At 53.5% G+C, this 57,671-nt stretch carries 47 protein-coding genes (2 of these 47 running past the window's edge); 9 read left to right on the forward strand and 38 right to left on the reverse strand.

Annotated elements, in window-relative coordinates; all coding sequences use genetic code 11:
• Positions 1–1,290, reverse strand: the 5' portion of a protein-coding gene (locus SBI19_RS14425) for an alpha-L-fucosidase (protein ID WP_317969324.1). Its footprint begins 192 nt before the window's first position; 1,290 of the gene's 1,482 nt are visible here — the first part of the coding sequence; it begins with the start codon at positions 1,288–1,290; the stop codon falls past the left edge of the window.
• Positions 1,291–1,504: 214 nt separating this feature from the next.
• Here SBI19_RS14425 and SBI19_RS14430 point away from each other — a divergent pair, with 214 nt between their 5' ends.
• Positions 1,505–3,217 (forward strand): methyl-accepting chemotaxis protein, encoded by a 1,713-nt coding sequence (locus tag SBI19_RS14430; protein ID WP_317969325.1) that lies wholly within the window; start codon positions 1,505–1,507, stop codon positions 3,215–3,217.
• Between the two features lie 71 nt (positions 3,218–3,288).
• Here the strand turns inward: SBI19_RS14430 and SBI19_RS14435 are convergent, their stop codons facing one another.
• The 5 genes from SBI19_RS14435 to SBI19_RS14455 all read right to left on the reverse strand — a co-directional run bounded on the left by SBI19_RS14435 (position 3,289) and on the right by SBI19_RS14455 (position 7,122).
• A complete protein-coding gene (locus SBI19_RS14435) occupies positions 3,289–3,921 on the reverse strand; it encodes a hypothetical protein (RefSeq protein WP_317969326.1) in 633 nt (210 codons plus the stop codon).
• Between the two features lie 306 nt (positions 3,922–4,227).
• Positions 4,228–4,659, reverse strand: coding sequence for a hypothetical protein (locus tag SBI19_RS14440; protein ID WP_317969328.1), 432 nt, complete (start codon positions 4,657–4,659; stop codon positions 4,228–4,230).
• 56 nt (positions 4,660–4,715) lie between these two features.
• Positions 4,716–5,444, reverse strand: a complete 729-nt coding sequence (locus SBI19_RS14445; RefSeq protein ID WP_317969329.1) for an ATP-grasp domain-containing protein — start codon at positions 5,442–5,444, stop codon at positions 4,716–4,718.
• A 25-nt stretch (positions 5,445–5,469) separates the two neighbouring features.
• Positions 5,470–5,655: a hypothetical protein gene (locus SBI19_RS14450; protein ID WP_317969331.1), complete on the reverse strand. Its 186-nt coding sequence runs from the start codon at positions 5,653–5,655 to the stop codon at positions 5,470–5,472.
• Positions 5,656–5,838: 183 nt separating this feature from the next.
• Positions 5,839–7,122, reverse strand: a complete 1,284-nt coding sequence (locus SBI19_RS14455; RefSeq protein ID WP_317969333.1) for a Gfo/Idh/MocA family oxidoreductase — start codon at positions 7,120–7,122, stop codon at positions 5,839–5,841.
• A 235-nt stretch (positions 7,123–7,357) separates the two neighbouring features.
• Between SBI19_RS14455 and SBI19_RS14460 the strand changes: the two genes are divergently transcribed.
• On the forward strand, positions 7,358–8,188 hold the full coding sequence (locus SBI19_RS14460) for an AraC family transcriptional regulator (RefSeq protein ID WP_317969335.1): 831 nt from the start codon (positions 7,358–7,360) through the stop codon (positions 8,186–8,188).
• Positions 8,189–8,225: 37 nt separating this feature from the next.
• Positions 8,226–8,810, forward strand: a complete 585-nt coding sequence (locus SBI19_RS14465) for a thioredoxin family protein (RefSeq protein ID WP_317969337.1) — start codon at positions 8,226–8,228, stop codon at positions 8,808–8,810.
• A gap of 132 nt (positions 8,811–8,942) precedes the next feature.
• Here SBI19_RS14465 and SBI19_RS14470 read toward each other — a convergent pair whose 3' ends face one another.
• From SBI19_RS14470 to SBI19_RS14555, 17 genes are all read right to left on the reverse strand, one after another.
• Entirely contained in the window at positions 8,943–9,767 is an 825-nt protein-coding gene (locus SBI19_RS14470) for a hypothetical protein (RefSeq protein ID WP_317969338.1), read from the reverse strand.
• Between the two features lie 215 nt (positions 9,768–9,982).
• Complete coding sequence (gene tuaD, locus SBI19_RS14475) at positions 9,983–11,326, reverse strand: UDP-glucose 6-dehydrogenase TuaD (protein ID WP_317969340.1); 1,344 nt, start codon at positions 11,324–11,326, stop codon at positions 9,983–9,985.
• Positions 11,327–11,328: 2 nt separating this feature from the next.
• Positions 11,329–12,231, reverse strand: a complete 903-nt coding sequence (galU, locus tag SBI19_RS14480) for a UTP--glucose-1-phosphate uridylyltransferase GalU (RefSeq protein ID WP_317969341.1) — start codon at positions 12,229–12,231, stop codon at positions 11,329–11,331.
• Between the two features lie 227 nt (positions 12,232–12,458).
• On the reverse strand, positions 12,459–13,646 hold the full coding sequence (locus tag SBI19_RS14485; RefSeq protein ID WP_317969342.1) for a DegT/DnrJ/EryC1/StrS family aminotransferase: 1,188 nt from the start codon (positions 13,644–13,646) through the stop codon (positions 12,459–12,461).
• A gap of 71 nt (positions 13,647–13,717) precedes the next feature.
• Positions 13,718–14,383 (reverse strand): acetyltransferase, encoded by a 666-nt coding sequence (locus SBI19_RS14490; RefSeq protein ID WP_317969343.1) that lies wholly within the window; start codon positions 14,381–14,383, stop codon positions 13,718–13,720.
• Entirely contained in the window at positions 14,377–16,170 is a 1,794-nt protein-coding gene (locus SBI19_RS29660; protein ID WP_483312292.1) for a sugar transferase, read from the reverse strand. The genes SBI19_RS14490 and SBI19_RS29660 overlap by 7 nt, the downstream gene beginning before the upstream one ends.
• The gene (locus SBI19_RS14505) at positions 16,167–17,198 is read right to left on the reverse strand and encodes an NAD-dependent epimerase (protein ID WP_317969344.1); all 1,032 of its coding nucleotides are present in this window, start codon (positions 17,196–17,198) and stop codon (positions 16,167–16,169) included. The genes SBI19_RS29660 and SBI19_RS14505 overlap by 4 nt, the downstream gene beginning before the upstream one ends.
• Positions 17,198–18,424 (reverse strand): glycosyltransferase, encoded by a 1,227-nt coding sequence (locus SBI19_RS14510; RefSeq protein WP_317969345.1) that lies wholly within the window; start codon positions 18,422–18,424, stop codon positions 17,198–17,200. The genes SBI19_RS14505 and SBI19_RS14510 overlap by 1 nt, the downstream gene beginning before the upstream one ends.
• Positions 18,425–18,460: 36 nt before the next feature.
• Positions 18,461–19,114 (reverse strand): acyltransferase, encoded by a 654-nt coding sequence (locus tag SBI19_RS14515; protein ID WP_317969346.1) that lies wholly within the window; start codon positions 19,112–19,114, stop codon positions 18,461–18,463.
• Positions 19,104–20,414 carry a hypothetical protein gene (locus SBI19_RS14520; RefSeq protein WP_317969348.1) on the reverse strand — a complete coding sequence of 437 codons (1,311 nt, stop codon included), beginning with the start codon at positions 20,412–20,414 and terminating at the stop codon, positions 19,104–19,106. The genes SBI19_RS14515 and SBI19_RS14520 overlap by 11 nt, the downstream gene beginning before the upstream one ends.
• On the reverse strand, positions 20,404–21,546 hold the full coding sequence (locus SBI19_RS14525; protein WP_317969349.1) for a glycosyltransferase family 1 protein: 1,143 nt from the start codon (positions 21,544–21,546) through the stop codon (positions 20,404–20,406). The genes SBI19_RS14520 and SBI19_RS14525 overlap by 11 nt, the downstream gene beginning before the upstream one ends.
• The gene (locus SBI19_RS14530) at positions 21,543–22,943 is read right to left on the reverse strand and encodes a polysaccharide pyruvyl transferase family protein (RefSeq protein ID WP_317969350.1); all 1,401 of its coding nucleotides are present in this window, start codon (positions 22,941–22,943) and stop codon (positions 21,543–21,545) included. The genes SBI19_RS14525 and SBI19_RS14530 overlap by 4 nt, the downstream gene beginning before the upstream one ends.
• 114 nt (positions 22,944–23,057) lie before the next feature.
• Positions 23,058–24,416, reverse strand: coding sequence for a flippase (locus SBI19_RS14535; protein WP_317969351.1), 1,359 nt, complete (start codon positions 24,414–24,416; stop codon positions 23,058–23,060).
• Positions 24,413–26,239 (reverse strand): polysaccharide biosynthesis protein, encoded by a 1,827-nt coding sequence (locus SBI19_RS14540; protein WP_317969352.1) that lies wholly within the window; start codon positions 26,237–26,239, stop codon positions 24,413–24,415. The genes SBI19_RS14535 and SBI19_RS14540 overlap by 4 nt, the downstream gene beginning before the upstream one ends.
• Positions 26,240–26,418: 179 nt before the next feature.
• Complete coding sequence (locus SBI19_RS14545; protein ID WP_317969354.1) at positions 26,419–27,054, reverse strand: CpsD/CapB family tyrosine-protein kinase; 636 nt, start codon at positions 27,052–27,054, stop codon at positions 26,419–26,421.
• A 37-nt stretch (positions 27,055–27,091) separates the two neighbouring features.
• On the reverse strand, positions 27,092–27,856 hold the full coding sequence (locus SBI19_RS14550; protein ID WP_317969356.1) for a YveK family protein: 765 nt from the start codon (positions 27,854–27,856) through the stop codon (positions 27,092–27,094).
• Between the two features lie 736 nt (positions 27,857–28,592).
• The gene (locus SBI19_RS14555) at positions 28,593–29,906 is read right to left on the reverse strand and encodes a homocysteine synthase (RefSeq protein WP_317969358.1); all 1,314 of its coding nucleotides are present in this window, start codon (positions 29,904–29,906) and stop codon (positions 28,593–28,595) included.
• A 291-nt stretch (positions 29,907–30,197) separates the two neighbouring features.
• On the opposite strand from SBI19_RS14555, the gene SBI19_RS14560 reads away from it, so the two are divergent.
• Positions 30,198–31,088, forward strand: a complete 891-nt coding sequence (locus SBI19_RS14560) for an AraC family transcriptional regulator (RefSeq protein WP_317969360.1) — start codon at positions 30,198–30,200, stop codon at positions 31,086–31,088.
• Positions 31,089–31,124: 36 nt separating this feature from the next.
• Here SBI19_RS14560 and SBI19_RS14565 read toward each other — a convergent pair whose 3' ends face one another.
• A complete protein-coding gene (locus tag SBI19_RS14565) occupies positions 31,125–32,354 on the reverse strand; it encodes a MerR family transcriptional regulator (protein WP_317969362.1) in 1,230 nt (409 codons plus the stop codon).
• 286 nt (positions 32,355–32,640) lie between these two features.
• Between SBI19_RS14565 and SBI19_RS14570 the strand changes: the two genes are divergently transcribed.
• Complete coding sequence (locus SBI19_RS14570; protein WP_483312293.1) at positions 32,641–33,945, forward strand: glycoside hydrolase family 27 protein; 1,305 nt, start codon at positions 32,641–32,643, stop codon at positions 33,943–33,945.
• A 131-nt stretch (positions 33,946–34,076) separates the two neighbouring features.
• Here the strand turns inward: SBI19_RS14570 and SBI19_RS14575 are convergent, their stop codons facing one another.
• From SBI19_RS14575 to SBI19_RS14585, 3 genes are all read right to left on the reverse strand, one after another.
• On the reverse strand, positions 34,077–34,964 hold the full coding sequence (locus tag SBI19_RS14575) for a M15 family metallopeptidase (protein WP_317969364.1): 888 nt from the start codon (positions 34,962–34,964) through the stop codon (positions 34,077–34,079).
• 108 nt (positions 34,965–35,072) lie between these two features.
• Positions 35,073–36,920 carry a UbiD family decarboxylase gene (locus SBI19_RS14580; protein WP_317969366.1) on the reverse strand — a complete coding sequence of 616 codons (1,848 nt, stop codon included), beginning with the start codon at positions 36,918–36,920 and terminating at the stop codon, positions 35,073–35,075.
• A 184-nt stretch (positions 36,921–37,104) separates the two neighbouring features.
• Entirely contained in the window at positions 37,105–37,674 is a 570-nt protein-coding gene (locus SBI19_RS14585; RefSeq protein WP_317969368.1) for a DUF4362 domain-containing protein, read from the reverse strand.
• A gap of 106 nt (positions 37,675–37,780) precedes the next feature.
• Between SBI19_RS14585 and SBI19_RS14590 the strand changes: the two genes are divergently transcribed.
• Entirely contained in the window at positions 37,781–38,281 is a 501-nt protein-coding gene (locus tag SBI19_RS14590; protein ID WP_317969370.1) for a DUF4362 domain-containing protein, read from the forward strand.
• Positions 38,282–38,352: 71 nt separating this feature from the next.
• Here the strand turns inward: SBI19_RS14590 and SBI19_RS14595 are convergent, their stop codons facing one another.
• The 9 genes from SBI19_RS14595 to SBI19_RS14635 all read right to left on the reverse strand — a co-directional run bounded on the left by SBI19_RS14595 (position 38,353) and on the right by SBI19_RS14635 (position 52,096).
• Positions 38,353–40,065 carry an ABC transporter ATP-binding protein gene (locus tag SBI19_RS14595; RefSeq protein WP_317969372.1) on the reverse strand — a complete coding sequence of 571 codons (1,713 nt, stop codon included), beginning with the start codon at positions 40,063–40,065 and terminating at the stop codon, positions 38,353–38,355.
• Positions 40,062–41,840 carry an ABC transporter ATP-binding protein gene (locus SBI19_RS14600; protein ID WP_317969374.1) on the reverse strand — a complete coding sequence of 593 codons (1,779 nt, stop codon included), beginning with the start codon at positions 41,838–41,840 and terminating at the stop codon, positions 40,062–40,064. The genes SBI19_RS14595 and SBI19_RS14600 overlap by 4 nt, the downstream gene beginning before the upstream one ends.
• A gap of 185 nt (positions 41,841–42,025) precedes the next feature.
• On the reverse strand, positions 42,026–43,546 hold the full coding sequence (locus SBI19_RS14605) for a copper amine oxidase N-terminal domain-containing protein (RefSeq protein WP_317969376.1): 1,521 nt from the start codon (positions 43,544–43,546) through the stop codon (positions 42,026–42,028).
• 189 nt (positions 43,547–43,735) lie between these two features.
• Positions 43,736–45,448: an ABC transporter substrate-binding protein gene (locus SBI19_RS14610; protein ID WP_317969378.1), complete on the reverse strand. Its 1,713-nt coding sequence runs from the start codon at positions 45,446–45,448 to the stop codon at positions 43,736–43,738.
• A 108-nt stretch (positions 45,449–45,556) separates the two neighbouring features.
• On the reverse strand, positions 45,557–46,465 hold the full coding sequence (locus SBI19_RS14615; RefSeq protein WP_317969380.1) for a carbohydrate ABC transporter permease: 909 nt from the start codon (positions 46,463–46,465) through the stop codon (positions 45,557–45,559).
• An 18-nt stretch (positions 46,466–46,483) separates the two neighbouring features.
• On the reverse strand, positions 46,484–47,455 hold the full coding sequence (locus tag SBI19_RS14620) for an ABC transporter permease (protein WP_317969382.1): 972 nt from the start codon (positions 47,453–47,455) through the stop codon (positions 46,484–46,486).
• 317 nt (positions 47,456–47,772) lie between these two features.
• Positions 47,773–49,308, reverse strand: a complete 1,536-nt coding sequence (locus SBI19_RS14625; RefSeq protein WP_317969384.1) for a response regulator transcription factor — start codon at positions 49,306–49,308, stop codon at positions 47,773–47,775.
• Positions 49,309–49,310: 2 nt separating this feature from the next.
• Positions 49,311–51,071, reverse strand: coding sequence for a sensor histidine kinase (locus SBI19_RS14630; RefSeq protein ID WP_317969386.1), 1,761 nt, complete (start codon positions 51,069–51,071; stop codon positions 49,311–49,313).
• A gap of 143 nt (positions 51,072–51,214) precedes the next feature.
• The gene (locus tag SBI19_RS14635) at positions 51,215–52,096 is read right to left on the reverse strand and encodes a helix-turn-helix transcriptional regulator (protein WP_317969388.1); all 882 of its coding nucleotides are present in this window, start codon (positions 52,094–52,096) and stop codon (positions 51,215–51,217) included.
• A gap of 177 nt (positions 52,097–52,273) precedes the next feature.
• On the opposite strand from SBI19_RS14635, the gene SBI19_RS14640 reads away from it, so the two are divergent.
• Complete coding sequence (locus SBI19_RS14640) at positions 52,274–52,744, forward strand: DUF2269 family protein (protein WP_317969390.1); 471 nt, start codon at positions 52,274–52,276, stop codon at positions 52,742–52,744.
• A gap of 113 nt (positions 52,745–52,857) precedes the next feature.
• Here SBI19_RS14640 and arfA read toward each other — a convergent pair whose 3' ends face one another.
• A complete protein-coding gene (arfA, locus tag SBI19_RS14645; RefSeq protein WP_317969392.1) occupies positions 52,858–54,363 on the reverse strand; it encodes an arabinosylfuranosidase ArfA in 1,506 nt (501 codons plus the stop codon).
• Positions 54,364–54,596: 233 nt separating this feature from the next.
• Between arfA and SBI19_RS14650 the strand changes: the two genes are divergently transcribed.
• Both SBI19_RS14650 and lplA read left to right on the forward strand, forming a co-directional pair.
• Complete coding sequence (locus SBI19_RS14650; protein ID WP_317969394.1) at positions 54,597–55,508, forward strand: ArsR/SmtB family transcription factor; 912 nt, start codon at positions 54,597–54,599, stop codon at positions 55,506–55,508.
• Positions 55,509–55,652: 144 nt separating this feature from the next.
• Complete coding sequence (gene lplA, locus SBI19_RS14655) at positions 55,653–56,660, forward strand: lipoate--protein ligase (RefSeq protein ID WP_317969396.1); 1,008 nt, start codon at positions 55,653–55,655, stop codon at positions 56,658–56,660.
• Between the two features lie 318 nt (positions 56,661–56,978).
• Here lplA and SBI19_RS14660 read toward each other — a convergent pair whose 3' ends face one another.
• Positions 56,979–57,671: the 3' portion of an MFS transporter gene (locus SBI19_RS14660; RefSeq protein WP_317969398.1), read on the reverse strand. 582 nt of this gene lie beyond the right edge of the window; only the last 693 of its 1,275 coding nucleotides appear in the window; its start codon lies beyond the right edge, outside the window; it ends in the stop codon at positions 56,979–56,981.

The raw sequence follows: 57,671 nt of genomic DNA on the forward strand, positions 1-57,671 counted from the left end.
ATTACGCAGCGCGATCGCATACAGCACGTTGTCTTTGACCGTGAAACGAATGTCCTTATGCGTGAACTTGTCCCGCTTGCTATCGGAGAAAGCCCCGTCCGGCACGGCCGTCGGACCTTCGCCGTAGATCTTCCAATGCTTCGTATCATAGATCGCTTCGCCGTTAACGGACAACCACTCGCCGATCGTCTCCAGCATCGCAATCTCTTCATCCGGGAGCGTTCCGTCCGCTTTCGGCCCGATGTTAAGCAGCAGCGAGCCGTTCTTGCTCACGATATCGACCAGGTCGCTCACAATGTCTTCGACCGGCTTGTAATGCTGCTCTTTCACATAACACCAGCTGTTGTACGATACCGCCGTATCCGTCTGCCAGAACGGCTCTCGAATGCCCTTCAGCTGGCCGCGCTCAACATCATAAACAGCCGTGCCTTCCGGGAAGCTATTGTATTTGTAGTTGATCGCAACCGGCTGGTTCCGTTCCGCACTTAGGTTGTAATAATACGAAGCGAACTGCTGCAAGTACGGTTCGAAAGCATGCTGCTGAATCCACCAGTCGAAATAAACGATGTCCGGGGCATACTTGTCCGCAAGCTCGCACGTCCGCGCCAGCCAGTCATCGAGATAAGCCGCATTCGGCGGACACAGCGACGGATCATGATGGTCCTCAGGCCCTTTCGCTGCCGGTCCGTAGAACGATTCGAATGCCGGATCCTGCACATCCGAAGGGAACTTCCGGCCGCCGTCGAAGAACCACCAATGCTCCGCGCGGTGGCTCGATACGCCGAACTTCAAGCCCCGTGCGCGCGCCGCGGCGCCGAGCTCGGCAATAATGTCCTTGCGCGGCCCCATCTGCACAGCGTTCCATTCCGACAGCTCGCTGCCGTACATTTGGAACCCGTCATGATGTTCTGCCACTGGAATGACATAACGCGCACCCGACTTCACGAACAGGTCAGCCCATTGATCGGCGTCGAATTTCTCTGCCTTGAACATCGGGATGAAATCCTTGTAGCCGAATTCCGTATGCGGCCCGAACGTCTCCGCGTGATGCTTCCACTCTGGCGATCCCTCTTGGTACATGTTGCGCGAGTACCACTCGTTATTGAAGGCAGGCACGGCGAACAAGCCCCAGTGGATGAAAATGCCGAACTTCGCCCCCTCGTACCACTCCGGTACTTGGAACTGCTTGAGCGATTCCCAGTCTGGCTGGAACGGCCCATGCTTCGACACTTGACGCGCCTGCGATAGGATAGACTGTTGTTGCGATTGCTGCTGCTCCGATAGTTTCATAGTTTATATAAACCTCCTGCGTGTATGACGATAATGGATAGCTTCATTATATCCACTCTATCATCGCTTCCGACAGAAGCGTTCTTTGCACAAGCGTGTCCGATCTTGATATTGTGATGATTTTGTTAGCAGAATTGAAAATTTCGCATTGTATTTCCAATGAAAGCGATTAATATAGGAAATAAGTAGGAACATCATCTGAGGAGGAATACCCATGCAGCGCCAGCAGCGTTCCCGATTCTCCTTGCAACTGAAATCGATTCGTCTCAAATTAACCATCGCCTTCGCAGCGGTCATCGTACTCGTGGTCACGCTTGGCGGCATCCAGTCCTACCGATTCTATGGTTATCTGCAAGAGTACAACAGCCTTCTTACGGCAACCTCACAGGCGAATACGATGAACGGACTGCTCAAGCCCGCGCTTGACGAAGAGGTTCTTCAAGTGGTGAATGGGATGAAGTCGTTCGAGGATGGCGGGCAGTACAAGCTGCTGGACGATATGAATGGGCGGTTGCAGCAATTCATAGACGGCGAGCATGATGGCACCGTACTGAAGCGCACGGAAGAGCTGCATAACACGATGGAATCTCTTGCGGGGATTGTAGAGAAGTTGAAAAGTCAGCTTGCAGATGGCGCTTCGGTAGACGACACGACGGCTACATACGACTACTTAACCGAGACGACAGCTCTCATCGATCAGCAGGTTCAGACGATTATTCGGGAGAAGCTTATTTCATCCGAAGCGAGAGCGGATCAGATTACGGACTCTTTCATTCAAAGCGTCTATATCTTCTTAGGGCTTAGCGCTTGCATTATCGCACTGTCGCTATTCATTGCCTTGCGAGTGTCGCGCGGGATTGCCAAGCCGCTCACAACCCTTCAACATAGCCTCTCCCGATTGGAAAATGGCGATCTGACCGTCCCGACGATCGACGTTCTGACCAAGGACGAAATCGGCAAGCTGAACGGCTCCTACAACGCCATGCTGCTCAGTCTTCGCTCCATTATTACGAGCGTTCGCGATACAAGCGTACAAGTATCCGCCTCATCCGACCATATGTACGAAGGCATTCGCGATAACAATCAAGCAAGCGAAGAGATCGCGATGAAGACGCAGTCCATCTCGCTCTCGATGCATGAACAAGATCGACTTACGCACTCCGCGGCAGCGCAATTCGACAGCCTATATGCTTCGTTCGAGGAGCTCGTTCATCGAGCGAACGGCATTCAGCTGCATGCGCAGCAATCCGTTCATCTTGCCGACAGCGGCATTCGCGACATGAATACATTCCTGCAATCGTTCAATCAGTTGAAGCATACGGTCACAGCAGTCGAGACGAGCACGGAGCAGCTTGAGCAGCGGATTGCCGAGACGTCCGAGCAGTTGCAGCAAATCCGCAGCATTGCGAGCGAGACGAACCTGCTCTCGCTTAACGCATCCATCGAAGCCGCTCGCTCCGCTGAAGCCGGCAAAGGCTTCGCCGTTATCGCGCATCGCGTGAAGCAGCTTGCTGGTCTGACAGGCGAGCTTGCCGCAACAATAGAGACGAATATTGCGGACTTGAACACGCAGCTTGGCCTCATCCGCCAGCAGATGACGGACAGCAGCACGCTGCTTACCGATGGCCAGCACAATTCAGCGTCTGTCGATCATGCGCTCCGCCACATACATACGGCTAACCATGAAGTCCAACGCGAAGCGGACTCCATGCATGTCGATATGCAGGATGCCATGCAGCGGATGACACAGGCGCACCAGCTGCTTGAAGAGGTGAAGTCGCAGACCAACTCCGTGAAGGATGAGGTCACCAGCATCGCCGCCCGAGGCGAGGAGCAGATTGCGACTCTCCAAGAGGTGTCCAGCACTTCCGATGCGTTCTTCGAACGGATTCGGGCGATGGACAAGACGATTTCGAAGTTTCAATAGTGAAAAAGGCCAATTATGGAGAGTCACATAATTGGCCTTCTTCATTTTGCGAAGAAGCTTGGTCGGCATTCTTAGTTCTCGATCTGCATCCGTTTCAGAAACCCAAGCACCTCTGCGACGTTATTCGTAATCCCTTTCTCATTAAGCTCCCTATCTATGCTATCCACTGTCGTGAATCCATCCTCCGTCTGAAAATAAACCCCCGCAACCGGCAGATCGGCTGCGTCGCTCTTCTCATCGTCAGCCTTATACTGTGCAATGACGATGACATCCTTAAGGCCATCCCCATTCACATCCCGCATATACACATGTGAGACGTAATCGTACTTACCGTATAATTCGCCGATAGAATCAGGCAGTTCATATACGATGTTCTGCTCTGCATCTACTAGAATGAACTTCAATTCATTGCGACTGCTATTCAAAAGTGAGACCGTTACGAGCTTCACCTTGCCGAATCGGTCCATGGTCAGGTCGAATGAGAAGTGCGCTGCTTCGGCGGAATATCCATGCTGTCTCAGACTCTCGCCATCGACTTGAATCTCCTCTGGCAGCACTAGATTAACAGCCTTGTTTTCTGTTACATTCGTTCGCGGCGTTTGAACAACCGTTGTTCCGTCTCCCTTAACCGGAAGCCATTGAGCGGCTGCCAATGCTACAGCAATGGTGATCACGACGGTTCCGATCGCCTTCAATACTTGCACTACTCCATCTCCTGACATGCTCTATCTATTTATAAATATTAAAGGAACATTATTCCATTATAACAGGCTGGTGCAACAAGAAACTATGCTGTTCGTTTAGTTGCAATGACTTTGTAGCAGGTTTTCTTCCTAGTGTCTATATCGATAGTAAAGCGTTGACGTGAGTACAGAAAGTTGAAGGAATCTTTAACTGGGTATTGCATGGCTTAGATGTCTTATTGTTTGAATGAAGGGTTCCTTTCGGCATTGGGCAGCCTCTCAAAAAAAAGAAACCGCAACAGCATAAGCTGATGCGGACTAGGCTAATCACCAGTTTCCATTTTCGAATTCTTGATTCTCACTCTCTCTTACAAATACCGAAATCCAAAGGACAGCATCACTAACAGGGTCTGTCTCAATGTATATGCCTTTACTGCTACAGTAAACTTCCTCAATATCATCATACTCAAAACTTGGTTCAATACTTAAGACTTCGTTGATGTGCATCCCTATTTTAATTCTTTCAAAAAGTGATCCCGTATACTTACTCAATGCAGTTATTTTAAATAGTTTGCCATTGATTAAATTGAACCATAGGTCTACCGAATCGTTTATTTGATATCTAATCAAAAATTTTCCTAGAAGCTTTGCTTTTATATCTTCATTAGCCAATAAAGGGTAAAAGTCTCTAATATGACTGTAAAGATTTATACCACCCATTCCCTTCCCAGGAAGTAAAGGAGCATCGATATTAATCATCTAATCACCTCTCGGTCTTATCGTAGTCTCAACCGCATAGCATTCATCCTCTTCTGTTAAAAGTTACATTCATCCGTCGTCCCTGCCAGTTGAGACCATCTTGCCGACAACAGCTTCGCATAATCCAAAGAGAGCAAACCATAGTGCCCAAGAGCGTAACCATCGTTCACCTCGATCAGCAAGGTTTCTCCTTTATCCGTAAGTCCAAAATCAATCGCATAACCATTAGGCGCAGACACGAACTCCTTAACGGCATTTTCAATTACACTGTAATCAAAATGCGCTCTCCAATTGCCCTTATATCTGCGAACGTCTAATATTGTCCCGTAACGAACAAAACATCTCCACTCCGCAACAAAATGAACGACTTCCGAGCATAGAATTTCAGGATCTTCTCCGTATGTACCGCAGCCTACCAAATCTTTGGTACTCTTGACGACGACGCCAGTGAATTTCTTATCTTCCACCGGCTTAATAAATATGTTCCAAGCATCGGGGTTATTGACAACAGCACTAAGCTTAGACTTCCATATTCGTCGGCCCAAGTAATGCTGCAGCTCGTCAGGATAATCCATCTCAGGTGCGACGACACCATATTGGGAAAGTACAGATCTGACCTCATCCACATAGCTGACGACTATATCTTCTTTGTTGTGATCAGATAGCTCGTCTAACGTTTTATAATATTGAATCTCGAAACCCATTTGCTTGAATCCATCATAAGCCGCATAGAAATTATGGCTTGAAATTTCATTGTCCGAACCGCGTCGTATATAAACCTTCATGATCACACCTCGTCGTTATCAGCATTTAGGAACCCTTTACCTCAACTGATGCATCAATCGCCCATTGAATGTCCTGCTCCATATCAATCTCGGAATACTGCTGCTGCAATTCTCTCAATAGGTCGATGAACGCATGGCTCTGCAGACGCTCCGACACATCTTCGAAGTATCCGCCCATTCTAATGACTTCATCATGAAATGTAGATTGCATGTAATGACTTCATTTCCCTTCACTTATGCCATCCCATTAACATCATTAATTCATCTCGATCGATCATTTCCCCTTCTTGACCGGTACCAATTACAAAAAGCCCAAAGAAGCACCTTACGCTTCTTTGGGCTCTATATTTAACCTTCTACCTATCCCCTATTGACGATCCTTTATCTCTATCTTCTACTTCAACAGGTCCGACACTCGTACCGGGAGGCCGGTGCGGATCGATTGATTCGCGGCGATGCCGGTCATGATCGACATAGCGCCGTCGACATGGGAAGCTGCGCGCTTCAGCGGGTCTGGTGCCGGCACGCCGAACAGATCGTTCAGCAGGACAGGGTCGCCGCCGCCGTGGCCGCCTTTCGCTTTCTCAAGCTCAACGGAGTAAGGCTCGCCGAACATCGGGAATACGATGATGCTCGAACCTACCGCCGCGCCTTCGAGCGCTTTGTCGCCGCCGCCGTTGACGTACGAAGTTTCAACGACCTTGAGCTCGATGCGGCCTTTGCTGCCGTTGAACGCAACGTTGAAGCCTTCCCATGGCATGTACGCGTTGAGCGAGTACGTGAGGATCGCCTTGTTGCGGTAACGAACCGTTACGCCCATCGTGTCTTCGATGTTGATGCCGTCGCCGAATACGCTTTGGTCGCGCTGGTAGCCGTCCTCGTGCTCTGCATCGAGGTACATCGCTTTCAGATTCTCGTTCTGGTCGAGATGCAGCGCGAAGTGATCCTCCTTCGCCGCTTCGCTGCCGTAAGCGCGTTGATAGAATTCCGTCACGCCGCGCTTCTCGGCATTCTCGCGTCCATAGAAGCGGAGGTCGCCGAACGCGAACACCGTCTCTGGATAGGAACCGAGCCAGAAGTTAACGAGGTCGAAGTGGTGCGTCGACTTGTGGACGAGCAGGCCGCCGCTGTTTCTTTTGTCGCGATGCCATCTTCTGAAGTAGTCCGCGCCGTGCACCGTGTTGAGCAGCCATTCGAAGTGAATGGAGTTAACATCGCCGATCACGCCCGACATGATCAGCTCTCGGATGCGGGAATGGTAGGAAGCATAACGGTAGTTGAATGTGACGCGCAGCTTGCGGCCCGTACGCTCGACAGCGTCCATGATCTCGCGGCATTTCTCGTCGTCGACCGTCATCGGCTTCTCGCTGATAACGTCGCAGCCCGCTTCCATTGCGCGAATAATATAGTGATGGTGCAGACGGTCCACCGTCGTCACGATGACGACGTCCGGCTTCTGCTCCTCGATCATCGTATCGAATGCATCCGCACCGTAGGTTGCTACCTCTGGGTGGTCGTACTTCTCGCGCAGATAACGGTTCGCGAGCGCCATTCTCGTGCGGTTAATATCGCAAAATGCCAGAAACTCCGACGTCTCGCGGAAATCGCGTGCAAGCGCCCCATAGAACATTTCGCTGCGGCTGCCGCAGCCTACCAGTACGTACTTCTTCTTCGTCATTTCGTAGACCCTCCTAAAGTTTATACGTCTGCTTCATTCGAACACTTCGGATGGACTGCAGCAAAAGCTGCATCGGAAGCATTCGCTTAGGTTTTACGTCTAATGCATTCGCTTTCATTACCTTCATCCTAAAGCATATATGAACCATTTTCTAATCGTATTCCGCTCAAATAATTAAGAAAGTGTGTTATTATGCTCTTAGAGTAGGAGTTTATTCGCGCAGGGGAGTGTCACCATGAACGAGCAGTTACTGTTCGTCGAACGGATCGCGCGCCAGCACCCGTTCACGATGGCGAACCAAATGGAAGATACATTCGAGATGTATTATCTCGTCTCTGGCGGCAGACGGTATTTCGTACGCGATCAGACCTATGGCGTCACGCCTGGCACGCTGGTGCTTATACCGCCTGGCGTCATCCATCGTACCATCGACGACCCGGAGGCATCTGGGCATGAACGGATTCTCGTTCATTTCTCTCTGTCATTCCTTCAGCTTGGCATGCATGTCATGCCGCTTCATCTCGAAGCGTTCCGTATGCCTTCGCCGCTGCTGCCGCTCGTAGAAGATGATCGGGAAGAGGTCGAACGGCTGCTTGTACGGATGTGCGATGAATTCACCAGCCGCAAGCCAGCGTATGAACCGATGCTTCACGCGTTGTTGTCGCAGCTGCTGCTCACTGTCGGCCGCGCAATGAAACGCCATAGCGAAGAGCATGCGATGCGTCCCGACCCCGCAACCGTTACCGAAGGACGTATCCAGCCCGTCATTGACTATATATTAGGCCATTGCGAAGAGCCGCTCGGGCTCGATGAAATTGCCCAGCAGTTTTATTTCAGCCCTTCGCATCTAAGCCGACTGTTCCGGCGATCGACCGGCTTTACCTATTCCGAGTTCGTTCAGCTCGTTCGAATACGACGCGCACAGGAATTGCTTCGCACGACGGACCATAAGGTGCTCGAGATCGCCGAAGCATCGGGGTTCGGGAACTTGTCCCATTTTCAACATACGTTCCGCAAACATACAGGGATGACGCCTCTCAAATATAGGAAGGAATTACAGCGGTAGAGGTCGAATACAACTGGCACAAAGGAGGGATTCACCCATGTCATTCACGCTTCAACTCGGACAGCAAGCGCCGGACTTCACGCTGCCTGCAACTGACGGCAATACGTACTCGCTCGCCGATTTTGCCAAGGCAACGGTGCTTGTCGTCTTCTTCACCTGCAATCATTGTCCTTATGTCGTCGGTTCGGATGAGGTAACACGCGCAACGGCTGAGAAGTATGCAGACAACGGCGTGGTGTTCGTCGGTATCAACAGCAACAGTGTTACTACGAAGCCGCTCGATTCGTTCGAGCATATGGTCCTGCGCATGAATGAGAAGCAGTATCCGTGGAAGTACTTGCGCGATGACACGCAGGAAGTCGCGAAGTCATACGGTGCGCTGCGTACGCCGCACTTCTATGTGTTCGATCAGGAGCGCAAGCTCGTGTACACCGGCCGCGGCGTCGACTATCCGCGCGATACGACCCGAATGACGGTGAACGACCTCGACAATGCACTCGCGGAGCTGATAAGCGGACAACCGGTCTCGGTGGCGCTGACGAATCCAATCGGCTGCAACGTGAAGTGGGACGGACAAGACGAGCATTGGATGCCAGTGGAAGCTTGCGATCTGGTGCTGTAATGCGATGTGAGGATTAGGCGCAGATGGAAGGCAGCTAACAAGTCGAAGAACGTCTCGCTCCATTGAAGCTATTAGAAAAGGGATATCCGTGCAGCAGAAGCTGCTGTCGGATATCCCTTGTTTGTTACTGTGTTACTTGCCGACGATAGCCTTCAGCTGTGCACGGCCCGCGACGATTTCTTCCTGATAACGCGTCTGCATCGGCTCCAGCAGCGCTGGGTCGCCGCCGATCGCAGTAAGCTTCACGAGCGCAGCATCCATTACCGTGCGGTATTGGGATGTGCACTGCGTGAACGCATCGCTAGCCGTACTGTACAATACGGTCTTCTCATGCGTGGACGTCAACTTCGTGAATTGTACTGCATAACCGGTCAATTCAGCCTGGCACGCATTACGAAGCTGAACGAGCGTGTAGCCCGTATCGTTGTAAATCTCTTGCTCTTTCTTAATTTGTTCCAGGTCGTTGTTGCCATTGCCGTTATTACTGTTGCCGTTACCATTACCATTGCCGTTTCCATTGCTATTACCATTATTGCCATTACCGTTACCGTTGTTATTGCCATTGCCATTTCCGTTGCCGTTATTGCCGCTGTTGCCATTACCGTTGTTGCCGTTACCATTACCGTTATTGCCATTGCCGTTCCCGTTCCCCGGCTTGTCTTTATCCTTGTCCTTGCTGTTGTCCTTGTCCTTGTCCTTGCTGTTGTCCTTACCGTTGTCTTTCTCGTTCTGCTTGTCCGCGATGCTCTGCTTCAGCTTCTCGAGCGGCGACTGGATGTTCAGCTTGCCTTGGCTGAGCGATCCGAGTATCGACGAGATCGGGCTGTTGGACGACGCATGGGCTGTACCAACCGAAGCAATGATCGCCTTAAACGGCGAAGCGGCTTGCGCCGTCATCGCTGGTACAAGCGCGGCTGCGACTGTCAGAGCGATAATTCCGCGCATAGGTTTACGCATTGTAACCATCCTTCCTTTGGGTTCAAGGGGCGCCCGCTGCCAACGATAGCTTATACGACGATCCATCCTTCGCCGCTATTTCGGACTGGACGCACCCTCGCGATATCATGATTTGCCTTGAACGCACCTTAGAGGCGTCCTAACCTTCCAGCTCCAGCCGCTGCTCCTCCCGGAGACGGCATGCAGCCAAGTTCGTTCCCCTCACCCCCCTTCGGTCAAAAATTAACGGATTGCCGATCCGCATTCACGGCGCCAACGGGTCTGCGGCCGATCGAATGATAGACGAAGCCTTCCCGCTCCATCTCATCCAGGCCGAAGCAGTTGCGGCCGTCAATGATGATCGGCTTGGCCAGCAGCTTACGCACCTTGGCAAGCGACATGCCCGTTATCTCGCTCCACTCGGTCAGAATGACGCAGGCGTCGCAGCCAGCCACCGCTGCTTCTACCGAATCCGCATACTGCACCTCACCCGACAGCAGACTGCTGGCCGCCTCGGTTGCGATTGGATCGAATGCCTTCACCGACACGCCTGCACGCAGCAGCTCGGGTACGATCGTAAGCGAAGGCGCCTCCCGCATATCGTCTGTATTCGGTTTGAACGCAAGACCAAGCACAGCGACCCGCTTGCCAGAGAGCGATCCGAGCGCCTCCCTCAGCTTGTCCATAACCAGCATCCGCTGCTTCTGATTCGTTCGAATGACAGACTTAAGCAGCTCGAATTCATAGCCCGACTTGTCCGCGATATGAGCGAGCGCATACGTATCCTTCGGGAAGCAGGAGCCGCCATAACCAATTCCCGCTTGAAGGAACTTGCCGCCGATCCGGCTGTCCATGCCCATCCCTTCTGCCACGTCATTCACGTTCGCGCCTACGCGCTCGCAAATGTTCGCGATCGCGTTAATGAACGAGATTTTCGTTGCGAGAAACGTATTCGCTGCATACTTGATCATCTCTGCGCTCTCCAAGTCGGTACGGAACACTTTCGTATTGAACGGGGCGTGCAGCTCTGCAATTACATTCGCCGCTTCGGCGCTGTCCGAGCCGATAACGGCGCGGTCCATGTTCATGCAATCCGATAGTGCAGAGCCTTCGCGCAGAAACTCGGGGTTCGAGACGACGTCGAATGCCGCCCACGGCGCCATCTTATTCGCCTGCACGACCTCGCGCACGAGTTCGCCGGTGCCGACGGGCACGGTGCTTTTGTTCACGATGATCTTGTAGCCGTTCAGATGCTCGCCGATCTTCTTCGCCGCCGACATGACATACCGCATATCCGCTTCGCCCGTCTCCGACATCGGCGTGCCGACCGCAATATAGACGATGTCCGACGCTTCGATCGCCGCGCCTACATCCGTCGTGAAATGCAGACGTCCTAGTTCCTTGTTGCGCACAACCATCTCTTCCAGCCCTGGCTCATAGATCGGCACGACGCCGCTTTGCAGCATGTTGATTTTACGTTCATCGACATCGCAGCAGATGACACGATTGCCTACCTCAGCGAAGCAGGAGCCCGATACGAGTCCGACATATCCCGTTCCGATTACCGTTATGTTCCGCATCGCTATTTCGCCACCTTATTCAGTATTGCAAAATGCTTCTCATACACCGCTTGGACGTAATTAAGCACATCGTTCTGCAGATCTTCCCGCTGCAGGGCGAAGTCGAGCGTCGCGCGGATGAATCCGAACTTGTCGCCGACGTCATAACGGACGCCATCGAAGTTGTAAGCAAGCACTGTCTTGCGGTCGTTCAGCTTCTTGATCGCGTCGGTCAGCTGAATTTCACCGCCTGCGCCCGGCTCCTGATTCTCGAGAATCTCGAAAATATCCGGCGTCAGCACGTACCGCCCCATGATCGCGTAATTGGACGGCGCCGCTTTGCGGGAAGGCTTCTCGACGAGTCCGTCGAGGAAGAAGACCGATGGCTCAATCGATGAGCCGCGCGGCGCGATAATGCCGTATTTGGACACGTCATCGTCGCTGACCCGCTGTACGCCTACGATCGAAGAAGAATAACGTTCATACACGCGCATCAACTGGCCTAGGCACGGCTCGTCCGACTGCACGATATCGTCACCCAGCAGGACGGCGAACGGCTCATCCCCGACGAAGCTGCGCGCACACCAGATCGCGTGTCCGAGACCGCGCGGTTCCTTTTGCCGAATATAGTGAATGTTCGCCATCTCCGAGATGCGCTGGATCTGTTCCAGCTCCTTGGACTTTCCTTTCTTGGACAGCGCGTCCTCCAGCTCGAAGGTTTTGTCAAAATGATCCTCGATCGCCCGCTTGCCGCGCCCGCTCACGATAAGAATATCCTCGATACCAGAAGCGATTGCCTCTTCAATAATGTATTGAATCGTCGGTTTGTCGACGATCGGCAGCATCTCCTTGGGCTGTGCTTTCGTCGCAGGCAGGAACCTCGTGCCGAGGCCGGCTGCTGGAATAATCGCTTTACGCACTTTCATGGGAAGTCCCCCTTAGTTGGATAGATGAGATACGATATGGTGGGTTTGGCGACACGTAGGTGCACTTATGCACCTACGCGGGATGATTCGCCGCAAATGGTCGACGACAGGTGCATATTTGCACCTAAGCGGTAAGATTCAGCGAATTTGCCCGATCATACGTGCACTTCCGCACCTACGCAGGTCGATTCGCCGCACTTGGCCGATGAAACTAGTCCGATCTGGGGTTATCCGCTATGCGCAGCAAGCATGCTGCCAAGTTTGCGGCTGTCAGCCAGATGTTCTTGAACACATTCGATGACCCGAGTCTGCTGCTCGATCGTGAGCGATGAGCCTGACGGCAGACAGATCCCCTGGGCAAAAAGCGCATCGGACACGCTGCCCTGCGCCGTCTCCGTGCGCGGGTAATAGGCAAAGTGGCGAAGCATCGGCTGCAGATGCATCGGCTTCCACACGGGCCGCGCTTCGATATTCGCTTCCGCGAGTGCATGGACCAGCGCTTCCGGCGTCGTGCCCGTCGTCTTCGGATCGAGCGTCATCGCCGTCAGCCAGCGGGTCGAACGTCCGTAGGAAGCTTCCGGCATGAAGCCGATGCCCTCGATGCCATCGAAAGCCGTGGCATAACGGTCGAAGATCGCTCTTCTCGCTTCGATGCGGCTGTCCAACACCTGCAGCTGTCCCCGGCCGATGCCGGCCAGCACATTGCTCAGCCGGTAATTGTAGCCGAGCTGCGAATGCTCATAATGGAGCGCCTTATCTCTCGACTGCGTCGCCCAGAATCGAGCAAGCTCCAGCGCATCGGTATCTTGGCTGACAAGCATGCCGCCGCCGGAGGTCGTCATAATTTTGTTCCCATTGAAGGAATAGATGCCGAAGCGCCCGAATGTGCCGCTTGCCGCCCCCCGGTATGTCGCGCCAAGCGATTCCGCGGCATCCTCCACGATCGGCACGCCGTAATGCTCGCACAGCTCGGTGATAGCCGCCATGTCGGCGCTTTGCCCGTACAAGTTAACGACGATGACCGCCTTCGGAAGCCGCCCTGCGCGGCGCGCATCTTCGAGTGCACGCTCAAGCGCTTGCGGCGACATGTTCCAGGTGGTTTCATCTGCATCGATGAAGACGGGCTCTGCCCCTTCATACAGCGCAGGATTGACGCTCGCGATGAATGTCAGCGACGAGACGAACACAAGGTCGCCGCGTCCGACGCCAAGCAGCCGAAGCGCCAGGTGAATTGCCGCTGTGCCGGAGGAGAGCGCCACGGCGCCCTTCGCTCCGACGTAGGAGGCAAGCTCCCGCTCGAACGCATCCACGTTAGGGCCTAGCGGCGCGACCCAATTGCTCTCGAACGCTTCCGCGACGAAGCCCGCTTCCGCCTCCCCGATATGAGGCGGCGATAAGAAGATGCGTTGGTTCATCAATAATCCCTCCGATATCGAATGATAGTAATTAGCCATGCCATCTTACGATGGTCAGCAGCGGTGATCCGCTATCTCACGAGACGCGGCGGCATAGCTCTTGCCGGAACGCCTACAGCCGTTATCCCGTCCGGCACATCGCGAATGGCAACGCCGCCTGCGCCGAGAATCGACCAGCTGCCCAGCTTGACGCCGGGGATTAGAACCGCCCCGCTGCCGACATGCCCGCCTTCCATGACCGAGGCTGCTCCGGCCAGCGTTCCGTTCGGCGAGACATGCGCGAACGGTCCGACGATGGCGTCATGCTCGACGACAGCGCCGGAGTTAACGATGGCGTGCGCGCCAATGACGGCGCCTGGTCCGATGACCGCGCCGGGCATCACGACTGCGCCAGGTCCAAGCCGAACGTCGCCTGCTACATGTGCGCCGGGATGCACCAGCGCCGCGTAGCTGAGGTCTGCTAGACCCAGCCGCTCCGCAATCGCTCGCCGGATTTTATTGTCGCCGACGCCGATCACGACCTGCGCGGCAGGCTCGTCCTCCAGCATGAGCGGAACTGCGCTTATTGGACCGTAAGGCAGACCGGCGCATAATGTTACCTCTGCATAACGATCGTCAGCGATCGCCGTCAGCCGATACTGCGGCGACACGCGAACGATTTCCATAAGCACACGCCCATGTCCGCCCTGACCGATGACAATGATGGGCCGTTTCTCCGGATAGTGATGCATCACCATGGCACACCACCCGCCTCGCCGCGTTCACCAGAGAATCGGCTCATCGTCGCCTTGCCAGGCTGCGCGATGCCTTCCCGCTTCAATACTTTAGCCGCTGTCATAACCAGAATGCGCAGATCGAAGCCCAGAGACTGTCGGTCGACATACATGACATCAAGCTTGAACTTCTCCTCCCATGACAGCGCGTTGCGGCCATTCACCTGAGCCCAGCCCGTAATGCCAGGCCGTACGTCGTGGCGGCGCGCTTGTTCTTCGGTATAGAGCGATAAATATTCCATCAACAGCGGCCGAGGGCCGACCAGACTCATCTCTCCCCGAATGACGTTGAGCAGCTGCGGCAGCTCATCGAGACTCAGCTTGCGAAGCAGCTTGCCGAATGGCGTAAGCCGCACTTCGTCCGGCAGCAGCTGCCCCGCAGCATCGGTCTCATCGGTCATCGAACGAAACTTATGCATCATGAACGGCTTGCCGTGCATGCCAGGACGCTGCTGCTTGAACAACACCGGAGATCCAAGCTTCAGCCTGACAAGCAGCGCAACGATTCCATATACAGGAAGAAGCACAAGGAAAGCAGGTACGCTGACCGCCAGATCGAAGGTTCGCTTCGCGACGGCACGCAGCCGATTTCGCAGGCCTCTTGCTCGCTGCTTCCTTCTAGCCGTCTCGCGGTACATACGCAGCAAGCGCTGTACGACGATCGTCTCGGTGAATGCAGCCGTAATTCGCGCTCTTCCCGCCGCACCGTACTGGCTGCGTTTATCTTCGCTATGCATGACTTCAACTAGCGCTTCGGCCAGCTTGTCCGCGTCCCGATAAGCTGCCAGCAGCCCCGTTTCGCCGTGCGCCACCAGCTCCCTTGTACCGGGCACGTTCGTGGCGACAACCGGCTTGCCAAGCGCCATCGCTTCCATCAAGGAACGAGGGATGCCTTCCTTCTCCGATGTCAGCGCGACAGCATCCGCCATCGCAAGCCAAGGTACAATGGACGACTGCTGACCGATCATGACGACATCGTCCGCCAATCCTTCCGCCAGCAATCTTTCCCGAACCCGCTTCTCCAGCGGCCCTTGACCGGCAAGCGCCGTCTTCCAATGAAGCTTGCCTTCCTGCTTGGCCAGCTTCAGCGCGTCCAACAGCAGATCATGATCCTTAACCGGCTCGAATCGGGCGGCGACGAAGAGAAGCGGCTTGTCTTCCGTGATAGCAAAAGCTTCCCGCACAAGCGCCAGCGATGCCTTGTCGACCTTGTTCGCCAAGGCGTCAAGCTTATCCAGATCGACGCCGTTGCCTTCCGTATAGACAGGCCGCCAAGGCGCCAGCTTGCGCAGCTCCTCCGCATCCGCTCCGTTCTGTGAGGCAAGCGCGTCGCAGAACAGCGCAGCCAGCTTTTCGAGCACACGATAAAGCCAGTAAGCAGACTTCGGCTGTCCCTCATAGAAAGGAAGGCCATGGCTCGTATGGATGACGACCGGCACGCGCGCCAGCTTGGCTGCGACCCGCCCGATAAGACCTGCTTTGGCCGTATGGGTATGGACGACGTCGAAGCGCTCCTTCCTGAACAAGCGGTACATGGCAATGATAGAGCCGATATCCGCCAGCGGCTTGATCGAACGTTCCATCGCGACGTGCTTCCACCGAAACGGATAAGACGCTTGAATGTTCGGATTCGTGCCTTCCGTCGAAGTGATGAACGTGACGTCCCAGCCTTCGCGCTGCAGCAATCGCAGTTTGTCGCCCATAATGTGGTGGCTGATGCCGGAGGTGCAAATATGGGCGATCCGTCTCATGAGGTTACCGCCTTCGAGATTTCGATGCCGTAATAGGACTTGTACCAGTCAACGAACCGGCCGATGCCCTCCTCGATCGTCGTTACCGGGCGGAATCCGATCGCGGATGACAAATCGTCGATGTCGGCGAACGTCGCCTGCACATCGCCCGGCTGCATCGGCATATATTCAATCCGAGCTTTGCGTCCCAACGCGTCCTCGATCGTTCGGATGAACGTCATCAGCTCGACTGGACGGTTGTTGCCGATATTGTAAATCTTGTATGGCGCATAGCTGGAGCCGGGGTCGGCCTTGAGGCGGTCCCACGCAGGGTCCGGCTGCGGCGCCTTGTCGATCAACCGGCGGATGCCCTCCACGATATCGTCGATATAAGTGAAGTCGCGCAGCATGTTGCCTCCATTGAATACTTGGATGGGAAGCCCCTCCGCAATGCGCTTCGTGAAGCTGAAGTACGCCATATCGGGACGGCCCCAAGGTCCGTAAACGGTGAAGAACCTCAGCCCCGTGGTCGGCAAACCGTACAAGTGGCTGTAAGTATGCGCCATCAGCTCATTCGCTTTCTTGGTTGCCGCGTACAAGCTGACGGGATGGTCCACATTGTCGTGCACGGCGAACGGCATTTTCTCATTCGCCCCGTATACCGAGCTCGACGAAGCATAGATCAGATGCTGAATACCGGTCTGACGGCAAGCTTCCAATACATGCCCGAAACCGGTCAGATTCGATTCCAGGTAGGCAAAAGGATTCGTCAGGCTGTATCGGACCCCCGCCTGCGCCGCCAAATGGACAACCGTCGTAACGCCCTCTTCCTTCATTAGCGCAAGCAGCGGCTCATAGTGAGCCACGTCAAGCTCACGGCCAATGAAGCCGGTACGTGCCTGCAAGGCGGCATATCGATCCCGCTTCAGCCCAACGTCGTAATAGTCGTTGAAATTATCGATGCCGATGACACGCTGGCGTTCGTCCAGCAGCCGATGGCATACATGCGAACCGATGAAGCCGGCCGCGCCTGTCACTAGAATCGTCATTATGCATTCGCTCCTTCGGGTCGTAATTCAGATAAGGTCCCGCCGCTTCGGACGTAATGGCCGAATGACCGCCAGAATACATGCCGCTTAACATCGAGCCGTTCTTTGGTATAAGCGCCTGCCAGGCTGAAATTCCGTTCTGCCTGTTCGCTTCGCCACTCGGCACTTGAGGCTGCGCGCACCAGCTGCTCCGCCAGCGCGGCGATGTGGCCCGGACGATGCAGACATTCCTGATCCAACAGCTCAGGGATGCCGCCCGCCGTCGATCCAAGCGTTGGGCAGCCGCGGCTCATCGCTTCGATGGTCGCGCGCGGCAATCCCTCTTGGAAGCTCGGTTGAATGTAAAGATCGATGCCATCGAGCCATTCATGCACCGCGCCTCCGCTCGGCAATACGCCATCGAATGAGACGAGCTTGCCGATGCCGAGCTTGTCTGCAAGCTGCTGCCAGCGGCCAGCATCTCCATCCCCAAGCACTCGGAACGAGATCGTTCCCGGCAGCTGCGGCTGCGCCTTCGCAATGGCCCGCAGAGCGATGTCGATCCCCTTGGACCTTCCGTTCAGAGAGCCGATCAGACCGATGGTGAAGGGACCGCCGCTCTGTTGAATGCGTGACAGCCTGCTCTGCAGCACCTCCTCGCCTGCCGCAGGCAGCTCCACATTGGAGCACGCGGCTGTACGGCCTCGCGGGCAAGGATATCGTTCCTGCAAGAAACGTTCCGTTACATAGACCGCGAACGGGGCGTGTTTGACGAGTCTGCGATTTTTCCACAACGCAAGCGGGGCATACAGCTTGCCCTGCAGACTGCCGTAATTCCATAGGCCGTCCCAAGCGCAGGCAACCATCTCGACCGCATACGGTTTGCCAAGACGCTTCGCGATTCGAATCGCTTCCGCGCCGATCTCGCTCGGCATGCGGGCAATGACGGCATCAGCCGCACGAATGGTGTCCGTCAGCGTCTGCTCGACGTACCCCCTCTTCGTCAGCTTGTTCACCGGATTGCTAAGCGACGGCAGCACGACGAAGTCTACATTCGGTCCGCTCGACAGCGTCTTGCCGGACATGTCCGCATCGGACGGGGTCCGCTTGCCTCTACAGGCGACCGTCAATCGGTCGAACACATTCAAGTACCGCTCCCATACCTTGTAGGGCAGCTTGCCGCCGGAATAAAACTTGCCAGATTCATTGAAATAAAACGTATGGTCATGAGCCCAGACAACATGCATCTTGTAACCTCCTAAAAATTTTGCTGCTTCCTCCATCTATTGATAATGCTGAGTGTATGGTTCATGGCTAATCATTCGCGGCCCATTCCCGATCGTCGCGCTCTCCTTCGCGGCGCGGCCGATCGACTTCACGACCCGAGCGGGTACGCCAACCGCCAGCATGCCCGATGGCACCGGCTTGGTCACGACTGCGCCTGCGGCGATAACCGACCGACTGCCAATGCTTACCCCGGACAAAATGCGGCAGCCGCAGCCGATCCAGACATCCCGTCCGATCGATATCGCCGCGCCTGTCACGGGATTGTCCCGGATCGGCAGCGACTCATCGCTCCATGTATGCTGGAAAGAGACGATCGACGTTTGATGCGCGATCGAAACCTCGTCTTCAATGGTCAAGCCTCCATAGGCATCCACGTAGCATTGTTTGTGAATGCTGACGTTGGACCCGATGGACAATCGCTCCGGATAACGCAGCTCAACCGATCTTCCAATCAGCACGTTGTCACCGCACCGGTGAGCCAGATTGCGCAGCAGGCAGTAACGCAGCGCTGTGCCGGGCAGATCGGGCAGCAGATCGCTGAGCGTCCACATCCACTTCTGCAGCGGCTTCGGGGCTAGACCGAGCAGCTTCTCCATCATTCGAAGCACAGGGCGAAAGCGGCTGAATGCGTCTCTTCCTCTACCTTTCAACGGCTGCGCCTCCTTTGCTCTCGGATCCGATTTTGGAAGGCAGCAGCCTACCGAAGATGACGGTTTTCGATGATTTTGACAGAATCTTCAGACGTTTCAAAATGGACATCCCTCCGCTCCAAGCGAACGTATACGCGCATATCGTATAAATGAGCGGGATAACCGGCAGCTTCTTGCGCACCATGTTGTCGCCAATCGTTCCCAGACCATATTCAAGCGACCGTCCCATAACGGTCACGTATCCGACCAGCACAAGCGCACAAGCGTAAATGAACAATAAGATGAACGCAATCGTATAGAACGGACGCGTCTCCTTGCGCCGGGCATATTGATAGACCGATGCGACCAGCACGGCCGTCATCAGCACCGCCTCCGCCGTCCGCATCAGCAACTCGGGTTCCCAATTGCCGGGATTGATCGGATTCGGGCTTATGAATAAGAACACCGTAAGCATCCCCGCATTAATCAGCCCCAGCGGACCGATCTGCAGCACAATGACCGCGCAGGCTGCTCCCATGACGCCAATAGCAGTCTTCAGTCGGCGCGTGTAAAGCAAGTAAAAGCACAGCGTGTACACGATCGCATAGTCCCGCAACCCGGTCGCATACGCGATCACGACGATGAAGAGCAGCCACTTGCGGCGAAGCATAAGACTTGCCCCGTACAAACCGAGCAGGACGCAGGCCACATCCTTCGCAAACAGCGACGACATGTACATGAGCGACGGACTCGCCAGCAGCGTGAAGATAAGGGTGCGATCGAACGTATCCCGGCTCCCTTCCGGCATCGGATAAGCGAAGTAGCGGTCATTCAATCGGAACGCGCTGTTCGCCGTCAGCATGAGCAGCACGGTGTTCAGCCAGATGATGGCGAGCGGATCGTCGAGCTGCAGCCATTTGTAGAACGGCATGTACAGCATTCCGAATACGGGATATGCCGAGATGTTCATCCATTGGGTTTCAAAATGCTCCATCGCATACGGTATAAATTGCGACAGCCGCTCGAAGCCCGTTACCTGCTCGTAGTAGTGGATTTCATCGGGACCCGCCAGCGGGTCCGTCGTAACCGCATATGCCAGCTTGCCAACGAGCATGACAATGAATCCCGTCATAAGCGCCAGCGGCGTATGCGGCCATCGGAGCAGAGCGAACATCGGCAGCAGCAGGGCGAAGAACGTTACCAATGCCAGCCGCTCATTCCACTCGAAAATCCCTCTCCCCGCAAGCGGAAGCACGATGAAGTAGACAAGCAGCAGCATCGTTCGGATCGAAGAGCGGGACAATGCATAATCAACCCTCATACATCCGCTCCAACTGCTCTGCCGCGACGCGAATATCGTAACCGCGCTTGCCAAGCGCGAATTCCCGCTCTATCCAAGTCGGACTTTCTTGCTGCCTGCCTGCCATTTCGTTCATAGCTTCAGCCCACCGCTGAGGCGATTCATCTACCCCGAGCCTCTGCATCATGCCAAGCGACAAGTCAGCTTCCTCTGGCACGCCGCTGGAGACAAGACACGGAACGCCTGCGGCCTGCGCTTCGATCAGCACGATGCCAAGGCCTTCATACAAGGACGGCAGCACGAACGCATCCAGCGTGCCGAGCAGCTCCGGAACATCGCTGCGCAGCCCTAGAAACCGTGCGCGGTCCCCGAGTCCCAGCGATTTCGCTTTACGTTCCATTTCCGGCCGAAGCGGTCCATCGCCGACCAGCAGCAGTCTCGCGTTAGGGCGGATACGGAGCAATTGAGCGAATGCATCCAGCAGCAGCGAATGGTTCTTCTGCGGACTGAAGCGCCCGATATGCCCGAGCAAATAATCATCCTGCTCCGCGCCGAATCGGCTTCGCAGCAAGGTACGATCAATCGGAAGCGCGGCGTACGGAGACAGCGCTATCGCATTCGGAAACACGTCGACGCGTCCATCCCGCCAGCATTGCCGTCCGAACAACGACTCGCAAGCATCTCTGGAGCATCCGAGCAGGTTGGTCGCGCTGCGCCGCATGAGCGCTCGCATATACATGCGGTAGGCTGTGCGGCGAAGCGATGACTGCTTGCTGTCGTTCGTATTGTGGCTGTGTCCGATTCGAACCGGGATGCCCAGCCCCTTCGCCAGCTTGAGCACATAACCGCTGAACCCGAATACATGGCTGTGTATCGCGTCGTAAGGTCCATTCTTCTTCACGTTGTCTTCGAAGGCGCGGCGGAATGCGGCAAGCCCTTGGCTCGGCGGCGGCTGGACGAACAGCTTGCCGCCAAGCTCGCGAATTTCATCGTCATAGAACGCCGGCTCCGGCGATTGCACGGCAAAATGAAATTCATATCGGCGCCGATCGATATGCCGATACACATTCATCAGGAGCGACTCGATGCCGCCAGGATGCATTCGGCCCACGACATGCAGCACTTTGCGTTTATGTTTCACGGCATTATTCATGGCAGAATGCTCCCGATATGCTCGAACAGCTCTCGCTTCTTCCGGTCCAAGACGGGAAGGAACCCTTCGGGCAGCGCGCCGTCGAGAGCGATTGAGCCGAACGTTCTTTCCGCAGGAATGCGGAAGTCGATCAACTGTCCTGCCAGATTCAGGTCTGTAAAAATGTTCTCCAGCTTCCGGTCCCAGATGACGCCGTGCGTCGGCTTGCCCAGCGACAACGCTGGAATGCACGCATGCAATCGCTGGGCGATCACCGCGTCGCAGTCCGCAATGCTGTCCATCAACTGCGCAACGGTAGCGGGATAACGCATGATCTTCGTATGCGGCACGTCGGCACACATCGGCTTCACATACTGCTCCACGAATGCATTGTCCGTAGCGGTTCCATTCGTGAACAGACGCAGTTCACAGCCCCGCGCTGCCAGCGTCTCTGCGGCATTCCGCCACCACGCCGCACATGCGTCCCGCTCCCATCTGTACGAGCAGTGACGGTTCATCTCGTTCGGATCCATGATGCCGAGCCCGACAACCGGGCGTCTGCCTGAGCCTGCTTTAGGCCAAGATGCAGCAAGCTGCGTCATAGGCTCAGTTGAACGCCCGGCTGTATTTCGCACGGTATGTACCGGCATCTGCGGCGTACCCGCCCCCGGCAGACCGAACGTCTCCGGCGTATAGAGGGCAGGATCGGCAAGCGCAACCGTCTTGGCAGACAGCGAAGCATCCATGCCCAGCAGGAAGCTGCGCGAATCCTCGTCGCGCACCGCGATGGTCGTGGCATACCGGCAAGCGCCAAGCAGCCAGCGGGATGCTTGGCGGCTCCAAGGCCCGCGCGCGCCAACGAGCAGCAGATGCAGCGGTTTGCGCTGCCGCTTAGCTTCAGCCGCGATGCGTCGTATCGCAAGCGGGAACGTCCAGTAAGTATCGATAAGCAGATGACCGCCACCGATGAACACGGCATCCGATTGCGCTACCGCCTTCCGCAGCGGCTCGTTCAGCCGAGCATTGCGGCGCTTGTCCAGCCAATAGGCCTTCCAGCGCCTTATCGTGTCCGGTGTCATTCGCTTCGACGCACCCGACGCATTCAAGTGAATTCGGACGTCTGTTTGCGTACCGGCTAACTGAAGCCGCCCCTCCGCCGATTCGTCTCTTGTTTTCTTCGACAGCTGCCCCTTCATCGATGACGAAGAGAAGCTTTCCGCTCCGGCCGCCGCTCGCAGCCGTACCGAATCCGCTGCAGCCAGGCGGCTTTCTTCAGCCTCCCATAATCCATGCAGCAGGTCGAAATGAATGACGCGATGATTTTCCCGCATCGTGATCAGCCGGTTCAGCGTCAAGGCAATCAGCCCATCCCCCAAATTCGGCGATTGCGGAACGCCCGCAAGCAATACCGTTTTCATCGCTATGGCTCCCCTCCTGTTGTCTGTATTCATTGCTGGCAATTGATATTGCCCGCTAAGGCGCAGCCTTGTTACTCTATAACACTATCTTCTAATGGCCTCGATAGAGGCTTCTCATTGCTTCCTGCCTCGCATCGGCCAAGCCATCGTCTGAATTCCGAGCTGCCGTTTTACGATCACGACCATGGCGATGTTCCACATCGCGACTGATACGGAAGCTGCAATCGCTCCGCCGATCATGCCCATCGTCGGGATCAGCGCCACATTAAGCAGCGCATTGACGATAGCCGCGGCAACCAACACTTTGGTTAGCGATGACGTACGGCCCGTCATCGTCGCAACGGTGCCGTTCTGCCCGCAGAAGGAGCTGAACAATTGGCCTGCGGCCAAGATGAGCAGCGGTACATACGCATCATGGAATGCGGGACCGAATAAACCGAGCACCCATCGTCCACCGATCGCGAAACCTGCGAAGACGGCTGCCGCGAACAGAAATCCCGCGCGGCCTGACGATTCGCATACCCGCTGCAGCCCCTTCATATCTCCGCGGGCGTACGTCTCGGATACGAGCGGCGACGCCGTCATATTAATCGCAGTCAACATGAACGACACGAGTGAAGCAAGACGTACCGCCGCTGAGAAAATACCGGTTGATGTCTCGCTCAGCATGACACCCATCATGAGTACATTCAGCTGTCCGAGCACAAGGTACATGCCTGCATTGATCATGAGCGACGTCGAGATGCGCAGCCATCCCTTCGTGTCATAGCTTGGAGCTAGGCCCGACGTATGCGGCAGAAGCCGCTTGCGGAGTACAACCGCTCCAATCCCATAAGAGAGAACGACGGAAACAGCGAAGGCCAGCATCGCCGTTCCCGCGTCTGCCCGCCATCCAAGCGAAGCTGCAGCGCCCAGCAGACCAATGGTCAGAATCGGGCGTACGATCTTCTCCGGCATCTGTGCGAACAATACATCCTTGAGTGCCTGCAGGGCGCTCTGTCGAAGCGTTGCAAGCGTGAGCAGCGGAACAGTCGCGAAGCCAGCCGTATAAGTCAACGTACGTTCGGACATTTCGCCTCCCGATTGCAGAAGGACAACCGTAATCCCGATGATGGCTGCTGCTGTCGACAGCGCTAGTCCGAACTGATTGCCCCTGCGCAGCAGTCCGGCGAGAAGCCCCCACTCTCCCTTCGCACGATATGCCGCCGCCATGCGAACGATCGTCGTATCGAAGCCAAGCTTCGCGGGGAATACGACGAACGTTGTAATCGTCGTAACGAAAGCGAACAATCCGTAGCCCTCCGCCCCCAGCATGCGCGCCAGCGCAACCTGCATCAGCATGGACAGCGCCATCCCCGCGGAATTGATCAGGAAGCTGATGCTGCCGCCGCGCGCAAGGCGCTTGCGCATCGAAGCCGTCCCGTCGGACGGATGCAAGGGCGCCGTCTGAGCCTGCTGCGCACCCGTGCTCATGAGACGTTGGAATACGTCGGCACGAGATGCTTCAGCACCGAGCGGATCGCTTCCGGCTCTTGAGCGATAACCTGTTCCAGCTTGCGAATCTCGAATTCAAGCTCCGTTCGGTTCAACTGAACCGGCTTCCCGATGAAAATCCGGTCATGCATCGTGGACGTAAGCCCTTCTTCGCTCGTCAGCAGCTCTTCATACAGCTTCTCGCCTTCCCTAATGCCCGAGAAGCGAATGTCGATGTCCACATTCGGCTCGTAGCCGGACAGTCGGATCAAATCGACGGCAAGATCGTATATTTTGACCGGCTTGCCCATATCGAGAATGAACACTTCTCCGCCTTTGGCGAATGCGCCGGCTTGAATAACCAATTGCACCGCTTCCGGTATCGTCATGAAATATCGCACCATCTCCGGGTGCGTCACCGTAACAGGTCCCCCTTTGGCGATTTGATCCTTGAACCGCGGAATGACGCTGCCGCGGCTTCCCAGCACATTGCCGAATCGAACAGCGACAAACTTCGTCTTGCTATGCTTGTCTAGGCTTTGAATAAACATCTCTGCTATGCGCTTCGTCGTTCCCATAACGCTCGTCGGATTGACTGCCTTATCGGTCGAGATCAGCACGAAACGTTCTGCGCCGTATGCGTCCGCACACTCCGAGACGTTCTTCGTGCCGAGCACATTGTTCTTGATCGCCTCCGCCGGATTGCGTTCCATCAGCGGTACATGCTTGTGGGCTGCCGCATGGAAGACGACTTCAGGCCGGTATTCCTGGAACACTTCATCGATCCGCTTGCGATCCTGCACATCCGCGATGACGGTCTCGATCGGCAGCGTCGGGAACAACGCTCTCATTTCCATCTCGATCGAATAAATGCTGTTCTCGCCATGACCGAGAAGCAGCAGCCGCTGCGGTGCGAACGGAGCAATCTGACGGCACAGCTCGGAGCCGATGGAACCGCCGGCACCCGTTACGAGCACAACCTTGCCGCTTACATAACCCGCGATATGTTCCAGATCGGTCCGTATCGGATCGCGGCCGAGCAAGTCCTCGACTTGTACGTCGCGAACCCGGAAGGCGCCGCTTCGGTTATCGATCATCTCTTGCAGATCAGGCACAATCTTCAGCTTGGCCTTCGTCTTCTTGCAGATGTGGACGATTTCCGAGATTTGCGTCTTCGAGACGGACGGCATCGCGATAATAATGTCGTCGATATGGCGCGATTCGCTTATGCATGGAATGTCTCGTCTCCCGCCGAATACGGGCAGGCCCATCACATGCATGCCTTGCTTGTATGGATCATCGTCGATGAAACCGACAGGCGTCATGAGCATGCCATCGTTCTGCAGCATATCGCGAGCGATCAGCGTTCCGCAGTTGCCCGCTCCGATAATGAGCGTCTTCCGGCCGTTGGCCGGCTTGCGCGAGCCGAATTTGTGGCAGAATGCCCGCCATGCAAGACGTGGTCCTGCCGACAAAGCGACCATGCCAATCGCATGATGCGTAAGCAGCAGCACCGGAAGCGCCCTCCCTTCCGTCAGCGAGAACAATACGTAAGGCACGATTGCGGCAGCGGCTGCCGCTTTGATCAGCGATACCGCATCCTCGATTCCGGCATATTGCCAGATGCGCCGGTGCAGCCGAAGCCCCACCATGCACCAACCGCCCATCAGCGCCGAAACTGCAGCGTAGAGAAGCCATTGCCAATCGCCCGTCTTCCACACCGTCATCCCAGTGCTGGCCATCAGCCGCTCCGCGCCGTACAAACTCAGCAGCACAGCCGCCAAGTCCCAACCTACGAACAATTTTCGGAGTGTCCCGAACATGATTTCCCTCCTTGAAACTTTTGTGAGACTACGCTATCCAGATTGGATAGCATCGAGAAAAAGTGCTTCGTAAGCATTCGCTTAACTTTTGTGAGACTTCGCTATCCGAATTGGATAGCATCGAGCAAAAGCAGCTTCGAAAGCATTTGCTTAACTTTTGTGATAGTAGCGATCCCGAACTACTTTTGCTCGCTGTATTCGTAGTAGCCGTAGCCCTCTTTCGGCGGTGTGCCGTTAAGCGCCACGCCTACGATTCTTGCTTGCACGAGCAGCAGCGCTTCACGCGCTTTAATCGCTTCTCTCCGTTTCGCCCCTCTGGCGTTGACGACCAGAAGCACGCCGTCGCACCTCGTCGCCATAATCTGCGCATCGCTGACGGCGAGAACCGGCGGCGTATCGATCAGCACCATGTCGTAACGCTCGCGAAGCTGCTCGAGCAGTCCATCCATCCGCGTCGCGTCCAGAAGCTCTGACGGATTCGGAGGGATCGGACCTGAAGTCAGCACTTGCAAGTTCTTGATGCGAGTCGGCTGCACCGCATCCACCCATTCCGACTGACCCGACAGCACTTGGGAGAGACCGTTGCGGTTTGACAGCGCGAACGTCTTATGAACAGTCGGCTTGCGCATGTCGCAATCGAGCAGCAGCACCCGCTGCCCCGCCTGTGCGTACACCGTGGCCAGATTGACAGCCGTTGTCGATTTGCCTTCCTTGGCGCTGGCCGATGTCACCATAAGCAGCTTCAACGCTCTCTCGGATTCCGAGTATTTCAAGTTCGTCCTCAGCTTGCGATACGCTTCCGATATCGGCGACATAGGATTGGCATCCGCTATGATGGACCGTATGGTTGTGTTAAGAGACACGGGCTGTTTCACCTGCCTTTGGTTCTTTCGATTGCGGCGGCTGACTCCGCTGCTTCGGCGTCATATCGCCCGGCTTCATATACGGCACGGATACGAGCGCCGGAAGCATCAGATAATGCTGCACATCGTCTTCCGTCCGAATCGAATCGTCGAAGTAATCGATCAGCAGGACCAGCCCGATTCCGAGCAGCGCCGAGAGAACCGCGCCGATGACCATGTTAAGTGTAATATCCGGTTTGACCGGGGCAGGCATTTTATTCGGATCGGCCATATGCAGCAGGTACACGTTGTCGACCTTCATAATTTTCGGAATTTGCATCTGGAACACTTGAGATACACTGTTGACGATCTTTACCGCCCGCTTGTAATCCGTGTCCTGATAGTAGAGCGTGACAACCTGCGTACCGTTAACCGAGCTGAAGCGGATTCCTTTCATCAGCTGCTCCGGGGATACGTCAATCTCTGGATGCTTCTCGACGACCAGACTCATAATGGATGGCGTACGGATAATCTCTTTGTACGTGTTGATCAGGCTAAGATTCGTATTGATCATGTTCAAGTCAAGCTGGAACGACCCGGCGCTGCCGATCGTCGAGTTAACGATAAGCTTCGTATACGCCTGATAGACCGGCTTCATGACCCATGTACTGTAAGCACCGGCGGCGGCTGTCCCGATTGCGGCAATGACGAGCACAAGCCACAGTTTTTTGCGAATAAGCGATACGATCAATTTCAGGTCCAGTTCCTTGGTCAATCGACAGTTACCTCCATCCTTTTCCATCAAGGTGCTAATTTCGATTCGTCTCGATTATGTCATAACCAATTCCAGGCGAATGAGGGGACAAGGTAATATTTTCAATTAGGCACGTGAAATCATTTTATTCCAGCATCTCCTGCGCAATATTTCCTAATGATTACAAATGGAAATTGATAATTGTTGAGCAAAATAAACATACCGCCTATCATTAATGTTATTATTTGGTAATGTAATTCATGTTTGCGTGAATACGAATTACGTTTGCGTTATCGGCCCTTGGCAACATCATTTACAAGACGCCAATAAAACCCGGGAATGCTTTAGCAGCGGGAAGTTTCTACTGCAACGATTGCCACGGAACGACGCAATCGCTGTTGCGTGACCGCAATGAAGCCAACTCCGCTCGGGGGACTTGCGATGCACGAATCCGCGGTTTCTAGGTCATGCGCCTCCTTGCTCTCCATTTGCACCCGATTGCGGGAATGCCATCAAGACCATTCCTGCATCGCCGCATGACGCAACAACCCGGGTTACCCCCTCATACAGTCCTATAATCCGCTCCTTTCCTTGACCAAAGAGGTCCTATTCGTTCTCGAACAAGCATGCATTTCACATACGACAGGTACTAAATAACGGCCCTTAGCTGCAAATCGTCCGTAAAATACAAAAAATCGGCCTCCGCACAAGGCGGAAGCCGATTTCTCTGTTTTCCACTAGGATTTAATGACAACGATTAGGTCGGTTGTCCCGTTGAAGCGACAGCCGCACGAATCGCTTGGCTTAGGTCGTCGAGGATATCCTCGATCGCTTCCGTGCCGATCGACAGACGGATCAGCCCCGGCGTTACGCCGGCTGCGATCTGCTCTTGCTCCGACAGCTGTTGATGCGTTGTGCTCGCAGGGTGAATGATAAGCGACTTGGAGTCGCCCACGTTCGCCAGATGCGAGAACAGCTGCACGTTGTTGATCACTTGGCGTCCCGCTTCGAGCCCGCCGCGAATGCCGAACGTAAGAATTGCGCCTTGACCGCGCGGGAGATACTTCTGCGCAAGCTCATAGGACGGATGGCTCTCAAGACCAGCATAGCTTACCCACTCGACCGCCTCATTCGCCTCGAGGAACTTCGCAACCGCCAGCGCATTGGAGCTGTGGCGCTCCATCCGAAGGTGCAGCGTCTCGAGACCTTGCAGCAGCAGGAACGAGTTGAACGGCGACAGCGATGCGCCGAGGTCGCGGAGCAGCTGGACGCGTGCTTTAATAATGAAGGCAATCGGTCCGACTGCTTCCGTATAAACAACGCCATGGTAGCTTGGGTCCGGCTCTGTCAGGCCCGGGAACTTGTCATTCGCCGACCAATCGAAATTGCCGCTGTCGACGATCACGCCGCCGATCGACGTGCCGTGGCCGCCGATGAACTTCGTCGCGGAGTGAACGACGATATCCGCGCCGAATTCAATTGGACGGAGCAGGTACGGGCTTGGGAACGTATTGTCCACGATGAGCGGAATGCCGTTCTCATGCGCAATTGCAGCAACTGCCTCGATATCGAGCACGTCGCCTTTCGGATTGCCGATCGTCTCAGCGAAGACCGCTTTCGTCTTCGGCGTTATCGCCGCACGGAAGTTCTCCGGATTGGACGCATCGACGAACTTCACGTCTATGCCGAGTTTCTTCAGTGTGATAGCGAATAGATTATAAGTTCCTCCGTACAGGGTGGAAGAAGAGACGATCTCATCGCCTGCACCGGCAATATTGAAGATCGAGTAGCTGATTGCAGCTTGTCCGGAAGCGACGGCAAGCGCTGCTGCTCCGCCTTCGAGCGCTGCAATCCTTTTCTCGAATACATCGCTCGTCGGGTTCATGATCCGCGTATAGATGTTGCCGAATTCCTTTAAACCGAACAAGTTCGCGGCATGCTCCGTATCACGGAAGCCGTAGGATGTTGTCTGGTAGATCGGAACGGCCCGAGACTGCGTCGTCGGATCGATCTCTTGGCCGGCGTGCACTGCTTGTGTTTCGGGACGCCATTGTTTCTGCTCATTGGACATGGTCAGGATACCCTCCTAAAATGTGTTTGACAGCTGGCTGACAAGATACAAAAAAACGAAATCGCAGTAAGGCTCTTCAAGCCATCTTCGATTTCGTCTCCAGTACGTCCGGTCAACGTATTTCGTTTTTACCTAATATTTCGGCAATTATGCCTACCATTATTTTCATGTACAACCGTTCCTGCTGTCAAGCTGAATACCGATTGTTCTTATCGATTTCACGAGCTATTCTATACATAGTCCAAAATAAACGAACGGCTAGTTCACCAAATCCGATTGGAGGTCGCGATTTTGTCAGTTTCAGCTATTCGCTACGGCACATACGGCTATCGCTTCGCTGAGCAGCAGATCGGTCCGCTGTTCCGTCCATTCGCTGTCGGCTTCGATCGCGTGAGCGATATCAACTACGATTGGGACGGCATGAAACGCGTCGATGGTCCGCTCTATCTGCTGCAATATACCGTTTCTGGCCGAGGTGCCATTCGAATCGGAGATATCACGCACTCTCTTGAAGCAGGACAAGCCTTTCTCGTCGATATCCCTGGCGATCATCGCTACTACCTGCCGGAGGGCAGCAAGCATTGGGAGTTTTATTTCATCCTATTCCGCCAGCAGCATGCCGAAGGTCTATGGACCGATATTGTTCGCAAGCTCGGCACGGTCCCTGTACTTCCTCCGGATAGCCCCGCTGTCCGCACCCTTCGCAGCTTGTACATCGATGCCCAGCAGAATCGGCTGCAAGACGCCTATCATGCATCGGCGGCCGTGTATCAGCTGCTTATGGATCTGCTGCGTTCCGCAAGCTCTGATCAACAAACACGAGACAATTGGCCGGACACGGTCCGTCTGGCAGCCGAGCTGATCGAGCAGGATTGCGTCGCATACAGCAATCTGGACGAGATTGCTGCAGCGGCAGGCGCGTCCAAGTTCCATCTGTCGCGCGCCTTCACCCGCTATGTCGGCATGCCGCCGATGACCTACGTGACGAAGCTGCGGATGGAGCGTGCTGCCGAGCTGCTTCGCGGCTCCGCTTATCAGTCGTCTGCGATCGCGCAGCGTCTTGGTTATTCCAGTGCCAGCTATTTCACGAAGGTGTTTCACCAGTGGGTTGGCTGCACGCCCGGCGAATTCCGCGAAGGACGTGCAACCGCGTCAATCGATCGGTTGAATATTTATACGTAAGAATTTGTCCCGATCATCAGTTGCGGATCATTCGAATCATTCCGCTGCTGTCCCAGCGGCAACAACGGTCAGCAGCAAGCCGTCTTCTGGAAGCTCTTCATCTCGATAAGCGACAAACCTCATATCCGCTTCCGGATGTGCAGCGCCCATAATAGCCTCTGCGATTTCATTCACTTCAAAGAGATTGAAATCACAGGCACCTGCAATGCTCAAGAGCACATGCTCCGCTTTATTAAGGCGGTCTGACAGCTGTTCATTGCGGAGCAATTGATTCACTGCAGCTTGAATTCGGTCAGGCCCTGCCGCACGGCTGCTGCCGAATTGGGCACATCCTAAGTCGCGGGACCAATTCTTCATGTCTTCAATGTCCTTCTCGTCATCATAGAATGGTGACCGAATAAACGTCATCATACAATTTACTGCTTCATCCTCAAACTCGTTGACTTCGTTCATTGGAAGCTTGAATAACAGGTCCGCCTTTTCCCCATTGAGCTCTGATGCACGGTCAGCCTCGCCCCCTACTGGTTCTGGCAAAATACAGATGACTACGATCCCCAGCTCCCTAGCCTTCTTCGCAATGAATGCAGATGCAGCACATCCCCATTCATCATCCATTGTCGCGATTATGAACAACATCTCGCGGCCTTGAATCGCCTCTCTAACAATCAACCAATCTTGTTCTGCTAGTTCAGTGGAGCACAAGATTGAATGAATGGCATCGGATACGACCGGCTGAGAATGATCTTGTATTAAATAGAAGGTATTCATTTCCCCGTACCGATTCGACAGCTTGCTCAACACGCCTGCACTTCTGCTGCCTATCCCAATTACCGGGATGGACAAATAATGAAGAAGCTCTCCCTTGTTAGACTCCTTCTTGTTCAGGAATGTATCGCCTATCACTTCCAGCGGCGAGGCCTGCAGTCTATTGCTCATCGATTCTGTCAACGACTGTAGTCTTTCTCGCTTCTCGATGATTCTCGCCATTTCTTGATCTGTTTTCCGTTGAAGCTCGCCCATCATCTGCATCATCGTCTCCCTCCGATTATCCGCAAGCACCGTCTTAATATCGTGAAGAGAAAACCCGATTTGCTTCAATACAACAATGATGCCAAGCTTTTCTCTCTCCGCAGCGCCATAATAACGATAGTTCGCATCCGTCGTTCTAGCAGGTTTAATCATGTCTAGCTCCTCGTAATATCGGATCGTCCGAATCGATATTCCCATATCAGCGGACAACTGCCCGATCCCTATCAATCCATCCATCCTATCGATGTCCTCCCATCTTGCTTCGCTCTATCTATTCGCAGTATAAAGTCTTCCGCCGCGGAAGAGTCAAGCGTCTGATAGAAGCTAATATCATTACGGATTGAGCACGTGATAGGTCTGGCTTCAAATAACTCCTGGCTTCGATCCTCAGCATTACAACAGAAGCGACATATATGCGCAAGATTCTACCATTCACCCGCAAGATGTTGGGATAGTCAAGCTGGTATCTTTGCAATATGATAGGGTTAATAGCATGAAAAGCTGCTCATAGCAGCTCTCCTTCATGAAGCAAGAATCTAACAAAAGAGAGGTCACAACGTTGACGAACCATAACCATCATAACTTTGCAGAGCTCCCGCCGATGGGCTGGAACAGCTGGGACTGCTACGGCGCAGCCGTGAACGAAGACGATGTACGCGGCAACGCTGAGTATATGGCAGCGAACCTGAAGCAATACGGCTGGGACACGATCGTAGTCGATATCCAATGGTCGGAGCCAGGCGCCAACTCTTCCCACTATCGCAAATACGTACCGCTCGAGATGGACGAGTATTCCCGTCTCATGCCGGCTGTGAACCGTTTCCCATCCGCAGCGAACGGTCAAGGCTTCAAGCCGCTGGCGGATTACGTGCACGGACTCGGCCTCAAATTCGGCATCCACATTATGCGCGGCATTCCTCGCCAAGCAGCACACGCAAATACAGCGCTTCTCGGAACGACGGCAACAGCGCGCCAGATCGCGCATCCGAACTCGATCTGCCCGTGGAACACGGACATGTACGGCCTCGATGCGAATGTCGAAGGCGCGCAAGCTTACTACGACTCGCTGTTCCAGCTGTATGCATCGTGGGGCGTTGACTACATCAAGGTCGACGATATCGCTGCTTCCCGCCTGTACGGTATCCATATGGATGAGATCAAGATGATTCGTCAGTCGATCGACAAATGCGGCCGTCCAATGGTATTGTCCCTGTCGCCAGGTCCAGCACCTGTCGACCGTGCGCAAGAGCTGATCGAGAACGCGAACATGTGGCGCATTACCGACGACTTCTGGGACATCTGGCATCTGCTGCTCGACATGTTCGACCGCTGCGAGCGCTGGGCGCCGCATGTTGGTCCAGGCCACTGGCCGGACTGCGATATGCTGCCGCTTGGCCATATCGGCATCCGCTCCGTTGACGGCGGCGGCGCTGACCGCATGACGCGCTTCACGCGCGACGAGCAGCGTACGATGATGTCGCTCTGGTCGATCTTCCGTTCCCCGCTCATGTTCGGCGGCGAGCTGCGCGATAATGACGACTGGACGAACTCGCTGCTGACGAACGAAGAAGTCATCCGCGTTCTGCGCGAAGGCTCCAATGCACGTCTCATCAGCCGTGAAGACGGCCGCGTCGTGTGGGCATCCGACGCAGCAGACGGTTCGCTGAACGTTGCGCTGTTCAACGTCGGCGAAGAGAACCAGGTTGTGTCGGCTGACTTCGCTGGTTCGGTCCGCGACCTGTGGGAGCGCCAAGACCTCGGCACGCTGGACAAGCTCGCGTTCGAGCTTGCGCCGCACGCTTCGATTCTGCTGAACGTGAAAGCATAATCTAATGAAATGAAGAAGGCACCAGGCATGCGCTTTGACAGCGCGATTGCCTGGTGCCTTTTTGTCCAACCACTCGGTGTATGGTCGCCGATGGATCCCTGCGCGTTATAGCAATAAGCGAGACAAGTACGTCATTTCGCATTCACTGGCGCAACGTCAAGAAATTCCTCCAATGTAATGCCACGGTCGCGAATCTCTTTCGCCATCGCGGCAGGACCAATGTAACGGATATGCCATGGCTCGTACTTGTAACCCGTAATGCTCTCCTTGCCCTTCGGATAGCGCACGATGAATCCGTATTCCGCGCTGTGCTTGCTCAGCCACTTCGCTTCCTTCGTATCGGCGAAACAGGAGGATACGGCACATTTGCCGTCTTCGCCGCTCACATCGATCGCAAGTCCCGTCTGATGTTCGCTTGTGCCGGGAATCGCGCTATATTTGACCGCTGCGGCATAACCGTCCCGGTTCACATAATGCTGGAACAACCACTTCTGCGTGCTATAGGAACGATAAGCCGAGACGCCGCTCAGATGAACGCCATCCTTCCGAGCGCCATCGAACAACCGCTCAAGCGCCTTCGCCGCTTCCCTGCGCATCTTTCGTTTCTCCGTTTGCTCATTGGACAGAAACTGGACGTTCGGGTACACGAGATCACTCGGCGTATAGCTGGATGGCAAATAGATGAATTTGTTCACGATCACTGCGATCGAAAAAGGGAATGGAGAAGGCTGTTTATTATTGGGCTGGGATAGCCGGTGAAAATGACGAATCTGCTCCTTCTTCCCTTGTGCCGATTCTGGTGTTGTTGGTCGGGTCGGGACGGTTGGCGTTTGTTTCGTTGGTGCCGGTATCGTTGGACCTGGTGTCGGTAATGCGTTTTCCGTAGGCCCAGGAGCAGGGGCTGGAGCCGGCGCTGGTCTAGGCTCGGGTGACGGATTCGGTTTGCTGCCGCACCCTGCTGCGATACTTCCCATCATGACGATTGCAACCACTAGAACGACAACTTGCCGAACCTTCATCCAGCCATCTCCTCTGCATACGTGTTGTGGTGCACAATACAATTATGCCCTCACACGCTATGCAGAATGTGCTTACAGCCAGCTGCTCCCGCTTCCTCTATTTGCTAACTATTTGCCCCAATCGCCCAATACAGCTCCAGGTTGGAACAGGCGTTCAACTCGCTTCTCAACCTCTGGATCTGGGATGAGCGGCGGCGCCTGGTGCGGCTTCACGCGCGCGTCAATGATCACATTGTCGCAGCCCCAATGCTTGAACTCGTACCCAGCGTTTACACCGTAGATGTCGTGCGAAGGGTTGCTGCGCGTGAACGTCGCCCATAAGAAGTTGTTGATCGTCTCGCTGACGAATGTGCTGTCATCGCACAAGATAATCATCGGAACCGAAGCTAGCGACGAATCCGCCCCATTATCAGCTTCAAGCAGCGCCTCGCTGAACTGCTTCATCTCTTCCGCGGCAGCCGCATAACTCGTGAACGCCGACGACTGGATCGCAACGACACCCGGCATAACAAGCCGCGCATTGTCATAGCCGCGAATTCCCTTCAGCACTTCCGGCACCTGACGGCACAACTCCCGCTTCTGGTCGCCATAAGCTGCGAATACCACCTTGCTGCCCGTGTTGAGCCCCGTACCCGAGTAATCGAGCGTATCGATCGTCGTGTTCGTCTGAAAATGAATGTCCCGCCGCAGATCGATTCTTTCTAATATATACGTCAGAAAATCAACCTCGTCATGCGTATCGAGCGGCCGCTTGTCCTCTGCCGTAATGAAGAGATACTTCGCAAGGCTCAACTGGCCCGTCCCAAGAATCCGATTGGCAATCGTCAGCAGCTCGGCTGGCTGCTTCACCGGCTGATACGGCGTATAACGCTCGCTGCCGATCGCGAACAAGAGCGGGTGAACGCCCGCCGCATCGACGGCGTGAACTTCCTTCACCCCTGGAATTTCTCCTTTGATCGCATCGCCCGTCAGCTCATGAATGAGTGCGCCGAACGAAGTGTCCTCCTGCGGTGGACGACCAACAACGGTGAATGGCCAGATCGCATTCTTGCGCGCGTACACCTTATGGATCTTCATAAGCGGGAACTCATGCGTCAAGCTATAGTAGCCAAGATGATCGCCGAACGGTCCTTCCGGCTTCGTCTCGCCTGGATGAATCTCGCCCGTAATAACAAAGTCCGCATCATGGCTGATGCAATAACCATCAATATAGCTGTAACGGAATCGGCGTCCTGCCAGCATGCCCGCGAACGTCATCTCGCTCAATCCCTCTGGCAGCGGCATTACGGCGGATAACGTATGCGCAGGCGGCCCCCCCACGAAAATACTAACCTTCAGCGGCTCGCCCTTTCGTGCCGCCTTCTCTTGATGGATACCGATACCGCGGTGGATCTGATAGTGCAGACCGATCTCGCGGTTCATCTCGTAGTCGTTGCCGCTAAGCTGCACGCGGTACATGCCGAGGTTCGAATTCATAATGCCAGGCTTCGCAGGGTCCTCTGAATACACCTGCGGCAGCGTAATGAACGCACCGCCGTCCATCGGCCAGTGCTGAATGAGCGGCAGGTCGGAGATGCTGATCTCCTGTACCGCAACCGGCGGCGTACCGCTCGACTTCGATGGCAGCGCATTGAAAGCAGCAAGTCCTGTGCTGACATGCTTGAACGGGCTCTTCAGCGCCGACATCGGATCGTTGCGCAGCGCGATGACGCGCTCAGCCGCTTCCCACGTCGAGCGGAAAATAAATTTGCTCCGCTCGATCGTCCCGAACAGGTTGGATACGGCGCGGAAGCGCGAGCCTTTCACATTTTCGAACAATAATGCAGGTCCCCCTGCTTCGTACACCTTCAAGTGTATCGCCGCCATCTCTAAGTACGGGTCCACTTCCTCGCGGATGCGCACCAGATGGCCGTGCTTCTCCAGATCGTTCACACATGCTTCCAAACTGCGGTACATATTCGTATGCTCCATTCTATCGTCCTTGTGCTGCCTATATAAATCAAGTTAAAACCAAATGACGAGCTGTGTCAAACGACGAACCTGTGCCAATTCTGCTTGCTCCCTAACAAAAAGGACTCCCCCTGTCAGCCAACGCTGTGACCTTGATCAGGAGAGTCCTTATGTATTTCAATCCGCTAACTTATTTCGCGCTCTGTTTCGCTTCCTCTAACTGTTCATTCTGGAACCAGAACGTATCGCCCGTTTCATTATCGCAGCCTGTCAGCTTATAGTAAGAGCCTCCGTGATCCTTATCTTCCGCAAGCTCAATGTCTCGGCAGCTTGTACTCGGACGTCCTTGATCGCTGCCGTAGGCATCCATCGAGTTATCGTACGTATACTTGATGACCTCCGCGCCATCGTAGACCAGCTCATAGAAGATCGGATCGCCTTCAATTGTATACTGCGTAATGCGCACTTGATCAGGTACGCCAACGTCGAGATTAGCGAGAAACAGCTTCCACTTGTCCAGATTGTACATTTTGCCATGGACATTGACTACGTCGCCGTTCGCGGCGGCTTGGTCAACCTTGTAAGGATCAGAGACTGCAGGGAATGGCTCTGGCTTCGGTGGCGGCGCAACGGTCTCTCCCGGCGCTGGTGCAGTAGATGGATTGGTCGTACCCGAAGTATTATTGGGGCTATCCGACTTCTCGCCACAGCCCGTTAGAAGCACGAATGCGGCAGCTGTTGCAAACATCCATTTGTTCATATTCGAATCACCTCAAATATAAGAACGTTATAGCAGGTCCGAATGTTCCAGCCCTTTTCAGCAAATTCCAATTATGGTACGGTTGTCTCATCGAGGTGATATTGTAATGATCAAATGGTTGTTAGCCTTATCGCTCTTCTTCACTCTGGCAAGGTGCGACGGTGCTCCTTCTCAGCAGCTCGGCCCGCTGCCTGCATTTTCCGAGGCCCTGTCTTATACAGTAGAGAAAGCGCTGGCCAACGGGGATGTTGTGGAGCCGATAGACCGATTAATAGGAGTAGAGCATTGGGAGAGATTTTATACGAATTACCGAATCGGTACGCCCGATCAGGTTCGCATTACGCAATACTCCCTTGAAGGTGCTCCCATCTTCTACGAATTGGTTTATAACGGCAAAGATACCATTACCTACACGTTTGATAACACGATGGACTCTTTTGGTTCGCCTCAGCGAATCCATACAACTTGCCATTCCATTATCAACGATCCCAATGTAAACAATGGCGCAGTTTACCGTCTGAGCAATTGTAAGGATAAACAGATCAGCCAAACGTTCCAATTCAAGATCGATAACGTACTTCCTATCCCCTCTTCCCTGCGCGAATAAAATAATCCCATGTCAGACGTATGCTCACTCGCATACGTCCGACATGGGGATTTCTTACTCACCTAGCTCGCCTACCGCTGCGCCATCAACAGCTCGCTATACACGCCGCCTTCGCGCGCCAGCAATTCCTCGTGCGTCCCGCTATCCGCAAGCCGCCCGCTGTCGAGGACATAGATCCGGTCGGCGTTCTCAATCGTCGACAGACGGTGTGCGATCATAATCGTCGTCTGGCCTTCGCGGCGTTCATCGAGCGCTGCGAGCAGCTGACGCTCCGTCTCTAGATCAAGCGCAGACGTCGCCTCGTCGAGCACGAGTATATTCGGGTTGGTCAGAATCGCGCGCGCAATCGCTATCCGCTGGCGTTGGCCGCCGGACAGCTTAATGCCCCGTTCGCCGACCTGCGTATCGTAGCCGTCCGGCAGACGTTCAATGAAGCTGTCGATCTGTGCAATCCGACAAGCCTCCATCATATCCTCATCCGTGAGAGATTCCCGCCCCATAAGCAGGTTCTCGCGGATCGTGTCCGGGAACATATAAGGATCTTGGAACACGATCGACAAGCCGCCCGTCCATTGATCACGGTCCAGTTCATACAATGGGATGCCGTTGACGCGAATGCCGCCCTCTTGTGGGTCGTAGAACCGGACGAGCAGCTGCGCAATCGTCGATTTGCCGCCGCCGCTTGAACCGACGAAGGCGAGCTTCTTGCCCGCCTGCAGATCTGCGTTCAAGCCGCGGATGACGTCCGGAAGTTCCTCCGCGTAACGGAACCGAATGCCGTCGAAGTCGATCCGCTTCGGCGCTTCCGTCAGCTTCTTCGTACCCGCCTCGTTCTGCTCCATCGTCAGAACGCCATTGACCCTATCCATGTATGCGAGGTGGCTCGACACGCCCATGAAGAACTGGAACAGGTTATAGCACGAGTCGGACATCTGCGTCGCGAACTGGAAGACGATAACGAACGTACCGATCGAGATGCGTCCGTGCATCAGCTCATAACCGCCATAACCGAGCACGATCAGGCTGATTCCCCACTTCATCGGATCGCTCCACCGCATCTGACGGTTGACGAGCTTGGCTTCATCCAGCACTTGCTCGAAGTAACGCTCGAACAGCTTGTTGTACACCTTCTCTTCCCACTTGAGCCGATGGAAAGCAACAACCTCACGCGTCGACGCTACGCCTTCCTCGATACCGATTAACAGCGCCGTCCGGCGCTCCGATACCCGCTTCGCCGCCGCCTTCAGCTTCGGCGTGAAGTAGTAGCCCGCTCCCAAGTAGAAGCCGCACATGACAAGCACCATGAGCAATAATGTCGGGCTGGAGAAGCCGATGAAACCAACCAGAATGAGCAGGTTGATTCCCTCCTGCACGCCTCGCGGCAGTTGCCAGCCCATGAAGCTGGCCGACATGAACAAGTCCTGCGTCATCGTGTACACATACTTGCCGTTGCGTTCACGGCCGAATCGTTCGATCGGCACGTTCTCGATGCGTCCAAGCATGCGCTGCAGCAGCGAATGGCTGATGGCGAATTCGTTCGTGACGAGCTGTCTGCTCGTCAGCGTGAACATTAACGCATGCACAATGCCTGCCACGGCGAACACTGTAACGACGGCGGGCAGCCAGCTGTATTTGCCTTGGCCGAACACGTCGTCGATCAAAATTTTCTGCACATAGACCAGTGTATAGTTCGATACCGATTCAAGCGCTAATAATAGAAGAACAAGAATATAAGACCGCTTCACGATCATCATGTTGCGCCACATAAACTGGATGTAACTCATACGGCCTTCACCTCATCCTTCACAGCCGCAGCACCTGCATGTCCCTGCTCCAGCTCATACAGCAGACCGCGGCGCGCCATCAGCTCCTCGTACGAGCCAACCTCTGCTGCTCGGCCTTCATGCACAACGACGATCCTGTCAAAATGCTTCACCGTCGACAGCCGATGCGCAATCGCGATCGTCGTCCGGCCAACAAGGACACGATCCAGCGCCTGCTGCACTTCGTATTCGCTGACGTTATCGAGCGACGAGGTCGCTTCATCCAGCAGAATAACGGCTGGCTGCTTAATGAACATGCGCGCAATCGCGACGCGCTGCTTCTGCCCGCCCGACAGCTTAATGCCGCGTTCGCCGACCTGCGTATCATAGCCGTCCGGCAGCTCCATGATGAAATCATGGGCATAAGCGGCCTTCGCAGCTTCGATGACTTCCTCATCTGTTGCGCTTGGCATGCCGAATTGAATATTTTCCTTGACCGTCGAGCCGAATAAATACGTCTCTTGGAACACGTAACCGATTGAATCGCGCAGCTTCTCAAGCGACATCTCATGGATCGGTACGCCATCCAGCTTCACGACTCCGCCGGTTGGATCGTAGAATCGGCCGACCATTTTGAACAACGTTGTCTTGCCGCCGCCGCTTGTTCCGACGAATGCGATTTTCTCGCCCGGCTTAATGTCCAGATCGAATCCTTTAATGACGAGCGGCTGGTCCGGATAGCCGAACTCGACGTTCTCGAACTGCAATCGTCCGCGCACGACAGCAGGCTCAATAGGATCATCCGGATCTTCTATTAAGATCGGCTTGTGCATGAAATCATACAATGGCGCCGTCTGGTGAATGATGAGCCGCTGCTCCGTCAACTGCGTGACAAGCAAAGTCAGCTTGAACATCGTCGACATGTAGAGCAGGGTGAACGCAACGAAACCGCCCAATGAGACCATATCATGCTTCAGCATATAGTAGCCCGTCAGGAACAGCGCAATAGCTCCCATATAGAAAGTAATGCGGCGGAAGCTGCCGCGTGCGAAGCCATAGGTAGCCGCAGCTAAGTAGTCGCGCGTCCACTTCTTATGTTCCTCATACGTACGGCCATGGTACCAAGGCTGGACACCGAATGCGCGAAACTCGCGGAAGCCCGATACGCTCTCGTACACCTTCTGGTTGAAGGCGATCCTGCCCTGCCCTGACTTTTTGCCATAATGCGCTGCCTTCTTCTCGAAGTATGGACCGAATAAGTAGTACAAACAGAACGTTGGAATCATAATGAGCGTCAGCCATGCGTTAATATTGAGGAGCAGAATGATGGCGACGGTAACGTACAATAAGTTATCAATAATGCCGGGCAAATACTGTCGGTAAATCCGCTGCACCGACATGACCTCGGAGTTGAACATCGACAGCGTCTCGCCGGCCGGATGCCGTTCATAATGCGCGAATCCGAGCTTGCGCAGCTGCTTGAAGATCGTGCTCTGCATATCGCGCGCCGCCAGCTCCCCGATGGTCCGCTGCAAGATGTTCCGTTTGTTCTTGGCGAACAACATGAGCACGTTCACCGTGACGAGAAGACCAAGCAGGCCGTAGAAGACGTCAAACTTCCCTTCTTGCACAACATGGTCAATCATGTACTGAATGACCTTCGGCGTCATCGTATCGCCAGCAACGGAAAGTACAGCGCAGAGTGCAAGCAGTGCAATCTTTTTCCCGTATGGCCTTAGAAACGACAATGCCCATAGATACGATCGCCTTGTCGCAACGCGGTCCGAAACCTTCATGATGTTCCCCTTCTTTCTCTCCTTCGATAAATTTACATTCCCTCAAGAAAAAGCCATCTTCATAGTCTATCGAACGTATGTACTTTTGTAAACGTTTTAATGTATACGTTAATTCTCTTGTCCTGTGTACCAAAAAAACGATCAGCAACAATATGCCAATCGCTTCTTCATCCCTTATTAACTGCTTATGAAGGCAAGACGAGATTCGGCGAAACAGCCTTCCCATTCGTCACAACATAGGAATCTGTAATTGAATACCTCTGACTCGAGCTGCCGCCAGAATAAGTCACTGTATAAGTACCGTCAGGAAGGATAACCCCATACTTCCCATTACTGAAGTCAACCATTGCAAGACCCACGTTGGTCTGACTTGGATCACTGCTCAACGAGAACCATAAAGTTCCGCCTTTCATAGGCTCCCCCGAGCTAGATTGAAGAACGCCTTGTACCTCGCTGCCCGCGATGTCTTGGACAACCGTCATGGGCACCTTAACATCCGTCACTTCAAACTTCTTGCTAATCTGAACGAAGAGGATCCTCTCATCGTTACCCCAATAGTAATCGTTCCATGTATATGACCCTCGCGGCAAATACAAGGCAACTTCTCCATTCACCGGCTTGTAGTCAAATGAGCGATTCAACTGCGGATCGGTTAGCATAATGGAGCCACCCTGTTTGAACAAAACGCCATTCCGATTGATTTGCAACCGTACGTTCACCGGATGTACGATAACATCTATTAGAGCATTTCCTGCTTCCGGATCGGCCTCGTAAACCATATACACATCCCATTGCTCGTTATTCGCATGATCGACCTCGATGCGATTGAAGAATATCTGCCCCTTCTCTTCTACGGAGAAATCCGCTTGCCCCTTGTCAATTGCGGCTCTTTCTTCTCCGCTGCTTGTCAGCATCACAAGCGTGCCCGATTCTACTGGCTTACCATCCTCATAGTGAACGTTTATCGTCAAATCCGGCTGAGGCTGTGACACCCCAAGAAATACGCGATCCTTATTCTTGACGGTAACCGTATAACCCGACAGTTTGGTCGACCGATATGGCGCATTGTTCTTTTGCAATACTGTGGCTGAATAAGTGCCTTCCGGTACGTCGATACGATAGTAACCATTCGCAATCGTGGCGATATATTCGGTTGGCGACTCTTCTTGACTCCTGAACGTAATAAATCCTTGCTGCACGGGCTGCCCATTCTTATCTACAGCGTAACCGAATAGGATTGCTTCCTTATGCGAAGTCGCAATAGTAATTTTCTTATCTGCTGCGTGGTATACCGCATTGATTCCGAATATGCCGCTGACCGATTTGAATGGGATGCAGAGTTTGCCTTTAATCGTTGTCGCCGCCTGAGTAAGGGGTACTGGATCTCCGTTAATCGTCGCCTTCTTGGAACCGCTCGTCAGCGTAACGATCGTCCCGCCCCATTGCACGTTCGTCTTTCCATTCGCATTCGCCGCTTTGCCCCCAAGCGCTGCCGCAATCGGAGCAACAGGCACATAGGATGTTCCGTTCATGACATATGCCGTTTCCGATGACAGTCGATCATCGATCACTAACTTTACTGGTGTTGTCGCACTGCTGCCGTTATTTCCTGGAGCAGCGGCTGCTGCCTGCGTACTTCCTTCGAACCCTAACAGTAACGCTAACAGCAGTAGTATTGCGCCAATGAACGATCGTTGCAGCTTCATATGATCAGTCCCGTCTCAAGTTTTTCATACACCATTTTAGAAATATGAATGACCTATGTTATTTTAAATTGTAAATTATGGTATAGCAATTAAAGATCGTATAAATTTTTTACACAACAACAAAGAACCCCAAAGGCTTGTCAGCCTTCGAGGTTCTCTTCAATTACGCATACCGCTTTACGCCAACTATTACTTGCCGCTCCACAGATCAACGCGCTCTTGGATGTATTTCGTGTACTCGTCTTCGTATTTCTTCACATCGTTCTTCTCGAGCTCCGCCATGAACGCATCCCACTTCGCATCGAATTCCGATGGCTTCGAGAGGATGATTTCCGGAATGCTCTTACGAACGATTGGCGTCAGCTTGTTGTAGATGATGTTCGCATCGGAGTCGCTCGGAATTGGCAGGTTCCATGCAGCGCCCCAAGGCTTAGGCGAGAATTCCGTTTCCGATGGGTAGAAGTCTTTCCACGTCGTTTTGCCGTATTTCTCGAGCACTTTCTTGTCTTCAGCCGTGTACGCAGCCACGATTTGCTCAGGGAAGTTCGTCGTGAAGTAGTTGCCCGTCGAATCTTTTACGCCGTCGCCATAGTGCGGAGCGTAGTTCGTCCACAGACCGATACCCGTCGTTTTATGGAAGTTGGAAGCGTCGTTCGTCTTCTTGTCTTGAACGTCTTGCGGAATGACGCGTTTGCCGTTCTCAACTTTGTATTGCTCGCCTTCGAAGCCCCAGTTGATCATGATTTGGCCTTCTTCGGAAGCCAGGTAATCAAGCATTTGGATAATGCGCTCCGGATTCTTCGTGTCCTTCGAGATCATGAGACCCCAGCCGCCCATGAAGCCCGTTGGTTCGAACGAGTGGTCAACCGTCTTGTCATTCAGCTGTACGGAGTAGAAGCCGTAAGCTTCGTTGCCTTTGCCGTCTTTCTTCAGCGTATCGATTGCGGATTGGAAGCCCCACTTCTGGTCGATTACGCCAACGACGCGGCCTTGTGCGATTTTCGATTTGTACTGGTCTTCCTTCTGTACGAACGATTCTGGATCAAGGAGACCGATATCGTTCATGTGGTTCAGCCAGCGGAAGTATTCTTTCTCTTCCGGACGACGATAGTGGAACGTCGCTTGGTACGTCTTCGGATCGATGTATACTTCACCGTCATCGGATGCGCCCGTTGCTTGGAACGCCGGGTTCGTAACGGAGATCATGATGCGCCAGTCGTCTGCGAGCAGCGACAGACCGAGCGTTTTCTTGCCGTCAGCAGTTGTCGGGTGCTTCGCAACGTAGTCAGCGATAACTTTCTCGTAGTCTTGAACCGTTTTGATCGCTGGATAGCCGGCTTCTTCTACAGCTTGGTGCTGCAGGGAGAATGCGCCGCCTGCATCGAAGTACGTTTGGCCTACACCGTCATACGTTGGAATAACATAGATCGCTTGATCGTCGTTGCTCCATTTCAGACGGTTCCAGTAGTCTCCGTATATCTTCTTCAGGTTAGGACCGTACTTCTCGATCAGATCCGTCAGGTCAAGCACTGCGCCTGCGTCCACGAACAGGTTCGAGCTGCCTTTAGCGGAGATGATGTCTGGGTAGTCGCCGCTTGCTGCAACGAGCGATACTTTGTTCGCGTCAGTCGCGAAATCCATTTTGAGCGTGATGCCCGTTTTTTCTGTAATCTTTTTGCCGATCGCGTCTTGCATTTGGTTCCAGTCCGGACTTGGATCTGCCGCCAACATTGTATACGTGATTGGTGTCGTATCTACTGCCGGAGTTTCCGTCGTTGTGCCCGTGCCCGTCGTGCCTTCCGGCTCTTTCTCTTTGTCCGAAGAGCCGCATGCTGCAAGAGAACCAACGAGCATAGCGCTCGTGAGCAGCAGGGCAGATGTTTTCAAGACCTTACCTTTCATACCGATACCCTCCCTAAAATGACAAATCATATATTGTATAACAGGCCGGACAGGCCGGCCTGTTCATACCGTAGGTCAGAGATGCTGAATGCAAGACGACGATGCGGCTTAAGATTTAACAGCGCCGAGCGTCATACCGCTAACGAAGTAACGCTGCAGGAACGGATAAACAACGAGAATCGGCAGCGATACAACGATTGTGATGGCCATCTTGATCGATTCCGGCGATACGCTCGTTACGATATCGGTAATGTTCTTACCGCGTACGTCCGAGGAGTTCGTCGTCGATTGCAGAACCTTCGTCAGCTCATACTGGAGCGTTGTCAGGCTCGGCGTACTGTTGTTGTATAGGTACGTATCGAACCAGGAGTTCCATTGACCGACCGCCAGGAACAAGGCGATTGTTGCGAGCACCGGCTTACAGAGCGGCAGAATGACACGCCAGTAGATGGTGAAGTCATTCGCACCGTCGATCTTCGCCGATTCTTGCAGCGCGTACGGCAAGCCGTCGATGAACGAACGGATGACGAATACGTTGAATGCACTTACGATGCCTGGCAGGACGTACACGCCGAACGTGTTCATCAAGTGCAGGTCGCGGAACAACATGTACGTCGGAATCAGACCGCCGGATACATACATCGTCATCGCCAAGAAAGTAGAGACGAACTTGCGGCTTTGGAAATCCGGACGCGCCAAGCAATAAGCGAGCATTGAGCCGCTAAGAAGGCCGAGCAGCGTGCCGACGATCGTACGAAGCACCGATATTTTGAAGCCTGTAATCAGGCCGGAGTAAGCGAAGATCGTTTCATAGTTCTTCAGCGTGAATTCACGCGGGAAGATCGTAAGACCTCCCCGAACCGTATCGTTCGATTCGTTGAACGAGATTGCAAGCACGTTCAAGAACGGATACAGCGTGATAACAAGAACTAAGCACATGACGAGGACGTTCGCCCAGTCAAACATTTTATCGCTCAAAGTTGCATTGAAAGTTGCTGTATTTCTCGTTTTAGACATAGCTGATACATCCCCTTTCTACATGATGCTTTCTTTCGTTACACGCTTGAACACACCGTTCGCAACGAAGAGCAGAATGACGCTGACAACCGAGTTGAACATACTGATCGCTGTACCGAATGAATATCGGTTCTGCGTAATACCGTTATTCAAGGCGTACAAGTCGAGTACTTCCGAGTAGTCGATAACCCTCGGGTTGCCCAGCAGGAATTGTTTCTCGAAGCCGATCTGGATCAAATGGCCGATCGACATGATCAACAGGATCGAGATCGTCGTCCGAATACCTGGCAGCGTAATATGCCAGATGGTCCGCCAGCGGCCTGCACCGTCGACGCGTGCCGCTTCATATTGCTCAGGGTCAATGCCCGTGATTGCGGCTAAGTAGATGATCGTGTTCCAGCCCATCTCTTTCCATACATCGGATGCGGTTACAATGGACCAGAAGTATTTCTCTTCGCCCATGAACAGAATCGGTTTATCGACGATGTGCAGTCCTACAAGAATGTCATTGATAACGCCGCCATCGATCGAGAGCATCTTCGTTACGATACCCGCAACGACTACCCAAGAAACGAAGTGAGGCAGATAAGATACGGTTTGCACGAACCGTTTGAAGAACTGACCGCGGAGCTCGTTCAGCAGTACCGCGAACAAGATCGGTACGGTGAAGCCTGCTACCAAGCTCATGCTGCTCATCGCCAGCGTATTGCGAATGACGAGGAAGAAACGGTCATCTGAGAATAAGTCAATGAAATGCTTGAAGCCGACAAAATCCTGTTTCCAGAACTGCCAGATGGTCCGCCCTGGACCTGGTCTGTACTTCTGGAATGCCATAATCCATCCGAAAATCGGCACATAGCTGAATATGAACACCCAAATAACGAACGGAATGGTCATGAAGTACAAGTATTTTTGTTGAAGCGCCTTGTACCAGAAGCCTTTGTTTTTCGTTTCGCCGGACTTTTTATCGTCCCGAATTGTTGCCTCCATGCTAGCCCTCCTTCTTTCATAAACAACATCATACTTGATTCGAGCACAAGCTTTGCACCCGATATATTCGAACAAAAATCATGTACAATTTCACTATGAGAGACGGTCTGGGTTAATATGTAACCCTTGGTTTCGCATTATACTGTAAGCGATTCCATCTCGTTTGCTTCCTAATCATACCCCTCGGCAAGCACTGAATCCTACCCGATAAATGTGCACTGAAATACATGAGAAATTAGACATGATCCGCGCGAAAAAGACAAAAAAAACCGTCCAACGCAATCGTTGGAACGGTTCTCTCGAATTTGTACGGTCATTTAGGAAGGCCGCCCTTTGAAAGCGGAGGGAGATACCCCTTCATATTTCTTGAATTTCGTATGAAAATAATCAACGCTCGCGTAACCGACGCGCTCCGCGGCTTGATGAACCTTCAGTCCTTGCGCGAGCAGCTCCTTCGCTTTCTCGATGCGAACCTTATCCAGATACGTGTTGAAATACTCGCCCGTATGCGTCTTGAACAGCTTGCCGAGATAGCTGCTGTTATAGTTGAACAGGTCCGCGATCGTCTCCAGCTTCAGGTTCTCGCTATAATGACGGCGGATGAAATCCTCGACTTGCTTGATAATGGTCTCTGGACTATGCTCCGAAGCATACCTCACGGTTCCTTCAATCGCTTGGTTGAGGTGGCTGACGAGCGACCGCAGGCTCCGCTGCCGAATGATCTCCGAGATGACAGGCGCGAATGATTGGGTCGATGTGAACGTCTTCGGATTCGCGGCAGCCAGCTTATTGAACGCCACTGACGCGGTCTGGGCCATTGACGACTTCACCGTTTCTTCGTCCAGCCTCGCTTCTGTCATTCGAGCGGCAAGCGCCTCTACCGTTCGAAACGCACTCTCCTTGTTGCCGATATCAAGGGCCAGGAATAGCTGATCGGCATAGCTGTCCAGCTCGCCAGGCTCCAGAATAGGCCGCGGCTCCGCTGCGCCGTCTGCCTGCACGATGACGCCCATGCCAAGCACGAACCGCTGCCGCATGCCGTCAAGCGCCTGTTCATAGGATTGGCGGACATGCAGGAAAGTGTCGACCTTGCTGCCTACGGATAGGAATAATGGGACCTTCTCACTGTCCAGCAGCTCCGCCAGTTCCCGGCGCCACTGCGCTTCACCCTGCTCGTCCGCTCGCAGCAGAATGCCCACATAAGGCTCCGCCAAGAAGACAAAGCTCGTCTCCTTGTCCAGCTCCCTGCTCCACCTGCTCTTAAGAAGACCGATTCCTGCTGACTCCTCATCTTCCGTCAGGTCAGCTTCTGCGAGCGCAACGCGAAATCCCGTCCAGTTCAAACCGAGCCGCTGCGAGATCGGATCCCACAGCTCCTCGCTGAGCGAATCGCCAGCCATTCCCGTTACGACCGAGGCGATCAATTGCTCGCCCCGCCATGCCACTTCAGATTCCTGCTGGCGTTTATGCTCCTTTTCTTCGATAATCCGATCTCGAATGCGCGCCAGACTCTCGCATAGCTCTTTCTCGTCAACTGGCTTAAGCAGGTAACCGTCGACTCGGAAGCCAATCGCCTTCTTCGCGTAGTCGAAGTCCGAATAGCCGCTCAGAATAAGAAAGTGACAGTCGCTGCCCTTCTCGCGAATCCGCTCGATCAGCTCCAACCCATTAATGCCGGGCATTCTGATATCGACCAGCATGAGATCCGGCTCCAGCTCATCGGCCTTCGCCAATGCTTCTCTCCCGTTGGCAGCCGTCCCGCATACTTCGAAGCCGTAGTCTTCCCATTCAATCAGCGTCGTCATCCCTTCGCGGATTGATGGCTCGTCATCTACGATCAATACTTTATACATGCTTACCAAGCCTCCCTTCCCGCCGGCAGCGTCATTCGGATGAACGTTCCCTCATCCGGTGCGCTCTCAAGCGTCAGGGCATATTCATCGCCGTACGTAAGCTTGAGCCGCTGATGTACATTTCGCATGCCGATTCGGTATCCTTCCCGATCTTCCATATCGTCGAGCGACTCCATCAACTGCTTCAGCCGCTCTTCCGTCATGCCTTCTCCGTTATCGGAGATTTCGATCATTAGCTTCTTGTAGTCGTCAGACATCGTTGTACGAATAACGACGCATCCGCCCTCTTCTTTGCTTTCCAGCCCATGCACGACCGAATTCTCAACAAGCGGTTGTACGATGAGCGGCGGCACTCGGACCTGCAGCGAAGCTGGATCAATATCCAACTCGAAGCCGAGCCGGTCGCCGAAGCGGAATCGCTGGATTTCCAGGTAACATCGAACAATCTCAATCTCATCGTCCAGTTTAATGCTCGAACCGCCGATTTCAAGATTTTTGCGCATCAGCGTGCCCAGCAACTTCACCGTCTGGGCGATCTCGGTCTGCTTGTTCATGTGCGCCTTCATTCGAATCGACTCTAACGCATTGAATAAGAAGTGCGGATTAATCTGGCTCGCCATCATGCGAAGCTTAATTTCCTTCTGCTTGATCTTGAGCAAATTCTGCTGTTCATTCGATTCCCGCACTTCTTCCATCAGATCGCGAATGCTATGCATCATCCCGTTGAATTGGCGGGCTAATTGACCAACCTCATCGTTACCGTCTATCTGCAGCGCAACATTCAAATTACCGCTGGCCACTTTATTCATCTCCCGGCTAAGCCGAAGCATCCGATTGGCCAGCAGTTTGGATACGAACGATATCAATATAATCGCTACGATTAAGCTGAACAGCATAATCATCAAGCCAAGCATCCCGATACGATTCGCATCCTTCACGATGCCCTCAATCCCGATGACCGATACGATGCGAAGTCCGTTTCGACTTGCGGTCGGCGTAATCGATTCCACGACTACCTTGGACCGTTTGCCGTCGACCAACGTATTAAAGGTTCCATCCTTGAAGCCGTCAAGTGTCATCCCGACGCTTACATCGCTTAATTCAAGTCCTTCATCCGCAGCGCGGGTGGACGCTACAATACGATTGTTCTCATCAATAATCATCGTATCGAACGGCTCATTCATCAGAATGTTCGTTAATTCGCTTCGTTGGAGCGAGATGACGAGAATGCCGCTCGTTCTATATCCCAAGAAGTCGATACGCCGCACAAGGTTCAAGTATTTAGTACCCGGATTCGTCTCTTCGTCGAAGTAATACCACAAAGCCATCTGACTATCCAGTGCTTCTTTATACCAGTAGGCCGCCTGTGTTGCCGTATCCGCCTTCATATATTCCCAATTGTTCAGCAAAGTCGGATTGTCGACATATAATCGAATGCTCCGAATTTCTTTATGAATTTCTCTGATTCTTTGGAATATCGGATATTCGTTGTACGCGCGGAATACCTCGCCCGAACTAGCGAACGAAGTATTCGCGATATCGTACAACTTCTTATCATACATGAGGGTGCTCGCTACATCGATTGGCACAGCCAGCAATTGGCTCATCCGCTGTTTAATCCGTTCCACGTTGTTCAACGATTGCGCGACTGCATCGTCGAGCACCTTTTCTCGAAATTGAGACGTAAGAAAAAGGCCCACAATAAGCAGGGGAACGATAACGACGAGTACGAGCGACAGAAACAGCTTCGTACGTATTTTCATATTATTAAACCAATTGGAAATCCAATGCATCTGTTCTTAGCCACACCTTCTTATCGCGTACCGTCATATCGAACCGTGTCGATTATTGTCATCTATTATACGATATCTGTGAAGCTCTAGTTTCGTCTATTTCATGAAGCTTCTTAATGAAGCTTGCGGAACTGCTCGGGCGTCATGCCCTCTGCCTTGCGGAATACCGATATAAAATGGCTCGCATCTCGATAACCGACCTCTTGCGCAATTTGCATGATCGGTTTTCGCTCCAGACCGCTAATGAGTTCCTTCGCTTTGGACAACCGCAGTTGAATGAGATACGTATAGGCGGTCATGCCGAACGCTTTGCGGAACAGCATGTTCAAATAACGGGCAGACACATTCAGTTGATTTGCCATTTCGGGCAGTCCGACGGCTGGGTCGCTGTAATTGCTGTCCAGCCACGCAAGCAGCGGGTTAAGCCTTTCCATATGCTGAAACAGCGAAGAACCCGAGCTGACTTGACCATATTTTTTCAATAGAAGAAGAAATCGATACAACCCGCTCGAAGCATCCAACCCCGAACGGTCATCCGCCGTCTCGATCGCAACGAGCATTCGCGTCAAATGACCGCTTAGCTCTGACGCTTCTTGCTCCCACTTGAACCACTCCGAATGCCGGAAGCCAAGCGAAGTCACCATAGGTGCCGCCTGGGACCCATCGAACGTAATATAGCTTGTCGACCATTCGTCACTGGCTTTGCGATAGGAATGCTTGATATGCGGATATAGCAAAATGCCTGTATGCGGCGGAAGCGTCAGCCGCTGACCGGCAACCTCAACGATACCTTCGCCGCTGACCGTCTCCAGCCAATGGAAGCATGGGTACCCTTCTTCGCGGTCGATGGACTCCTGCTCCGGATTATAACCAATGCTCTCTACGTAAATTGGCAATGCCGGTTGCGCACCAGTGAATAGAAAGTGCCGCTGACGGCCATCCGACAGACGGACAGGATTCCCTCTTCCAAGCCGATTAGTTGGATTGACTCTCATTACATATCCCTCCGTGTCCTAGCATAGCACAATCGGCTCTGAAGAGCATGACCTGCGGGCGATTGTCCTTACATTTCAATGGGTCTTTTGGATATCTTTAGTTGCCAACAACTGTGCGCTAATGTAATATCAGTGCAGGCTTACGACATTTGTTCGATTCGAGGGGGATTCGGCACGATGGATGGCTATATGCTTCTGGTTGTCGTACACGTAATGGCAGCAATTATCGGAATCGGACCAACCTACTTCTCGCCTGTCCTGCTGCGTGCAGGTCAGTCGACGGAACAGCTGCGCTCATCGTTTCGTCTTGGCGCCACTCTTGAGCTATTTCCGAAGATAGGCGGGTCTCTAGCGGTAATTAGCGGACTCGTGCTCGTCATCATCGGCGACTATCAGTTCAAGGACGTATGGATTTACGGTTCGCTTGTTATTTATGTCATGATCCAAATTCTAGTCATCGGCTTCGCTGCGCCAAGACAGAAGAAAGTGTTCAACTGGCTGTTTCATCAAGCTTCAGCTGTTCAATCATCCTCGAATCCTCCTGGAGAATACAACGCTCTCGTATCGCAAGTCCGGGTCATTCACTACATTGCTACTGTACTCGGCATCGCTTTGTTCGTACTGATGATCGTGAAACCTACCCTATAACCATTACGTTCAATTCCATAGCCTTACGCAAAGAATCTCCAATCCCGCTAAGCGGATTTGGAGATTCTTTGCGTGCAAGCCTTGCATCAAGCATGCGTGAGTAGCTACGCAGATTATACTTTCACGCGGATAACATTCCACGATGCTTTCGGCAGCGATGCTTGAATCGTAAGGCCGTCCGCTGTTGCGTTGCCGTTGTTCTTCGGCACAACGCGGTTCGGCTGCAACTCCGTGTTAACGGCTTTCAGATCGTCCGATTCGAGCACGATATGCTCGATGATCGTTGCAGCGCCGAAGCTGCGCAGGTCGATCTCGAATGGAAGCGACTCTTCCAGATGGCGGTTAACCGCGAAGATCGTGACCTCTTCCTTCTCTTCGTTATGAATCGCGATTGATTCGAGGTAAGGAACATCCGTAATTTCTTTTGTGTCGTACTTGTCCGATTGAACGAGCGGCACAAGCGCTTTGCCGCGGCCAAATACCGAAGCGTGCATATATGGATAGAAGATCGTTTGACGCCAAGCGCCGCCGCCGGTCGATGTCATGATTGGCGCGATTACGTTAACGAGCTGTGCAAGACAAGCCATCTTCACACGATCGGAATGCTTCAACATAGCGATGAGCATCGTACCGACAACAAGCGCGTCCTCGTGGTTGTACACGTCTTCAAGCTGTGGCGGAGCGATCTGCCATGGATCCATCTTCCTGTCTGCTTCGTTGGAGTGGAACCATACATTCCATTCGTCGAACGACAGGAGCATTTTCTTCTTGCTGCGTTTCTTTGCTTTGATGTAATCGCAAGTGGCTGCGACCGTACGAATGAAGTCTTCCATTTGGAGCGAACGCGCGAGGAATGTCGGCGTATCGTTCTCATGGTTGCCGTAGTATTGATGAAGCGACAAGTACTCCACGTGGTCATACGTGTGATCCAGTACCGTTGCTTCCCACTCTGGGAACGTTGGCATACCGATTGCCGAACTGCCGCAAGCGACGAGCTCGATCGTTGGATCAACCCATTTCATAACCTTCGCCGATTCGAGCGCAATGCGTCCATACTCGACTGCCGTCTTGTGGCCGATTTGCCAAGGGCCGTCCATCTCGTTGCCGAGGCACCAAGTCTTAATGTTGTGAGGCTGCTCATAGCCGTGGGAACGACGCAGATCGCTCCAGTACGAACCGCTTGCATGGTTGCTGTACTCGACAATATTGCGTGCATCATCGATGCCGCGCGTACCGAGGTTAACCGCCATCATGACTTGCGTATTCGCTTTCTTCGCCCAGTCTACGAATTCGTTGAAACCGAATTGGTTCGTTTCGACGACGCGCCATGCGAGCTCTAGTCTGCGTTTGCGCAGCTCTTTGGGACCTACTGTGTCTTCCCAGTTGTAACCGGATACAAAGTTGCCGCCTGGATAACGTACGATCGGAACTTGCAGCTCGTTGATCAGACCAAGTACGTCACCGCGGAAGCCATTCTCGTCCGCTGTATTATGACCTGGCTCGTAAATACCGTTATATACGGCACGGCCCAGATGTTCAATGAAGGAACCATAAATACGGTCATCAATCTCGGAAATTGCAAAATCTTTGTCAACAATCATTTTGGCTTTTAAACTCATGTAGACAACTCCTCTACCTTGAATTAATATTGGTGTTAAGTAGATTAAGAATTATGTTAATCCTTAATTCAATTAAAAACGATATCGCTTTCATATGCAACATATTTTTTTAAATAAAAGCCTTTTCATTCAATTAGTTTATGTATATATTAATTATTATGTAAATACAGAACCAATTCACTTTCATATAAATGACCGGCATTCATATTCACTGTAGTGATGGAGGAACGATAATGATTAAAGCCAGTGCAGATGTCAAATGGCTTCCGCTATTCGAAGCGCTTGCGAGCGAAGTACGATTAAACATATTGAAGCTTCTCGCGCAGAAGCCAATGAACAACAAAGACCTGGCTGAACAGTTGAACTTAAGCGGCGCCATAGTCACCATGCACATTCGCAAGCTGCAGCAGGCAGGGCTTATCCGATCTGAGATGGTTCGCCTGAATGGGGGCACGCATAAGCTTAATTCGATAATCGAGGAATGGATTGAGATCTCGCTCCCGCAAGTGGAGGAGACGATACGCCTTATGCATGAGGTTTCGATTCCAGTCGGGCATTACACCTCGTTCGAGGTTCATCCGACTTGCGGTCTGGCGACTACGTCTCAATATATCGGTCACTTCGACGATCCGCGTTACTTCCTCTCGCCTGAGCGGATGCATGCGAATATTTTGTGGTTCGGCAAAGGTTATATCGAGTACAAAATTCCAAACTATCTGCTTCCGTCTCAACAGCTGACAGAGATCGAGATTACGCTGGAGATATCATCCGAAGCGCCTGGCGTCAACTCCAATTGGCCTTCCGATATTCGCTTCCATCTGAATCGTACGGATCTTGGCTACTGGACGAGTCCCGGCGATTCCGGCGGCGGACGCGGTTCCTTCACTCCGGAATGGTGGACGGATAACATCAACCAATATGGCTTCCTCAAGGTGCTGCGTATCAACGAGGAAGGAACTTTCATCGATGGCGTTATGCTGTCTCCTAACGGGATTAACGTGATCGAGCAGGAGCGTAATCAGTGGACGCTGCGGTTATCGGTTGACGACGATGCAGCCCATGTCGGAGGCCTGACTCTGTATGGCAAAGGCTTCGGCAACTATAATCAGGACATTGTGTTCCGAACGTATTACAAACAGCAGTAAGCCTCTCGCTCTGACGCTGCTGCTGTACATTCATTGCGCAGACTCGTCTCCACTCTTTAAATATGTTACGATCTACATAGAGCACAATGGGCCGATAGTCGCGCCTGCTTGCAAGAGCGTACCCGTTTGGAGGAGGAACCGATCATGCTTTTCATCGATAATCAAGGCATAACCGATCCGACCATTAACCTGGCGATCGAAGAATATGTGCTGCGTCAGCTGCCTATGACGGACAGCTACCTCTTGTTCTACATTAACGCACCATCGATCATCATTGGCAAAAATCAAAATACGATCGAGGAAATTAACGCCGAATACGTTAACGAGCGCGGCATTAAAGTAGTTCGCCGCCTCTCTGGCGGCGGTGCCGTCTATCATGATACCGGCAACCTGAATTTCAGCTTCCTAACGAAGGACGACGGTCAATCGTTCCACAATTTCCGCAAGTTTACGCAGCCTGTCGTCGACACCTTGCAAGCGCTTGGCATCGATGCTGAGTTAAGCGGCCGTAACGACATTCAGATCGGCGATCGCAAAGTATCCGGCAACGCTATGTTCGCAACACGCGGACGGATGTTCAGCCACGGCACGCTGCTTTTCAACTCCGAGATGGAACATGTCGCCTCCGCTCTGAAAGTGAAGCCAATCAAGGTGGAGTCCAAAGCTACCAAGTCGGTTCGTTCCCGCGTAGCTAACATTACCGAGTTCCTGCAGGAGCCTCTGACGATTGAACAGTTCCGTGACGAGCTGCTTCGCCACATCTTTGGCATGGAGCCTTCCGAGGTGCCGCAATACCGGCTTACAGAAGAGGACTGGAAAGCGATTCGTGAGCTGTCCGAGTCCCGTTACCGCAACTGGGACTGGAACTATGGGCGATCGCCTAAATTCAATATCCAGAACGCCTATAAGTTCGCTGCCGGCATTATCGATGTGCGACTTGATGTCGAAGATGGCCTCATTGCAGGCTGCCATATCTTCGGCGACTTCTTCGGCGTGGGCGATGTGGCCGAGCTGGAGCAGGTGCTTACCGGCATCCGCTACGAAGAACAGGCTCTGCAAGCCGCGCTTGCGGACCAAGAGATCAGCCATTACTTCGGCAATGTCACACAACAGCAATTGATTGACCTGCTGCTGCTGAAGGAGCAAGTGTAACCGACGCATTGTAATAAAAAAAGCGACTTGCCGCCTCGGCCTTCGTCCCATTCGGAACGAACCGGTGCTGCAAGTCGCTTTTTAGTTTCGTGATAGTTGCAAGTAGGCTGCTCATAAGCTAACGGATGCTGCGGTGCTTATTGAATCCTAATGGTCTACTTTCGATTCTAACGTGTTCTATTGAGCTTATTTGCTCTATCTTAACCAAAAAGATTGCCACCGAGGCCTAATAGCCTCAATGGCAACCGTTGAACATTTATTTTCAGTCATCTTAGCTAAACAGCCGTTCTGATAACCGTTAGTCAGTCCGTCATCATCCTATGTCGAGCTGTTCGCCTCTAGATGATCATCTTTCATTCGCCCACGACTGCCCAATACGAACAGTGTCGTACCGATCCACCCGCAGATGGAAGCAATGATGAGCAGACTTGATAAAGCGACTGACTCCGATAATCCTGCGCTTAACAGCGGACCAAGCGTTCCGCGGAAGCCGAACAACATCAAGTGAACTCCGAATATGACCCCTTCTCGGCCAGGCACCAGTCGGAAAATAAAGGACAAGATACCAATGTCCCAAATCGCTTCTCCCATGCCCTGAATACCGTTGCCTACAATGACGGCACTATAGGTTCCCCATACGCCGTACAAGAGCGGAACGACCGCATACGCGCCGATCCCGACCATCAGTGTGTAACGGATATCATATCGGTCGATCATCCAGCCAGCAATGAGATAGGTCAGCAATAAACCCAAATAATAAGCGATCCGCGCTAAACCAATCTGTACATTCGTTAAGTCGAGCTCATCCACCTGTATAATCTGATACAGCGGGTTAGCGAGCATATTGCCGAAACCGGCAAAAGTCGTTGCTAACAGAAATACAGCCAATATCCGGTTGCCCTTCACAAGACTCCACTGTTCGATCAGCGTTTCCTTCGCGGAGCGCTTCTGCTTACGTTTGCTGTCCGCTTGCACAGCTGTTTTCGGCAACCTTATCGTGTTGAACAGCAC

Origin of the sequence: Paenibacillus sp. CCS19, assembly GCF_033239625.1 — a bacterium.
In the GTDB taxonomy this organism is placed as follows: domain Bacteria; phylum Bacillota; class Bacilli; order Paenibacillales; family Paenibacillaceae; genus Paenibacillus_T.

Coding starts and splice junctions, on each gene's coding strand:
- SBI19_RS14430 (WP_317969325.1), top strand. CDS start 1,505: ATGCAGCGCCAGCAGCGTTCCCGATTCTCCTTGCAACTGAAATCGATT.
- SBI19_RS14440 (WP_317969328.1), bottom strand. CDS start 4,659: ATGATTAATATCGATGCTCCTTTACTTCCTGGGAAGGGAATGGGTGGT.
- SBI19_RS14445 (WP_317969329.1), bottom strand. CDS start 5,444: ATGAAGGTTTATATACGACGCGGTTCGGACAATGAAATTTCAAGCCAT.
- SBI19_RS14450 (WP_317969331.1), bottom strand. CDS start 5,655: ATGCAATCTACATTTCATGATGAAGTCATTAGAATGGGCGGATACTTC.
- SBI19_RS14455 (WP_317969333.1), bottom strand. CDS start 7,122: ATGACGAAGAAGAAGTACGTACTGGTAGGCTGCGGCAGCCGCAGCGAA.
- SBI19_RS14460 (WP_317969335.1), top strand. CDS start 7,358: ATGAACGAGCAGTTACTGTTCGTCGAACGGATCGCGCGCCAGCACCCG.
- SBI19_RS14465 (WP_317969337.1), top strand. CDS start 8,226: ATGTCATTCACGCTTCAACTCGGACAGCAAGCGCCGGACTTCACGCTG.
- SBI19_RS14470 (WP_317969338.1), bottom strand. CDS start 9,767: ATGCGTAAACCTATGCGCGGAATTATCGCTCTGACAGTCGCAGCCGCG.
- tuaD (WP_317969340.1), bottom strand. CDS start 11,326: ATGCGGAACATAACGGTAATCGGAACGGGATATGTCGGACTCGTATCG.
- galU (WP_317969341.1), bottom strand. CDS start 12,231: ATGAAAGTGCGTAAAGCGATTATTCCAGCAGCCGGCCTCGGCACGAGG.
- SBI19_RS14485 (WP_317969342.1), bottom strand. CDS start 13,646: ATGAACCAACGCATCTTCTTATCGCCGCCTCATATCGGGGAGGCGGAA.
- SBI19_RS14490 (WP_317969343.1), bottom strand. CDS start 14,383: ATGGTGATGCATCACTATCCGGAGAAACGGCCCATCATTGTCATCGGT.
- SBI19_RS29660 (WP_483312292.1), bottom strand. CDS start 16,170: ATGAGACGGATCGCCCATATTTGCACCTCCGGCATCAGCCACCACATT.
- SBI19_RS14505 (WP_317969344.1), bottom strand. CDS start 17,198: ATGACGATTCTAGTGACAGGCGCGGCCGGCTTCATCGGTTCGCATGTA.
- SBI19_RS14510 (WP_317969345.1), bottom strand. CDS start 18,424: ATGCATGTTGTCTGGGCTCATGACCATACGTTTTATTTCAATGAATCT.
- SBI19_RS14520 (WP_317969348.1), bottom strand. CDS start 20,414: ATGAGGGTTGATTATGCATTGTCCCGCTCTTCGATCCGAACGATGCTG.
- SBI19_RS14525 (WP_317969349.1), bottom strand. CDS start 21,546: ATGAATAATGCCGTGAAACATAAACGCAAAGTGCTGCATGTCGTGGGC.
- SBI19_RS14530 (WP_317969350.1), bottom strand. CDS start 22,943: ATGAAAACGGTATTGCTTGCGGGCGTTCCGCAATCGCCGAATTTGGGG.
- SBI19_RS14535 (WP_317969351.1), bottom strand. CDS start 24,416: ATGAGCACGGGTGCGCAGCAGGCTCAGACGGCGCCCTTGCATCCGTCC.
- SBI19_RS14540 (WP_317969352.1), bottom strand. CDS start 26,239: ATGTTCGGGACACTCCGAAAATTGTTCGTAGGTTGGGACTTGGCGGCT.
- SBI19_RS14545 (WP_317969354.1), bottom strand. CDS start 27,054: ATGTCGCCGATATCGGAAGCGTATCGCAAGCTGAGGACGAACTTGAAA.
- SBI19_RS14555 (WP_317969358.1), bottom strand. CDS start 29,906: ATGTCCAATGAGCAGAAACAATGGCGTCCCGAAACACAAGCAGTGCAC.
- SBI19_RS14565 (WP_317969362.1), bottom strand. CDS start 32,354: ATGGATGGATTGATAGGGATCGGGCAGTTGTCCGCTGATATGGGAATA.
- SBI19_RS14570 (WP_483312293.1), top strand. CDS start 32,641: ATGAAGCAAGAATCTAACAAAAGAGAGGTCACAACGTTGACGAACCAT.
- SBI19_RS14575 (WP_317969364.1), bottom strand. CDS start 34,964: ATGAAGGTTCGGCAAGTTGTCGTTCTAGTGGTTGCAATCGTCATGATG.
- SBI19_RS14580 (WP_317969366.1), bottom strand. CDS start 36,920: ATGTACCGCAGTTTGGAAGCATGTGTGAACGATCTGGAGAAGCACGGC.
- SBI19_RS14585 (WP_317969368.1), bottom strand. CDS start 37,674: ATGAACAAATGGATGTTTGCAACAGCTGCCGCATTCGTGCTTCTAACG.
- SBI19_RS14590 (WP_317969370.1), top strand. CDS start 37,781: ATGATCAAATGGTTGTTAGCCTTATCGCTCTTCTTCACTCTGGCAAGG.
- SBI19_RS14595 (WP_317969372.1), bottom strand. CDS start 40,065: ATGAGTTACATCCAGTTTATGTGGCGCAACATGATGATCGTGAAGCGG.
- SBI19_RS14600 (WP_317969374.1), bottom strand. CDS start 41,840: ATGAAGGTTTCGGACCGCGTTGCGACAAGGCGATCGTATCTATGGGCA.
- SBI19_RS14605 (WP_317969376.1), bottom strand. CDS start 43,546: ATGAAGCTGCAACGATCGTTCATTGGCGCAATACTACTGCTGTTAGCG.
- SBI19_RS14610 (WP_317969378.1), bottom strand. CDS start 45,448: ATGAAAGGTAAGGTCTTGAAAACATCTGCCCTGCTGCTCACGAGCGCT.
- SBI19_RS14615 (WP_317969380.1), bottom strand. CDS start 46,465: ATGTCTAAAACGAGAAATACAGCAACTTTCAATGCAACTTTGAGCGAT.
- SBI19_RS14620 (WP_317969382.1), bottom strand. CDS start 47,455: ATGGAGGCAACAATTCGGGACGATAAAAAGTCCGGCGAAACGAAAAAC.
- SBI19_RS14625 (WP_317969384.1), bottom strand. CDS start 49,308: ATGTATAAAGTATTGATCGTAGATGACGAGCCATCAATCCGCGAAGGG.
- SBI19_RS14630 (WP_317969386.1), bottom strand. CDS start 51,071: ATGAAAATACGTACGAAGCTGTTTCTGTCGCTCGTACTCGTCGTTATC.
- SBI19_RS14635 (WP_317969388.1), bottom strand. CDS start 52,096: ATGAGAGTCAATCCAACTAATCGGCTTGGAAGAGGGAATCCTGTCCGT.
- SBI19_RS14640 (WP_317969390.1), top strand. CDS start 52,274: ATGGATGGCTATATGCTTCTGGTTGTCGTACACGTAATGGCAGCAATT.
- arfA (WP_317969392.1), bottom strand. CDS start 54,363: ATGAGTTTAAAAGCCAAAATGATTGTTGACAAAGATTTTGCAATTTCC.
- SBI19_RS14650 (WP_317969394.1), top strand. CDS start 54,597: ATGATTAAAGCCAGTGCAGATGTCAAATGGCTTCCGCTATTCGAAGCG.
- lplA (WP_317969396.1), top strand. CDS start 55,653: ATGCTTTTCATCGATAATCAAGGCATAACCGATCCGACCATTAACCTG.